At 57.7% G+C, this 56,870-nt stretch carries 54 protein-coding genes and 1 riboswitch (1 of these 55 running past the window's edge); of the genes, 24 read left to right on the top strand and 30 right to left on the bottom strand.

The features are described 5' to 3' along the window. Positions 1-286, top strand: partial view of a DUF4225 domain-containing protein gene (locus tag QZ766_RS15945; protein ID WP_297203626.1) — the 3' end only. Its footprint begins 515 nt before the window's first position; 286 of the gene's 801 nt are visible here — the last part of the coding sequence; its start codon lies off the left edge, out of view; it ends in the stop codon at positions 284-286. Here the strand turns inward: QZ766_RS15945 and QZ766_RS15940 are convergent. Continuing rightward, on the bottom strand, positions 253-675 hold the full coding sequence (locus QZ766_RS15940) for a hypothetical protein (protein ID WP_297203624.1): 423 nt from the start codon (positions 673-675) through the stop codon (positions 253-255). The two genes, QZ766_RS15945 and QZ766_RS15940, sit on opposite strands and share 34 nt — an antisense overlap. 78 nt (positions 676-753) lie before the next feature. Further along, positions 754-2,208 carry a methyl-accepting chemotaxis protein gene (locus QZ766_RS15935; protein WP_297203622.1) on the bottom strand — a complete coding sequence of 485 codons (1,455 nt, stop codon included), beginning with the start codon at positions 2,206-2,208 and terminating at the stop codon, positions 754-756. 214 nt (positions 2,209-2,422) lie between these two features. Here QZ766_RS15935 and mgrA point away from each other — a divergent pair, with 214 nt between their 5' ends. Beyond that, on the top strand, positions 2,423-3,463 hold the full coding sequence (gene mgrA, locus QZ766_RS15930) for an L-glyceraldehyde 3-phosphate reductase (RefSeq protein ID WP_297203620.1): 1,041 nt from the start codon (positions 2,423-2,425) through the stop codon (positions 3,461-3,463). 73 nt (positions 3,464-3,536) lie between these two features. On the opposite strand, the gene QZ766_RS15925 is transcribed toward mgrA, so the two are convergent. From QZ766_RS15925 to exbB, 3 genes are all read right to left on the bottom strand, one after another. Further along, a complete protein-coding gene (locus QZ766_RS15925; RefSeq protein ID WP_297203618.1) occupies positions 3,537-4,445 on the bottom strand; it encodes an endonuclease/exonuclease/phosphatase family protein in 909 nt (302 codons plus the stop codon). A 244-nt stretch (positions 4,446-4,689) separates the two neighbouring features. After that, the gene (exbD, locus tag QZ766_RS15920) at positions 4,690-5,115 is read right to left on the bottom strand and encodes a TonB system transport protein ExbD (RefSeq protein WP_297203616.1); all 426 of its coding nucleotides are present in this window, start codon (positions 5,113-5,115) and stop codon (positions 4,690-4,692) included. Positions 5,116-5,121: 6 nt separating this feature from the next. After that, on the bottom strand, positions 5,122-5,853 hold the full coding sequence (gene exbB / locus QZ766_RS15915) for a tol-pal system-associated acyl-CoA thioesterase (RefSeq protein ID WP_297203614.1): 732 nt from the start codon (positions 5,851-5,853) through the stop codon (positions 5,122-5,124). A 252-nt stretch (positions 5,854-6,105) separates the two neighbouring features. Between exbB and metC the strand changes: the two genes are divergently transcribed. After that, positions 6,106-7,302, top strand: a complete 1,197-nt coding sequence (metC, locus tag QZ766_RS15910) for a cystathionine beta-lyase (protein WP_297203612.1) — start codon at positions 6,106-6,108, stop codon at positions 7,300-7,302. A 440-nt stretch (positions 7,303-7,742) separates the two neighbouring features. After that, the gene (locus tag QZ766_RS15905) at positions 7,743-8,402 is read left to right on the top strand and encodes a DedA family protein (RefSeq protein ID WP_297203610.1); all 660 of its coding nucleotides are present in this window, start codon (positions 7,743-7,745) and stop codon (positions 8,400-8,402) included. 18 nt (positions 8,403-8,420) lie between these two features. On the opposite strand, the gene QZ766_RS15900 is transcribed toward QZ766_RS15905, so the two are convergent. Further along, positions 8,421-9,320, bottom strand: coding sequence for an AraC family transcriptional regulator (locus QZ766_RS15900; RefSeq protein WP_297203608.1), 900 nt, complete (start codon positions 9,318-9,320; stop codon positions 8,421-8,423). Positions 9,321-9,507: 187 nt separating this feature from the next. Here QZ766_RS15900 and yqhD point away from each other — a divergent pair, with 187 nt between their 5' ends. Both yqhD and dkgA read left to right on the top strand, forming a co-directional pair. After that, a complete protein-coding gene (gene yqhD / locus QZ766_RS15895; RefSeq protein ID WP_297203606.1) occupies positions 9,508-10,671 on the top strand; it encodes an alcohol dehydrogenase in 1,164 nt (387 codons plus the stop codon). A 109-nt stretch (positions 10,672-10,780) separates the two neighbouring features. Then, positions 10,781-11,608, top strand: coding sequence for a 2,5-didehydrogluconate reductase DkgA (dkgA, locus tag QZ766_RS15890; protein ID WP_297203604.1), 828 nt, complete (start codon positions 10,781-10,783; stop codon positions 11,606-11,608). 60 nt (positions 11,609-11,668) lie between these two features. Here dkgA and QZ766_RS15885 read toward each other — a convergent pair whose 3' ends face one another. From QZ766_RS15885 to QZ766_RS15865, 5 genes are all read right to left on the bottom strand, one after another. After that, complete coding sequence (locus QZ766_RS15885; RefSeq protein ID WP_297203602.1) at positions 11,669-13,846, bottom strand: YgiQ family radical SAM protein; 2,178 nt, start codon at positions 13,844-13,846, stop codon at positions 11,669-11,671. A gap of 131 nt (positions 13,847-13,977) precedes the next feature. Next, the gene (gene ftsP, locus QZ766_RS15880; RefSeq protein WP_297203600.1) at positions 13,978-15,390 is read right to left on the bottom strand and encodes a cell division protein FtsP; all 1,413 of its coding nucleotides are present in this window, start codon (positions 15,388-15,390) and stop codon (positions 13,978-13,980) included. A gap of 47 nt (positions 15,391-15,437) precedes the next feature. Further along, complete coding sequence (locus QZ766_RS15875; protein WP_297203597.1) at positions 15,438-16,178, bottom strand: 1-acylglycerol-3-phosphate O-acyltransferase; 741 nt, start codon at positions 16,176-16,178, stop codon at positions 15,438-15,440. 158 nt (positions 16,179-16,336) lie between these two features. Next, positions 16,337-18,595, bottom strand: a complete 2,259-nt coding sequence (gene parC / locus QZ766_RS15870; RefSeq protein ID WP_297203595.1) for a DNA topoisomerase IV subunit A — start codon at positions 18,593-18,595, stop codon at positions 16,337-16,339. Positions 18,596-18,849: 254 nt separating this feature from the next. Next, complete coding sequence (locus QZ766_RS15865; protein WP_297203593.1) at positions 18,850-19,254, bottom strand: YgiW/YdeI family stress tolerance OB fold protein; 405 nt, start codon at positions 19,252-19,254, stop codon at positions 18,850-18,852. 151 nt (positions 19,255-19,405) lie between these two features. Here QZ766_RS15865 and qseB point away from each other — a divergent pair, with 151 nt between their 5' ends. The 4 genes from qseB (at position 19,406) to QZ766_RS15845 (ending at position 22,446) form a co-directional block, all read left to right on the top strand. Continuing rightward, positions 19,406-20,065, top strand: a complete 660-nt coding sequence (qseB, locus tag QZ766_RS15860) for a quorum sensing response regulator transcription factor QseB (protein WP_297203591.1) — start codon at positions 19,406-19,408, stop codon at positions 20,063-20,065. Then, entirely contained in the window at positions 20,062-21,411 is a 1,350-nt protein-coding gene (qseC, locus tag QZ766_RS15855; protein WP_297203589.1) for a quorum sensing histidine kinase QseC, read from the top strand. Before qseB ends, qseC begins: the two co-directional genes overlap by 4 nt. A 105-nt stretch (positions 21,412-21,516) precedes the next feature. Further along, positions 21,517-22,098, top strand: a complete 582-nt coding sequence (locus QZ766_RS15850; protein ID WP_297203587.1) for an NAD(P)H-dependent oxidoreductase — start codon at positions 21,517-21,519, stop codon at positions 22,096-22,098. 33 nt (positions 22,099-22,131) lie between these two features. Continuing rightward, on the top strand, positions 22,132-22,446 hold the full coding sequence (locus QZ766_RS15845) for a putative quinol monooxygenase (RefSeq protein ID WP_297203585.1): 315 nt from the start codon (positions 22,132-22,134) through the stop codon (positions 22,444-22,446). A 52-nt stretch (positions 22,447-22,498) separates the two neighbouring features. Here the strand turns inward: QZ766_RS15845 and parE are convergent, their stop codons facing one another. From parE to nudF, 5 genes are read right to left on the bottom strand one after another with little or no spacing between them, the layout of a single operon-like run. Continuing rightward, entirely contained in the window at positions 22,499-24,391 is a 1,893-nt protein-coding gene (gene parE / locus QZ766_RS15840) for a DNA topoisomerase IV subunit B (RefSeq protein WP_297203583.1), read from the bottom strand. A gap of 26 nt (positions 24,392-24,417) precedes the next feature. Then, complete coding sequence (yqiA, locus tag QZ766_RS15835; protein ID WP_297203581.1) at positions 24,418-24,993, bottom strand: esterase YqiA; 576 nt, start codon at positions 24,991-24,993, stop codon at positions 24,418-24,420. After that, positions 24,993-25,820 carry a 3',5'-cyclic-AMP phosphodiesterase gene (gene cpdA, locus QZ766_RS15830; protein ID WP_297203579.1) on the bottom strand — a complete coding sequence of 276 codons (828 nt, stop codon included), beginning with the start codon at positions 25,818-25,820 and terminating at the stop codon, positions 24,993-24,995. Before cpdA ends, yqiA begins: the two co-directional genes overlap by 1 nt. Positions 25,821-25,856: 36 nt before the next feature. Further along, positions 25,857-26,279: a DUF1249 family protein gene (locus QZ766_RS15825; protein ID WP_297203577.1), complete on the bottom strand. Its 423-nt coding sequence runs from the start codon at positions 26,277-26,279 to the stop codon at positions 25,857-25,859. Then, positions 26,276-26,908, bottom strand: a complete 633-nt coding sequence (gene nudF, locus QZ766_RS15820) for an ADP-ribose diphosphatase (RefSeq protein WP_297203575.1) — start codon at positions 26,906-26,908, stop codon at positions 26,276-26,278. Before nudF ends, QZ766_RS15825 begins: the two co-directional genes overlap by 4 nt. Before the next feature lie 202 nt (positions 26,909-27,110). Between nudF and tolC the strand changes: the two genes are divergently transcribed. From tolC to QZ766_RS15805, 3 genes are all read left to right on the top strand, one after another. Beyond that, on the top strand, positions 27,111-28,601 hold the full coding sequence (tolC, locus tag QZ766_RS15815) for an outer membrane channel protein TolC (protein WP_297203573.1): 1,491 nt from the start codon (positions 27,111-27,113) through the stop codon (positions 28,599-28,601). Positions 28,602-28,761: 160 nt separating this feature from the next. Continuing rightward, the gene (locus QZ766_RS15810) at positions 28,762-29,421 is read left to right on the top strand and encodes a DUF1190 family protein (protein WP_297203571.1); all 660 of its coding nucleotides are present in this window, start codon (positions 28,762-28,764) and stop codon (positions 29,419-29,421) included. A 5-nt stretch (positions 29,422-29,426) separates the two neighbouring features. After that, on the top strand, positions 29,427-30,587 hold the full coding sequence (locus tag QZ766_RS15805; protein ID WP_297203569.1) for a glutathionylspermidine synthase family protein: 1,161 nt from the start codon (positions 29,427-29,429) through the stop codon (positions 30,585-30,587). A gap of 36 nt (positions 30,588-30,623) precedes the next feature. On the opposite strand, the gene ygiD is transcribed toward QZ766_RS15805, so the two are convergent. Next, positions 30,624-31,415 carry a 4,5-DOPA dioxygenase extradiol gene (gene ygiD, locus QZ766_RS15800; protein WP_297203567.1) on the bottom strand — a complete coding sequence of 264 codons (792 nt, stop codon included), beginning with the start codon at positions 31,413-31,415 and terminating at the stop codon, positions 30,624-30,626. Positions 31,416-31,643: 228 nt separating this feature from the next. Here ygiD and zupT point away from each other — a divergent pair, with 228 nt between their 5' ends. Next, positions 31,644-32,405 (top strand): zinc transporter ZupT, encoded by a 762-nt coding sequence (gene zupT / locus QZ766_RS15795; protein WP_297203565.1) that lies wholly within the window; start codon positions 31,644-31,646, stop codon positions 32,403-32,405. Positions 32,406-32,456: 51 nt separating this feature from the next. Here the strand turns inward: zupT and ribB are convergent, their stop codons facing one another. Continuing rightward, on the bottom strand, positions 32,457-33,110 hold the full coding sequence (ribB, locus tag QZ766_RS15790; RefSeq protein WP_297203563.1) for a 3,4-dihydroxy-2-butanone-4-phosphate synthase: 654 nt from the start codon (positions 33,108-33,110) through the stop codon (positions 32,457-32,459). A gap of 101 nt (positions 33,111-33,211) precedes the next feature. Further along, a riboswitch (FMN riboswitch) is annotated at positions 33,212-33,362 on the bottom strand. A gap of 146 nt (positions 33,363-33,508) precedes the next feature. Here ribB and QZ766_RS15785 point away from each other — a divergent pair. Next, entirely contained in the window at positions 33,509-33,796 is a 288-nt protein-coding gene (locus tag QZ766_RS15785; RefSeq protein ID WP_297203562.1) for an accessory factor UbiK family protein, read from the top strand. A gap of 52 nt (positions 33,797-33,848) precedes the next feature. On the opposite strand, the gene QZ766_RS15780 is transcribed toward QZ766_RS15785, so the two are convergent. Genes QZ766_RS15780 through tamA form a run of 3 tightly spaced genes read right to left on the bottom strand, consistent with a single transcriptional unit; the run spans position 33,849 to position 39,702 of the window. After that, complete coding sequence (locus QZ766_RS15780; protein ID WP_297203560.1) at positions 33,849-34,193, bottom strand: gamma-glutamylcyclotransferase; 345 nt, start codon at positions 34,191-34,193, stop codon at positions 33,849-33,851. A 2-nt stretch (positions 34,194-34,195) separates the two neighbouring features. Further along, positions 34,196-37,972, bottom strand: coding sequence for a translocation/assembly module TamB domain-containing protein (locus QZ766_RS15775; protein ID WP_297203558.1), 3,777 nt, complete (start codon positions 37,970-37,972; stop codon positions 34,196-34,198). Continuing rightward, the gene (gene tamA, locus QZ766_RS15770) at positions 37,969-39,702 is read right to left on the bottom strand and encodes an autotransporter assembly complex protein TamA (RefSeq protein ID WP_297203556.1); all 1,734 of its coding nucleotides are present in this window, start codon (positions 39,700-39,702) and stop codon (positions 37,969-37,971) included. Before tamA ends, QZ766_RS15775 begins: the two co-directional genes overlap by 4 nt. 212 nt (positions 39,703-39,914) lie before the next feature. On the opposite strand from tamA, the gene msrA reads away from it, so the two are divergent. Next, positions 39,915-40,550 (top strand): peptide-methionine (S)-S-oxide reductase MsrA, encoded by a 636-nt coding sequence (gene msrA, locus QZ766_RS15765; protein ID WP_297203554.1) that lies wholly within the window; start codon positions 39,915-39,917, stop codon positions 40,548-40,550. Here msrA and QZ766_RS15760 read toward each other — a convergent pair. Next, positions 40,505-41,443, bottom strand: a complete 939-nt coding sequence (locus tag QZ766_RS15760; protein ID WP_297203552.1) for a LysR family transcriptional regulator — start codon at positions 41,441-41,443, stop codon at positions 40,505-40,507. The two genes, msrA and QZ766_RS15760, sit on opposite strands and share 46 nt — an antisense overlap. A gap of 151 nt (positions 41,444-41,594) precedes the next feature. Between QZ766_RS15760 and QZ766_RS15755 the strand changes: the two genes are divergently transcribed. Together QZ766_RS15755 and QZ766_RS15750 are read left to right on the top strand one after the other, a co-directional pair. Further along, positions 41,595-42,032 (top strand): PACE efflux transporter, encoded by a 438-nt coding sequence (locus QZ766_RS15755; RefSeq protein ID WP_297203550.1) that lies wholly within the window; start codon positions 41,595-41,597, stop codon positions 42,030-42,032. A 215-nt stretch (positions 42,033-42,247) separates the two neighbouring features. After that, positions 42,248-43,585, top strand: a complete 1,338-nt coding sequence (locus tag QZ766_RS15750; protein WP_297203548.1) for a hemolysin family protein — start codon at positions 42,248-42,250, stop codon at positions 43,583-43,585. Between the two features lie 76 nt (positions 43,586-43,661). Here QZ766_RS15750 and QZ766_RS15745 read toward each other — a convergent pair whose 3' ends face one another. Further along, positions 43,662-43,868, bottom strand: coding sequence for a DUF1107 domain-containing protein (locus tag QZ766_RS15745; RefSeq protein WP_297203546.1), 207 nt, complete (start codon positions 43,866-43,868; stop codon positions 43,662-43,664). A 365-nt stretch (positions 43,869-44,233) separates the two neighbouring features. Here QZ766_RS15745 and QZ766_RS15740 point away from each other — a divergent pair, with 365 nt between their 5' ends. After that, the gene (locus QZ766_RS15740; protein WP_297203544.1) at positions 44,234-44,791 is read left to right on the top strand and encodes a YtfJ family protein; all 558 of its coding nucleotides are present in this window, start codon (positions 44,234-44,236) and stop codon (positions 44,789-44,791) included. Here the strand turns inward: QZ766_RS15740 and cysQ are convergent. Beyond that, positions 44,785-45,525, bottom strand: a complete 741-nt coding sequence (cysQ, locus tag QZ766_RS15735) for a 3'(2'),5'-bisphosphate nucleotidase CysQ (protein ID WP_297203542.1) — start codon at positions 45,523-45,525, stop codon at positions 44,785-44,787. The two genes, QZ766_RS15740 and cysQ, sit on opposite strands and share 7 nt — an antisense overlap. A gap of 186 nt (positions 45,526-45,711) precedes the next feature. After that, a complete protein-coding gene (locus tag QZ766_RS15730; protein WP_297203540.1) occupies positions 45,712-46,107 on the bottom strand; it encodes a helix-turn-helix domain-containing protein in 396 nt (131 codons plus the stop codon). Positions 46,108-46,191: 84 nt separating this feature from the next. Between QZ766_RS15730 and QZ766_RS15725 the strand changes: the two genes are divergently transcribed. From QZ766_RS15725 to QZ766_RS15715, 3 genes are all read left to right on the top strand, one after another. Next, positions 46,192-47,040: an SDR family oxidoreductase gene (locus QZ766_RS15725; protein ID WP_297203538.1), complete on the top strand. Its 849-nt coding sequence runs from the start codon at positions 46,192-46,194 to the stop codon at positions 47,038-47,040. 137 nt (positions 47,041-47,177) lie between these two features. Next, complete coding sequence (locus tag QZ766_RS15720) at positions 47,178-47,990, top strand: winged helix-turn-helix domain-containing protein (protein WP_297203536.1); 813 nt, start codon at positions 47,178-47,180, stop codon at positions 47,988-47,990. 1 nt (position 47,991) lies between these two features. Then, positions 47,992-48,492 carry a hypothetical protein gene (locus QZ766_RS15715; RefSeq protein WP_297203535.1) on the top strand — a complete coding sequence of 167 codons (501 nt, stop codon included), beginning with the start codon at positions 47,992-47,994 and terminating at the stop codon, positions 48,490-48,492. Between the two features lie 36 nt (positions 48,493-48,528). Here the strand turns inward: QZ766_RS15715 and QZ766_RS15710 are convergent, their stop codons facing one another. Genes QZ766_RS15710 through QZ766_RS15700 form a run of 3 tightly spaced genes read right to left on the bottom strand, consistent with a single transcriptional unit; the run spans position 48,529 to position 52,360 of the window. Then, positions 48,529-49,023 carry a hypothetical protein gene (locus QZ766_RS15710; protein WP_297203533.1) on the bottom strand — a complete coding sequence of 165 codons (495 nt, stop codon included), beginning with the start codon at positions 49,021-49,023 and terminating at the stop codon, positions 48,529-48,531. A gap of 18 nt (positions 49,024-49,041) precedes the next feature. Then, positions 49,042-51,588 (bottom strand): EAL domain-containing protein, encoded by a 2,547-nt coding sequence (locus tag QZ766_RS15705; RefSeq protein WP_297203531.1) that lies wholly within the window; start codon positions 51,586-51,588, stop codon positions 49,042-49,044. Between the two features lies 1 nt (position 51,589). Beyond that, a complete protein-coding gene (locus QZ766_RS15700) occupies positions 51,590-52,360 on the bottom strand; it encodes a GGDEF domain-containing protein (protein ID WP_297203529.1) in 771 nt (256 codons plus the stop codon). A 904-nt stretch (positions 52,361-53,264) separates the two neighbouring features. On the opposite strand from QZ766_RS15700, the gene QZ766_RS15695 reads away from it, so the two are divergent. Together QZ766_RS15695 and ytfE are read left to right on the top strand one after the other, a co-directional pair. Then, a complete protein-coding gene (locus QZ766_RS15695; RefSeq protein ID WP_297203528.1) occupies positions 53,265-53,708 on the top strand; it encodes a GNAT family N-acetyltransferase in 444 nt (147 codons plus the stop codon). A gap of 219 nt (positions 53,709-53,927) precedes the next feature. Then, positions 53,928-54,590 (top strand): iron-sulfur cluster repair protein YtfE, encoded by a 663-nt coding sequence (gene ytfE / locus QZ766_RS15690; protein ID WP_297203526.1) that lies wholly within the window; start codon positions 53,928-53,930, stop codon positions 54,588-54,590. Positions 54,591-54,634: 44 nt separating this feature from the next. Here the strand turns inward: ytfE and cycA are convergent, their stop codons facing one another. Next, a complete protein-coding gene (cycA, locus tag QZ766_RS15685; protein WP_297203524.1) occupies positions 54,635-56,038 on the bottom strand; it encodes a D-serine/D-alanine/glycine transporter in 1,404 nt (467 codons plus the stop codon). Between the two features lie 293 nt (positions 56,039-56,331). Beyond that, positions 56,332-56,870 (bottom strand): FKBP-type peptidyl-prolyl cis-trans isomerase (gene fklB / locus QZ766_RS15680; RefSeq protein WP_297203522.1); only part of this gene is annotated, 539 nt, incomplete at its 5' end.

The following is a 56,870-nucleotide window of genomic DNA, read 5'->3' as shown; positions in this document are numbered from 1 at the left end:
CCAAGGTGCTTTTGCTGATGGAGCGATAACCGCAGCCGAATTTTTAGGGTTCCAGGGAAATGCGGGGCTTGCTCTATACAATGGGGTCAGTTTAGCTGCAAATGTTTACGGTGTTTTCGGCTTAATCAGAAAACCCAACACCTGGCGCCTGTTCCATTATCTTCCACAAGACTTTCATCGAAAGGTCAGCTCAATGAGCAGACCAATGTTAACAATGAAAATCGTTGGTTATGGGTTGAAAGCAAAAGTAATTTACGATTTATTGTCAACAGAGAAGGGTTCCTGAAGTAATTTTCTCTTTGCTTTCCATGCTTTATAGGAAAGTAATGGAGGTTGAAAAAACCAAATAATCAATAACGCTATCAGCATAGCAATACCAAGCGAAATAACATTTTCCGTTGAGGCAATAAAAAAGGTAAGCAAATACACTGCAGCAAGAAAAAATGTCAGCAGCAATGCTGCATTAAAGCGTTTAGCCAGGTCCGATATAACCATTTCCAGAGAAAGCACGCCTTTCACGCTATACCTGTGCAGAGATTGCAGATCTGCGGGCGTAAAACCCAAAGCCAGCAGTTTTTCCTCAGTAATCGTCATATCGCGCGTGCCCTCGTCGATTAGTTTAAGCGTGAGTCTTGGAAAGAAGATATTCTCGCAGTCTTCAAGCTCAATTTCCATATCATGAAATATTGAACTCACGGCAGGTGGGCCCGCAGCCTACCCGCCTGCCGTAAGCGATAACAAACCCGCAGGATATCAGGCTGGCTCAGCCGCCAGACGAAAACGCCGCACCGCGCCCTGCAGCACGTCGGTTTGTGCCTCCAGCGCCGCCGAGGCGGTGGAGACCTGCTCCACCAGCGAGGCATTCTGCTGGGTGACGCCGTCCATCTGGGCGATAGCAATGCCCACCTGAGCGATGCCGCGGCTCTGCTCTTCCGAGGCGCTGGCTATCTGCTGCATGATGCCGGTGACCCGCTCGACTGACTGCACGATCTCCTCCATGCTGCTGCCGGCGTTGCCGGCCAGCGAAACCCCCTCCGCAACCTGTGCCGCGGCGTCGGCAATCAGCCCTTCAATCTCTTTCGCCGCCTGGGCGCTGCGGCCCGCCAGGTTGCGCACTTCGCTGGCAACCACCGCAAAGCCCCTGCCCTGTTCGCCCGCGCGCGCCGCCTCAACGGCGGCGTTGAGCGCCAGAATATTGGTCTGGAACGCGATGCTGTTTATCACATCGGTGATTTCGGCAATCCGCGCCGAGCTGCGGGAGATCCCCGACATCTTCGCCACCAGCGCCTCTACCTGCCCCGCGCCGCTGTCCGCGGTACCCGCGGCCTCTTGCGCCAGCCCGCTGGCGCGGTGGGCGCTTTGGGCGTTGTGCTCAACCGCGGCGGTGATTTGTGCCATGCTGGCCGCCGTCTGCTCCAGCGCGGCTGCCTGCTCTTCGGTGCGTCGGGAAAGGGATCCGTTGCCGGACGCAATCTCAGACGCGCCCTGCCAGATGCTGTCGCTGCTGCCGCGGATCGCGCCGACCGCGTCCCGCAGGCTCTCCTGCATGGCATTCAGAATCGGCACCATCTGCCCGACGCAGTTGCGCCCGATTTCTTCCACCGGCTGGCTGAGATCGCCCTGTGCTATCAGGCGAAAGTGCTCGCGCACCCGCTGCAGGGGCCTGACCAGCATCATCACCAGATACCTGTCGGAAAACAGCAGCAGCAGCAGCCCGAGTACGATTGCCGCCGCAACGGGGATGCGGGCAGCGGATGAGATATCGTCCACCGCGCTGCGGGTCTGCGCCAGCTGGCGATTGGCCTGCGCTATAAACCGGGCGGTGCTGGCTAAAAACGCGGGGCCGCTTTTTGAACCCGCGCCGGATGCGCCGTCATCCAGCAGCGCCTGCCAGCGGGCTACCGCGTCAGCGGCAGATTCCGCCTGCGCGGGGGCAGATGGAATTTGCCTGAATGCCGCAAGTCCGTCGCGAAGGGCGTCCAGATTTTGCCGGGCGTCGCCGGATTGACTCAGAAGGTTAAGGTAGCGTTCGCTGCCCTGGCTAATGAGCTCAATTTGCGCAACCAGCGGTCCCTCATCCCGCTGGCTTTGCGCAATACGGGAGAGCGTCCACAGACTGTAGCTGCCCACGGCAGAGCACAGCAGACAAAATAAAATAAGGACGATCAGCATCACTCTGCGGATCGTGAAATTTCGAAGCAGATTCATGTATTCTCCTGGTAATAGTGCATTTTTGGCGATCTTCGTCGCTGAGCACCCGTTATCGGCAACCCGGGGAAAAGCAGTAACGTTTTGTGATTGTTTTTTTGTAAAGTTAATTCGTCGATAAAATAACCGTTGAATGCGATCGGCAGCGCTTGCGGAGACCCGTTCTTTTTCTAGAATGGAAACAGTGTTTTAAATTGATGAAGAAGGGGAAACCATGTCCTGGACAGCCAGTCCCGATCGCTACAATCAGATGCAGTACCGCTACTGCGGGCGCAGCGGCCTTCAACTGCCGGCCCTCTCATTAGGCCTGTGGCACAACTTTGGCCACGTACATCCGCTGGATAATCAGCGCGCGCTGCTGCGTAAAGCGTTCGATTTAGGGATAAACCATTTCGATCTGGCTAATAACTACGGCCCACCGCCCGGCAGCGCGGAAGAGAATTTTGGCCGGCTGCTGAAAAGCGATTTTGCCTCCCTGCGCGATGAGCTGATCATCTCCACCAAAGCCGGATACGATATGTGGCCCGGCCCTTACGGCTCGGGCGGATCGCGTAAATATCTGCTGGCAAGCCTTGATGCCAGCCTGCGCCGCATGGGTCTGGAGTACGTGGATATCTTCTACTCCCACCGCGTGGATGAGCACACGCCGATGGAAGAGACCGCCGGGGCGCTGGCGCAGGCGGTGCAGAGCGGAAAAGCGCTGTATGTCGGCATCTCCTCCTATTCCACCGAGCGCACCCGGGCGATGGTCGAGCTGCTGCTGCAGTGGAAAATTCCACTGCTGATCCATCAGCCCTCCTACAACCTGCTCAACCGCTGGGTGGATAAAACCGGGCTGCTGGACGCGCTGGAGGAGAGCGGCACCGGCTGCATCGCTTTTACGCCGCTGGCGCAGGGGCTGCTGACCGGAAAATACCTCAATGGGATCCCGCAGGGCTCCCGCATGGAGTCTGAGGGAAACAAAGCCCGGGGCCTCACGGAGAAGATGCTCAGCAACAGCAATCTCAACAGCCTGCGCCTGCTGCAGGAGATGGCGCAGCGGCGCGGGCAGACCATGGCGCAGATGGCGCTAAGCTGGCTGCTGAAAGACGATCGGGTGACTTCGGTACTGATCGGCGCCAGCCGCCCGGAGCAGCTGGAAGAGAACGTGCGGGCGCTGGACAATTTACAGTTTAGCGACGAGGAGCTGGTGCAAATCGACCAGCACATTGCCGACGGCGAGCTTAATCTGTGGCAGGCGTCGTCGAATAAGTAGGCCGGCATCGGCAATAAAAAATCCGCCGTCGTTTTCGCGATGGCGGATTTTTTTACGACCGGCGAGCGGGCAGTTACGGATTTTTAATGATCATCTGTACCGGATAGTGATCGGAGTACTTGTCCGTAAAGTCGTCTTTCAGCACCTTCACATCCACAATGTCGTCCTTCATTTTTGGCGACACGTAAATGTAGTCGTAGCGCAGCGGCGTTTTTGCCTGATCGTAGAATATTTTGGTCGGCGCGGTCGCCACAAACGTGTTCGGGTACTTGTGCTTCAGCACGTCAATAAAGCCGCGGTCGAGGATATTCTGCTGGACGGTATAGTCCATTTTGCCGTTAACCAGATTATGCAGAACCGGCCTTTTCGCCTCTTTTTCTTGCAAATCCTTCACCATCGCCTGTTCGTCGTAGCCCGGCTTATCGAGAGGCGAGAAGGAGTTGAGATCGCCGGCGATAATCCATTTGCCGTTCGGATCGGTGCTGTACCTGATGGAGTCAAGGATCAGGTTCATCTCTTCGATGCGCTGGGACGTGCGGAACGGGTTCATGTGGGTGACCACGAAGTGGTGATTGCCGACGTCGGCAAACAGCGCGCCGTGCCACAGGTTATCGGTCACTTTCTTCACGTTGACAATGGGGTACTTCGAGGTGAGCGCGGTGGGGAAGAACTCGTCATCGTCCGGATTGGGGGACTCTTTAAGCAGCACCGCGTATGGATGTCCGTAGCTGCGGGCGAAGGCCTCCAGCTTTTCGCGGGTGAAGTGGTTCATCTCCTGCCAGGCAATTACGTCGGCGTCCTGCTTTTTCGCCCATTCGCTGAATTTCTGCTTATCTTTTGACTCGTCAGACTTCATGCCCCAGTAAGCATTGTAGCTGATGACTTTTAACTCTTTTTCCCGATCGAGGTTATCCGCCGCGTGGGAAAAAAGAGAGCAGGCCATCGCTCCCGTGAATACCGCTGCGCTAAGTAAAGCTTTCATTTTCTCTCCTGAGAATGCGTCCATGAAAAAAACTAAACACGGGCAGACTAGCGGCTCGGGGCAGAAAATTTAATGAAGGCAGTACTGTTATGCGAGGGCGATCACAGAGGCTTTTGGGGTTTGTTGATGTGAATCAAGAAGATAGATGCGGCGATTTTATGCAGCTGGCGGGCCGGCTAAAGCCTATTAAAAAAGCCGCGGCGCGAAGCGCGGCGGCTTTTATCAGAGCGGCAATTGGCGATTATTACTTCGCGCCCGTCTGCTCTTCGGCGACCAGGCCTATCTTCAGATAGCCCGCCTGATGCAGGGTATCCATCACCCGCATCATGGTCTCGTAATTCACGCTCTTGTCCGCCCGGAAGAAAATGGTGGTGTCCTTTTTGCCTTCCGTCAGGGTATTCAGCGCGCCGATCATTGTCTCCTGCGTGACCGGATCGTTACCGATAAACATGGTGTCGTCGGCCTTCACGCTGAGATAAACCGGCTTCTCGGGACGCGGCTGCGGCTGGCTGGAAGCCGCGGGCAGGTTAACTTTAACGTCAACCGTCGCCAGCGGGGCGGCAACCATGAAGATAATCAGCAGAACCAACATGACGTCAATAAACGGCGTCACGTTAATGTCGTGCATCTCCTCGCCATCTTCCATGTTTTCGTTCATGCGCATTGCCATTGCCGGTTACCCCACTCGCAGTTTTTGCGTCGGGCGAACCGGTGCAGCGTCGCTGGCGTTCAGATCCAGGTCGCGGCTCTGCAGCAGCAGCACCTGCGCGGCTACGTCGCCGAGCATCGCTTTGTAGCTGCCGATCATGCGGGCAAAGATGTTGTAGATAACTACCGCCGGGATCGCGGCGAACAGGCCAATACCGGTTGCCAGCAGGGCTTCGGCAATACCCGGCGCGACGACAGCAAGGTTGGTCGTCTGGGTCTGGGCAATGCTGATAAAGCTGTTCATGATGCCCCATACGGTGCCAAACAGTCCGACAAACGGCGAAATCGCGCCGATAGTTGCCAGGAAACCGTTACCGCGGCCCATGTAACGACCGACGGCGGCAACGCGGCGCTCGAGTCGGAAGCCGGTACGCTCTTTGATGCCTTCGCGATCTTCTGAACCTTCTGAAAGCTCAAGCTCGTTCTGCGCTTCGTTAATCAGCATCGCGCTCAGGCTTTTAGCCTGAAAAGCCGACGCTACTTCGCTGGCGTGATCCAGAGAACGCACGTCGCCGAGCAGCGCCTGCTCGCGCTTGAGGCGGCGCTTGTGCGCCAGCAGTTCGGCGCTTTTGCTAAAGAAGATAGCCCAGGTAACGACAGAGGCCAGCACGAGGCCAATCATCACTACCTTAACCACGATGTCGGCATGATGGTACATGCCCCAAACGGAGAGGTCCGTCTGCATCAAATCATTACCCACAGTGTGTCTCCACGATCTGAATCACAAAAAACCTGTGCGACATAATAACAAAACGCTATCGAATTGATAGTGGTTCTCATTACTATTTCCGCGCCAGCCGGGAAAACCCGACTTTTCTTTGCGCTGGCACAGGAAAATTATGCGCGGCAGCGCCGGCGCAAAATTTTATGCTGTATCCGTAAAGCGTCAATACAGCCTGCGGCAACCGTGCTAGTTTAGACGTCCAGACGTATAAAAACAGGTAATGCCATTATGTCCGAGAAGCACCCTCAGCAGCTGGAAACCGCGCTGGTCCACGCGGGACGCAGCAAGCGTTACACCCAGGGCTCCGTCAACAGCGTTATCCAGCGCGCCTCCTCGCTGGTGTTTGATACTGTCGAAGCCAAGAAGCACGCCACGCGCAACCGCGCGAAAGGCGAGCTGTTTTACGGCCGCCGGGGCACCCTGACCCACTTCTCGCTGCAGGACGCCATGTGCGAGCTGGAAGGCGGTGCGGGCTGCGCGCTGTTCCCCTGCGGCGCGGCGGCGGTAGCCAACAGCATCCTCGCCTTCGTCGAGCAGGGAGATCATATTCTGGTGACCAACACCGCCTATGAGCCAACCCAGGATTTTTGCAGCAAGATCCTCGCCAAAATGGGCATCACCACCGGCTGGTTCGATCCGCTCATCGGCGCCGATATTGCAGCGCTGGTCCAGCCCAATACGCGGGTAGTGTTCCTTGAATCACCGGGCTCCATCACCATGGAAGTGCACGATGTGCCGGCGATTGTCGCCGCGGTGCGCAGCGTGGCGCCGGACGCGATTATCATGATGGATAACACCTGGGCGGCGGGCGTGCTGTTTAAGGCGCTGGAGTTCGGGATTGATATTTCGATTCAGGCCGCAACCAAATACCTGATCGGCCACTCCGACGGCATGATTGGCACCGCCGTTTCAAACGCCCGCTGCTGGGACCAGCTGCGAGAGAATGCTTATCTGATGGGGCAGATGGTGGATGCCGATACCGCCTACATGACCAGCCGCGGGCTGCGCACCCTGAGCGTGCGTCTGCGCCAGCATCACGAAAGCAGCCTGCGCATCGCCGGGTGGCTGGCTAAGCATCCGCAGGTGGAGCGCGTTAATCATCCCGCCCTGCCCGGCAGCAAGGGGCACGCCTTCTGGCAGCGCGACTTCACCGGCAGCAGCGGCCTGTTCTCTTTTGTGCTGAAAAAGCGCCTGAACGATGCGGAACTGGCGGCCTATCTCGACAACTTTAGCCTGTTCAGCATGGCCTACTCCTGGGGCGGATTTGAGTCATTAATTTTACCTAACCAGCCCGAGCAGCTGGCGGCCATTCGCCCGCAGGGCGAGGTAGACTTCAGCGGCACGCTGATCCGCCTGCACGTTGGTCTGGAAAATGTCGATGATCTGATTGCCGATTTGGCCGCGGGCTTCGAACGCATCGCCTGATGTCTTACAGACAGGAGGCGGGAACCGGACAAATAAGGTTACAATCGTCTGTAAGATATGCGCCCGTAATCAAGATGTTTATGGCGATTAGGGCGTATACTCTAGGGCAAATCGTCCAGATCGCACCGCAGATACGCTTAATTGTCCCCGAACGGCACCTTTGCTGCTCTTTATAGGGTCAATGTCTCGCGGGCTAAAGATGAAGTGTATACCCAAAATAATTCGAGTTGCTTGAAGGCGGCAAGAGAGCGAATCCCCGGGAGCTTACTGGAGTAAGTGACCGGGGTGAGCGACAAATCTGTCTGGAACAGATTTGAACGTCGCGAAGCGATGGCCCTTCAGGGCGAGGCTCATGGATGAGCCGAGTAGCGCAGCCAACGCACAAGCAGCTTGAAGTATGACGGGTATATAACCGGAAATGTTGCTCCACAGGAAAGTCCATGGTTGTTATTCAAGAGATTGTCGCCGCCCTCTGGCAACATGATTTTACCGCACTGGCTAATCCCCACGTCGTTGGCGTTGTTTATCTGGTTATGTTTGCGACGCTGTTTTTAGAAAACGGCCTGCTGCCGGCGTCTTTCCTTCCCGGCGACAGCCTGCTGCTGCTTGCCGGGGCGCTGATCGCCAAAGGCGTCATGGACTTTGTCCCTACGATGGTGATTTTGACGACTGCCGCCAGCCTTGGCTGCTGGCTTAGCTATATTCAGGGCCGCTGGCTGGGGAATACCTCGGTAGTTAAGGGCTGGCTGGCGCACCTGCCGGTGAAGTATCACGAGCGCGCCACCTGCATGTTCGATCGCCACGGGCTGCTGGCCCTGCTGGCGGGGCGCTTCCTGGCCTTTATCCGCACCCTGCTGCCGACGATGGCGGGCATCTCCGGGCTCTCCAACCGCCGCTTTCAGTTCTTTAACTGGCTGAGCGCCATGGTGTGGGTCGGCGTGGTCACCGGCTTTGGCTATATGCTGAGCATGATCCCGTTCGTTAAGCGCCACGAAGATCAGGTGATGACGTTCCTGATGATCCTGCCGATTTTTCTGCTGGTTTGCGGCCTGTTCGGCGCCGTTGCCGTCGTTATCAAGAAGAAGTACTGCAGCGCCTGATCGCGCTGCACGTTGTCTCTACACGCCGGGAAAGCCGCGAATGCGCGCGGCATCTTCCCCCGGCGTCGTGCCAAAGTAACGCTTAAACTCCCGACTGAACTGCGACGCGCTTTCGTAGCCGACGCGCATTGCCGCGGTGCTGACGTTCAGCCCGTCGTGGGCCATCAGCAGCCGCGCCTTGTGCAGGCGATACGATTTTAGATACTGCAGCGGCGAGGTGCTGGTCACCGATTTAAAGTTGTGGTGAAACGCCGACACGCTCATGTTGGCCTCTGCCGCCAGCTGGTCGACGCTCAGGGATTCGGTATAGTGGCTTTCAATGCGCTTTAGCACCCGGCTTATCAGGCTGAAGTGCGTCTGGCGGCTCACCAGCGCCATTAGCGCCCCGCCCTGTGGCCCAATCAGCACGTGGTAAAGCAGCTCGCGCACCACCTGCTTGCCGAGAATGCGCGCGTCCAGCGGACGCTCAATGACGTCCAGCAGCCGCTCTGCCGCGCACAGGATCTCCTCCGTCAGCGGCGAAGAGTTGATGCCGCTCTCCGCTTTGGCGGGATGAAACAGCGCATCTTCGCCAATATCCATCAGCAGCTCCTGCAGCTGGAGAATATCCACGTCCAGCCGCATCCCCGCCAGCGGAACGTCCGGGGTGGCGACGGTTTCGCACTCGAACGGCAGCGGCACAGTCAGCAGCAGGTATTCCGTAGCGTCGTAGCGGAAAGTCCTGGCATTGATATAGCCAATTTTGTGCCCGGAAAAGAGAAATATGATGCCTGGCTGGTACATTACCGGCATGCGCGGCCAGGGCTGCGTGTCGTATAAAAGCCGCACGGCGGGCAGCCGCTCTCTCAGCTCATCTTCTTTACTTATCAGTGATTTAATTTTTTCAGCCAGTGAAAGACAGACCGCTTCCCGGTTCATGATTGGGCTCCTGACGCGCGCCGTTTTTGAGATGAGTATTGTGTCCTGTCTTGCGCATATTCTCCAGCCCGCCGGAGGAATGGGCAAGACAACGGCAGGAACGTGCATTGAGGAAAAAAGCGACCGGGATCACAATGTCCGACATCGACAGCCCTTCCGGCTGCCATCGCTATCAAGGGAGCAAACTATGTTTAATTTTAACCTGCACACCCCAACCCGCATTCTGTTTGGCAAAGGCGCGATTGCCGATCTGCGCGCTCAGATCCCGGACGACGCCCGCGTGCTCGTCACCTACGGCGGCGGCAGCGTGAAGAAAACCGGCGTACTGGATCAGGTCCTGAGCAGCCTGAACGGGCTGGAGGTGATTGAGTTCGGCGGCATCGAACCGAACCCCTCTTATGAAACCCTGATGAACGCGGTGAAAATCGCCCGCGAGCAGCAGGTGACGTTCCTGCTGGCGGTAGGCGGCGGCTCGGTGCTGGACGGCACCAAGTTTATCGCGGCGGCGGCGCACTATGCCGACGGCGTCGATCCGTGGGAGATTCTGGAAAACGGCGGCGCCAGCATCACCAGCGCGATCCCGATGGGTTCAGTGCTGACCCTGCCGGCCACCGGCTCTGAATCAAACATGGGCGCGGTTATCTCGCGTAAAACCACCGGCGACAAGCGGGCGTTTATGAATCCGCACGTGCAGCCCCAGTTTGCGGTGCTGGATCCGGTGTACACCTATACTCTGCCGCCGCGCCAGACCGCCAACGGCGTGGTTGACGCCTTTGTCCACACCGTTGAGCAGTACGTGACCTATCCGGTTAACGCCAAAATTCAGGATCGCTTTGCGGAAGGCATTCTGCTGACGCTTATCGAAGAAGGCCCGAAAGCGCTGGCCGAAGCCGATAACTATGACGTTCGCGCCAACGTGATGTGGGCCGCAACCCAGGCGCTGAACGGCCTGATCGGCGCCGGCGTACCGCAGGACTGGGCGACCCACATGCTCGGCCACGAGCTGACCGCCCTGCACGGGCTTGACCATGCCCAGACGCTGGCCGTGGTGCTTCCGTCTCTGTGGAACGTCAAGCGCGACAGCAAGCGCGCCAAGCTGCTGCAGTACGCGGCGCGGGTGTGGAACATTACCGAAGGCACCGACGATCAGCGTATTGACGCGGCGATCACCGCGACCCGCCGCTTCTTCGAAAGCATGGGCGTCGGCACCCGCCTGTCCGACTACGGTCTGGACGGCAGCTCAATCCCGCAGCTGATCGCCAAGCTCGAAGAGCACGGGATGACGAAACTGGGCGAAAATCAGGATATTACCCTCGACGTCAGCCGCCGCATTTACGAAGCCGCGCGCTAAGGTTTTTCCGCATTCCCTTTCGTTTTTGCGGATTTATACCAGGCTTAATGCTACCACTTCACCGGAGAAGGGCTCTTCCTCCGGTGAAGTCTCATCTAAGGAGGAACGCATGACACATCCAACCGTAATCAAGCTTCACGACGGCAACGTAATGCCGCAACTGGGTCTCGGCGTGTGGAAAGCAGGCAACGAGGACGTTGTAAACGCCATCCATAAAGCGCTGGAAGTGGGCTACCGCGCCATTGACACTGCCGCCGCCTACAAGAACGAAGAAGGCGTGGGGAAAGCGATAAAAAGTGCGGCCCTGCCGCGGGAAGAGCTGTTTATCACCTCCAAGCTGTGGAACGACGATCAGAAGCGCCCGGCGGAAGCCCTGCGCGAAAGCCTCGACAAGCTGCAGCTGGACTATCTCGACCTGTATCTGATCCACTGGCCGGTGCCGGCTATCGATCGCTATGTGGAGGCGTGGAAAGGGCTGATCGAGCTTCAGCAGCAGGGGCTCATCAAGAGCATCGGCGTATGTAACTTCCAGGCGCCGCACCTGCAGCGGCTGATTGACGAAACCGGCGTGACGCCCGTCATCAACCAGATTGAGCTGCACCCGCTGATGCAGCAGCGCCAGCTGCACGTCTGGAATGCCAACCACAAGATTCAGACCGAGTCCTGGAGCCCGCTGGCCCAGGGTGGCGAAGGGGTATTCGATCAGGCGATTATCCGCAAGCTGGCGGATAAATACGGCAAGACGCCGGCGCAGGTGGTGATCCGCTGGCATCTGGACAGCGGCCTGGTGGTGATCCCGAAATCCGTGACGCCATCGCGCATCGCGGAAAACTTCGACGTCTGGGATTTCCGCCTCGATAAAGACGAGCTGGCCGACATTGCCAAACTGGATCAGGGCAAGCGCCTGGGGCCGGACCCGGATAAATTTGACGGCTAAACCTGGCTGAGCAATGTACGAATAAAAACGCCCGGCGGCTTTGCTGCCCCGGGCGTTTTTTTATGGCTTAACCTGCCGTCTGCCGGCTACTTTCGGCCTGCGTCCGGCAGGCGAGCGCTGGTGCGCGGCGGGGGTATGCCTGGTTAAAGCCGGCTGCGCGCGGCTGTTTTGCCGCCGCGCGGCGCGCATCTCTTCCAGCGTCGGGGCCGGCACCAGGCAATCGCGGCGTCCGCCGATCAGGTGTTTTTTCCCCATCGCCTCCAGCGCCTGGCGGATCAGCGCCCAGTTCGCCGGATCGTGATAGCGCAGCAGCGCTTTGTGCAGGCGGCGCTGTCGATCGCCCTTCGGTACCACTACGTCCTCGCTCTTGTAATTCACCTTACCCAGCGGGTTTTTACCGGTGTAATACATGGTGGTGGAGTTCGCCAGCGGCGAGGGATAAAAGTTCTGCACCTGATCCAGCCGGAAGCGGTGGCGCTTGAGCCACAGAGCCAGATTCACCATGTCTTCATCGGTGGTGCCCGGATGGGCGGAGATGAAGTACGGGATCAGGTACTGCTCTTTGCCCGCCTGCTTCGAATAGGTGTCGAAAAGCTCCTTAAAGCGGTGATAGCTGCCCATCCCCGGCTTCATCATTTTCGACAGCGGGCCGGTTTCGGTGTGCTCCGGCGCTATTTTCAGATAGCCGCCCACGTGATGCGTCGCCAGCTCTTTGATATAGCGCGGGTCTTCCACCGCCAGATCGTAGCGCACGCCGGAGGCAATCAGGATCTTCTTCACGCCCTTCAGATCCCGCGCCCGGCGGTAGAGGTTGATCGTCGGCTCGTGGTTGGTGTCCATGTGCGGGCAGATCTCCGGGTAAACGCAGGAGAGGCGGCGGCAGGTCTGCTCGGCGCGCGGCGAGGTGCAGCGCAGCATGTACATGTTGGCCGTCGGCCCGCCAAGATCGGAGATAATCCCGGTAAAGCCGGGCACGCTGTCGCGAATGGCTTCGATCTCGTTAATGATCGAGTCTTCGGAGCGGCTCTGAATAATGCGTCCTTCGTGCTCGGTGATCGAGCAGAACGCACAGCCGCCGAAGCAGCCGCGCATGATATTGATCGAGAAGCGGATCATTTCGTAAGCCGGGATGCGGCTTTTGCCGTAGGCCGGATGCGGCACGCGCTGGTAGGGCAGCGCGAAAATGCTGTCCATCTCTTCGGTAGAGAGCGGGATCGCCGGCGGATTCAGCCAGATATAGCGATCCCCCTGCTTTTGCATCAGCGCCCGGGCGCAGCCCGGATTGGTTTCATGATGCAGAATGCGCGAGGCGTGAGCGTACATGACCTTGTCGCCTTTTACCTTCTCCCAGGATGGCAGCAGCACGTAGGTTTTCTCCCACGGTTTCGGCTTCGGCGGCTGAACGGTGATCGGCTTTGCTTCGTGCTTATTCGGCACCGTCGGCTGGTTGGTCATACAGGCCAGATCGTCGCCGTAAGGATGCGGAATAGGATCGATTTTACCGGGGGTGTCCAGCCGCGTGGAGTCCACGCCGCTCCAGCCCGGCAGCGCCTCTTTAACCATAAACGCGGTGTTGCGCACGTCGCGAATCGTGGTAATGGACTCGCCCAGGGCCAGCCGGTGGGCAACTTCCACCAGCGGCCGCTCGCCGTTGCCGAAAATCAGCATGTCGGCCTTGGAGTCCACCAGCACCGAACGGCGCACGGTATCGGACCAGTAGTCGTAGTGGGCGGTACGGCGCAGGCTGGCCTCAATCCCGCCGAGGATCACCGGCACGTCTTTCCATGCCTCTTTGCAGCGCTGAGTGTATACCAGCGTGGCGCGATCCGGACGCTTGCCGGCAACGTTGTCCGGCGTATAAGCATCGTCGTGGCGCAGCTTGCGATCGGCGGTGTAGCGGTTGATCATCGAATCCATGTTGCCGGCGGTGACGCCGAAGAACAGGTTCGGCTTGCCGAGGCGCATGAAGTCCTCTTTGCTGTTCCAGTCAGGCTGGGCAATGATCCCCACCCGAAAGCCCTGCGCCTCCAGCATGCGGCCGCAAATCGCCATCCCGAAGCTCGGATGATCGACGTAGGCGTCTCCGGTCACCATGATGATGTCGCAGCTGTCCCAGCCGAGTTGATCCATCTCTTCCCGGGACATCGGTAAAAACGGCGCCGGGCCAAAACAGGCTGCCCAGTACTGGGGCCAGGAGAAGAGGTTGCGATCCGGCTGGATCAGGGATGTTGCGCTCATAAAACTTCCGGGAATGGTTAAAAAGGCTACAAAAGGCGGGGATTATACGCCTGATGGCACTATAAAACGAAGGGTTTATTTGGTGCAGTACCGGGCGGCGGCGGCGGCGCGTCGCCCGGATAGAATCGCGGTTACGGGGCGGGGTTTACCAGAATCTGTCCGAGAGAGCCCCTGTCCGCCAGCTCCAGCGTCTGGCTGCCGAACTGGAACGGGAAGTGCGGCCATGACGGCTGGCCGAAGTAGACCAGCAGCTCCACCTGGCCGTCCACCCACACGGTATCTTTCCAGCCGCGGTCTTCCGGAAACGGCATCGCGCCGTTGACGTTGGTTATCTGGAACATTACGCCTTCAATATGGAACGACTGCGGCGAGTCGGCGCGCAGGGTCCAGCGCTCCCAGTTGCCCTGCTGGGCGGTCACGTCGATGCGCTGCGGGTCCCAGAGGTGGCCGTTAATGCCCGGATCGTCACCGAGGGTAAAATCGCGGTTGCGGATAGGGGAACCGGCCACCACGTCGGCGGGCAGCAGGCGCAGCGGCAGGCTGTCGGTGACCAGCGGCAGCAGGCCGGTGGGGCGCAGCGTCAGCACCAGTGTAGAAATAAGCACGCTGGAAGGTTCAAAGAAGCCGCGGATCCTGTCGACGATGCTGGCTGCTTCACCGCAGGTAATCGACACTTCATCACCGTTGGTCATGTCCACCAGCACTTCGCGCCGCTCGCCGGGCGCCAGAGAAAGCTGCTTTACCGACACCGGCGCCGGCAGAAATCCCTGATCGCCGGAAATGACGTGCAGCGGGCGTCCGTCGCTCATCTGCAGCTGGTAGCGGCGGGCATTGGAGGCGTTAAGCAGGCGCAGGCGCACCCAGCCGCGGGAAACGTCAACGTACGGGCTCTGGGCGCCGTTCACCATCAGCGCATCGCCGAGGAAGCCGCCGCTGCCCGGCTCGCTGTACTCCGGCGCGCCGAAGTTATCGAGGCGCTTGTCCTGAATAATGATCGGAAAATCGTCCACGCCGTAGTGGTTGGGAATGGGCAGCGATTTGCTGACATCGTCCTCAACCAGCCACATGCCGGCGAGGCCGTTATAGACCTGCTGCGCCATGTGGTTGGGCGTATTCGCCTGATACCAGAGGGTAGCGGCGCTCTGGCGGATAGGCAGTACCGGCGCCCAGTCGGCGTTCGGCGACATCATCCGCGGCGCACCGCCGGTGAGTGGCCCCGGGACCTGCAGGCCGCGAATGGTCATGGCAACGTTTTCCGTCAGCCGGTTGCTGTAGATAAGCTTGACGTCATCGCCGTTCCAGACGCGGATGGTCGGCCCCAGATAGCGTCCGTTAATCCCCCACACCGGCGCGCGGGTGCCCGGCGTAAAAGACCAGTGCGCGCGCTGCAGGGTCATAAACAGCGGCTGGCCGCGCCGCGATTCGAGCAGCGGAGGTACCGGCAGCGCGGGCTGCTGGCCCGCCGCATGGGCCTTCAGCGGCGCTGCACCAGCACACAGTGCCAGCCCTGATGCCTGAATAAACTGACGCCGACTGAATGACATAGCAACTCCAGAGTAACAACGTTGATGCGGGAACCCTTCCCGGGAATTTATTTCTGCTTTTTGGCCGCTTCGCGCTGGGCCACTTCCTTGTCCAGCTCGTCGATTTTGGCGAGCATCAAATCGCGGCAGTAGGTGGACAGTTCGCGAACCCTGTCCTTGCCCCAGCCGGTGGTGTCTACCGGCGGCAGCATCTCAACGATCGCCAGTCCGTTATCCAGCCGGTTGAGGTTAATTTTATTTGAGGTGGTGGACACGCATACCGGAATGATCGGCACGCCCGCGGCGATGGCGGCGTGAAACGCGCCGGTTTTAAACGGCAGCAGGCCGCGGCCGCGGCTGCGGGTGCCTTCCGGGAACATCCAGAAGGAGATGCGGCGCTTTTTAAAGGCGTTAACCACGCCGGAGATGGTGCCGTGCGCTTTAGTGCGGTTGTTGCGGTCGATCAGCAGGTTGCCGGTCAGCCAGTAGAGCAGGCCAAAAAACGGTACCCACAGCAGGCTCTTTTTACCCACCGTCACGGTCGGCGGCTGCACGATGTTGGCGGCGGTCACCATGTCATAGTTGTTCTGGTGGTTAGCAATATAGATGGCATTACCGAAGTTCTCGTACCCTTGCGGAAAGCGCTTTTCAACCTTCAGGCCCAGCACCGGCGCGAGCCTGCCGAACATATGGCCAAAGGTCGCGACGTGCTTTGGATTGCGCGGGCTGAAAAGGCAATAAATGCAGCCTAAAACGCACACCAGAATAGAGTAGATGACAACGATAATTACACGGAGAATCAATAACATAAAAAACCTCTAGGCCCCTCACCGCTTAGAATTATATACCGGCGGAGACAGTATGACAGGCAGGTCTCTGAAAACGCTATTGTTAATCGCAGCGCACGAATTAACAACGATTTTACAGCAAATTTTATTAGCCCCTGCCGCAGCAGGGGCCGGGACGTTTACTCTTCGCTATTGCCCGCGCCGGGACGCAGCGGCGAATCAATATCGATACGATCAATTTTTTGCAGGCCGCGCATCAGCGTGCCGCGGCGTCCGCGCTCGCCGGTGACTTTCTGCAGCTCTTCCGGACGCAGCTTGATCTTGCGCTTGCCGACGTGGATGGTCAGCGTGCTCTGCGGCGGCAGGATGTACAGATGCGCCAGCCCGTCCGCGCCGCTGGCGGCATCGGCGGACGGAATGCCGATAATCTTGTTACCCTTGCCTTTCGACAGCTGCGGCAGATCGCTGACCGGGAACATCAGCATACGTCCGGCGCGGGTAATGGCCAGCAGCATGTCGGTTTCATCTTCGATTACCAGCGGCGGCATAACCTGCGCGTTATCCGGCAGGTTAATCAGCGCCTTGCCAGCCCGGTTGCGGGCCTCAAGATCTTTGAAGGTGCAGACAAAACCGTAGCCGGCATCGGAGGCGAGCAGCAGTTTCTGCTCGTCACTTTCCATCAGCATGTGCTCGACGGTGGCGCCCGGCGGCAGCGTCAGCTTGCCGGTGACCGGCTCGCCCTGGCCGCGCGCCGACGGCAGCGTAATCGGATCGATGGCGTAGCTGCGCCCGGTAGTATCAATAAACACTACCGGCTGGTTGCTCTTGCCTTTCACCGATGACTTCCAGCCGTCGCCCGCTTTGTAGCTCAGCCCTTTGGCGTCGATATCGTGGCCTTTGGCGCTGCGCACCCAGCCCATCTGCGACAGCACGATAGTGACCGGCTCGGACGGCAGCATATCGTGCTCGCTCATTGCCTTCGCTTCTTCGCGCTCGCGCAGCGGCGAGCGGCGATCGTCGCCGAATGCGTCGGCGTCGGCCTGCAGCTCTTTCTTCAGCAGGGTATTCATCTTGCGCTCGGAAGCCAGGATGGCCTGAATCTTATCGCGCTCTTTTTCCAGCTCGCTCTGCTCGCCGCGAATTTTCACCTCTTCCAGCTTGGCGAGGTGGCGCAGTTTCAGCTCGAGGATGGCTTCCGCCTGGGTTTCGCTGATGTCAAAGCGCGACATCAGCACCGGCTTCGGCTCGTCCTCGGTGCGGATAATATGAATCACTTCGTCGATATTGAGAAACGCCACCAGCAAACCTTCCAGGATATGCAGGCGTCGGAGCACTTTCTCCAGACGATAGTTAAGGCGGCGGCGCACGGTGTCGCGACGAAACGACAGCCACTCGGTGAGGATCTCCAGCAGGTTTTTCACCGCCGGACGGTTGTCCAGACCGATCATGTTCAGGTTAACACGGTAGCTTTTTTCCAGATCGGTGGTGGCAAACAGGTGGTTCATTACCTGCTCCATGTCCACGCGGTTGGAGCGCGGCACAATCACCAGCCGCGTTGGATTTTCGTGATCCGACTCGTCGCGCAGGTCGTCCACCATCGGCAGCTTTTTATTGCGCATCTGGGAGGCAATCTGCTCCAGCACGCGCGCGCCGGATACCTGGTGCGGCAGCGCGGAGATAACCACCGCGCCGTCTTCTTTACTCCACACCGCGCGCATGCGAATCGAGCCGCGGCCGTTCTGGTAGATTTTGCGGATGTCCGCCCGGGGCGTGATGATTTCAGCCTCGGTGGGATAGTCCGGGCCCTGCACGATATCCAGCAGTTCGTCGAGGGTGGTTTTCGGCTGCTCAATCAGGGCCATTGCTGCGTTAGCCACTTCCCGCAGGTTGTGCGGCGGAATGTCAGTGGCCATACCCACGGCGATACCGGTGGTGCCGTTCAGCAGAATGTTCGGCAGGCGCGCCGGGAGCGTACGCGGCTCCTGCAGCGTGCCGTCGAAATTTGGCGTCCAGTCAACGGTGCCCTGCCCCAGCTCTGCCAGCAGCACTTCGGCATATTTGGAGAGGCGGGATTCGGTGTAGCGCATCGCGGCGAAAGACTTCGGATCGTCAGGCGCGCCCCAGTTCCCCTGCCCGTCTACCAGCGGATAGCGGTAGGAGAACGGCTGCGCCATCAGCACCATCGCTTCGTAGCAGGCGCTGTCGCCGTGGGGATGATATTTACCCAGCACGTCACCCACGGTGCGGGCCGATTTTTTAAACTTCGCGCTGGCGCTCAGGCCCAGCTCGGACATGGCGTATACGATGCGGCGCTGAACGGGTTTTAAGCCGTCGCCGATAAAGGGCAGCGCGCGATCCATGATGACGTACATGGAGTAGTCGAGGTACGCCTTTTCCGTAAATTCATGTAGCGCAAGGCGCTCTGCCATATCGCTCATTAATATTGATTCCTCACTCGAAACGCCGCGCGGGAGTGCCGCCGGCAAGCATCGGGCGATAATACCCTATCTCGTCTGGCGAGTCACAGGATGCCGCCGGCCAGGCCTGTGGTACAGCGGGCCGGGAGCAGTGGCAATGACGGATGGGAAAAGTAAAAAGCCCCGCCGGCGCGGGATTGCGTCGGCGGGGCTACGCTTGCCGTATCAGCTACGGGCAGGCGCCTGCCGCCGCGGTTGCGGCGGCGGTGGTTACGTTACTGGCTCACTTTTTTGATCTGCTTAACGTCAATATCGACGCCGTGCTTGTCCTGATCCACTTCACCCTGAATTTCAACAACGTCCTTCGGCGTGATGTTCAGGCCGTTCCAGCGCTTGTGGTCGATCTCGACGCTGATGGTGCCGGTGCTGTCTTTGAAGGTGTAATCATCGTGTGACGTTTGCTGAATAATGTTACCGCGCAGGGTGACATTGGCATCGTCAGCCATCTTTTTCGCCGCATCGACGGTGGTCACGCTGCTGTTAGGACCGGAAAAACCGCCGGTCTGCTGCTGCGCTGAAGTCGGCGCGCCCGGGCCGGAAAAACCGCCTTCGGCGTTGGCTGCAAATACCGGGGCCGACATTAACGCTACAATAGCTGCCAGAGCAAAAGTCTTCTTCATGATTGTTTCTCCCTTCATCGTGTTTGAGTGTTAGTTAACAGCATAGAACTTAACGACTCCTTAACAGCAGAAAAAAAGATTTTTTTGCTGTACACCGGCCTTTTGCGCGGGTTTACTGACCGCAAACAGCGATTATTGTGGAGGCGGACGGATGCGCATTTTACTGGTAGAAGACGACAAGCTGATCGGCGACGGTCTTAAAGCCGGGCTTATTAAGATGGGGTTTACCCTCGACTGGTTCACCCGCGGCGAAGAGGGGAAAGCCGCGCTGTACAGCGCGCCCTACGATGCGGTGATCCTTGATTTGACCCTGCCCGGTATCGACGGACTGGAGATCCTGCGCGAGTGGCGGGAGAAGGGTAAAAACGAGCCGGTGCTAATTCTCACCGCCCGCGACGCGCTGGCCCAGCGGGTTGAGGGCCTGCGCCTCGGCGCGGACGACTATCTGTGCAAACCCTTCGCGCTGATCGAAGTTGCCGCCCGGCTGGAGGCGCTGATCCGCCGGGTTCACGGTCAGGCTAATAACTCCCTGCGCCACGGCAATGTCACGCTTAATCCCGACAGCCTGACGGCAACGCTTAATGACGAGTCGCTACTGCTGAAGCCGAAAGAGTTCGCCCTGCTGGAGCTGCTAATGCGCAACGCGGGCCGGGTGCTGCCGCGCAAGCTGATTGAAGAGAAGCTCTACAACTGGGATGACGACGTTTCCAGCAACGCCGTCGAGGTTCACGTTCACCACCTGCGCCGCAAGCTAGGCAGCAGCTTCATTCGCACCGTTCACGGCATCGGCTACACCCTGGGTGACCAATGAATTACCTCAACAACCTGAGTCTGCGGGTTCGCCTGACGCTGCTGTTTATCATCCTGACCATGCTGGCGTGGGGCTGCGCCAGCTTCTTTGCCTGGCACCACACCACCAAGCAGCTCAACCGGCTGTTCGATACCCAGCAGATTCTGTTCGCCAAGCGCCTGGTGGTGATGAGCATCAACGAGAAGAGTGTCAAAAGCCCGAATCTACAGCCGAATAAAAAGCTCAAGCACGCCCACATGGACGATGATGCCCTGACCTTTGCAGTGTTCACCACCGACGGGCGGATGGTGATTAACGACGGCGAAAACGGGCCGGACATCCCCTACTCCTACACCCAGGACGGTTTTTTTAACGGCCCGATGTACAACGACGAGGACGAATGGCGCTATCTGTGGATAACCTCCCCGGACGGCAAATACCATATTGTGGTCGGCCAGGAGTGGGAATATCGCGAAGAGATGGCGCTGAAAATCATTACCCGCCAGCTTATTCCCTGGCTGGTGGCGCTGCCGCTGATGATTTTGCTGATGACCATGCAGCTGAGCCGCGAGCTATCTCCGCTGAAGAAATTAACCCAGACCCTGCGCTACCGCTCGCCGGACGTGGATGAACCATTGAGCACCAAAGGCGTGCCGGGGGAAGTTCGCCCGCTGGTGGAAGCGCTGAACCAGCTGTTCACCCGCTCTCTGGAGATGATGACCCGCGAGCGGCGCTTTACCTCCGACGCCGCCCACGAGCTGCGCAGCCCGCTGACGGCGCTGAAAGTGCAGACTGAAGTAGCCCAGCTGTCGATGGATGAACCGGAAGCACTGGAAAAAGCCCTGTCCCAGTTGCACATCGGCATCGATCGCGCCGCGCGCCTGGTCGAGCAGCTGCTGACCCTGTCGCGCCTCGACTCCCTTTCCCAGCTCGACAACATTGAACAGATCTCCATGGCCGATCTGCTGGAATCGTCGGTGATGGATATTTACCACGTCGCCCAGCAGGCGGGCATTGAGGTGCGCCTGCATATCGCGGACCGCAGCACCACCAAGTCCGGCCAGCCGCTGCTGCTCGGGCTGCTGGTGCGCAACCTGCTGGATAACGCCGTGCGCTACAGCCCGCGCGGCAGCGTCGTCGACGTAAATCTCGACGCGCGCGGCTTTACCGTGCGCGACAACGGCCGCGGCGTCAGCGCCGAGGAGCTTGTCCGCATCGGCGAGCGCTTCTACCGCCCGCCGGGACAGGATGAACCCGGCAGCGGGCTGGGGCTGTCCATCGTGCGCCGGATCGCCTCGCTGCACGCCATGGACGTGACCTTCGAGAACGCCCCGGAGGGCGGCTTTGTGGCAAAAATCAGCTGGTAGCGCAATTATTGCTCTTTTAGCAAAAGACTATGCACATTTTGCTAATTTCATTACATCCGCTGCCGGGTTAAAATATGTCCATATTGCGTTGTTTGAGGACAAACCATGAAAAAGATTCTGATTGTTAACGGTGCTAAAAAATTCGGCCATTCTAACGGCCAGCTGAACGATACCATGACTGAGGTTGCTGAGACTTTCCTGCGCGACCTCGGCCACGACGTTCGCGTCGTCCGTGCCGACGGCGACTATGATGTGAAAGCCGAAGTGGAAAACTTCCTGTGGGCCGATACGGTTATCTGGCAGATGCCGGGCTGGTGGATGGGCGCGCCGTGGACGGTTAAAAAATACATCGACGACGTGTTCACCGAAGGCCACGGTTCACTGTACGCCAGCGACGGCCGCACCCGCTCCGACGCCAGCAAAAAATACGGTTCCGGCGGCCTGATTCAGGGCAAAACCTATATGCTGTCCCTGACCTGGAACGCGCCAATGGAAGCCTTTACTGATAAAGATCAGTTCTTCCACGGCGTGGGTGTCGACGGTGTCTATCTGCCGTTCCACAAAGCCAACCAGTTCCTGGGAATGGAAGCGCTGCCGACCTACATCGCTAACGACGTGATAAAAATGCCCGACGTTCCGCGCCATGTAGCAGAATATCGCAAGCATCTGAGCGAGATTTTTGCTTAACTGAGGCTCTGATTAAAAAGGAGTACGTTTATCATGTTAACTGTTATTGCCGAGATCCGTACCCGTCCTGGGCAGCACCATCGCCAGGCCGTGCTCGATCAGTTTGCCAAAATCATTCCGACCGTGCTGAATGAAGCGGGCTGCCACGGCTACGCGCCGCTGGTTGACGCCGCCGCGGGCGTGAGCTTTCAGACCACCGCGCCGGACTCTATCGTGATGGTGGAGCAGTGGGAAAGCATCGCGCATCTTGAAGCGCACCTGAACACGCCGCACATGAAGGCGTTCAGCGAAGCGACTAAAAGCGACGTGCTGGAGATGGAAATTCGCATCCTGCAGCCCGGCGTCTGATATTAGCGCATAAAAAAACCGGCGAATTCGCCGGTTTTTTTACGTCTGGCAATCAGGCGTCGAGATCCGCCATATCGCCTTTCTCCTGCAGCCAGTTGCGCCGGTCTTCCGAGCGCTTCTTCGCCAGCAGCATATCCATCATCGCGTCAGTCTGGCGCTCGTCTTCGTCGTTGATCACCAGCTGCACCAGGCGGCGGGTATTCGGATCGAGCGTGGTTTCGCGCAGCTGCATCGGGTTCATCTCGCCCAGCCCTTTAAAGCGCTGCACGTTCGGCTTGCCCTTCTTGCGCTTGAGCTGCTCCAGCACGCCCGCTTTCTCTTCTTCGTCCAGCGCGTAATACACCTCTTTACCGAGGTCGATACGGTACAGCGGCGGCATCGCCACGTACACGTGGCCTTCTTTCACTACCGCGCGGAAGTGCTTGACGAACAGCGCGCACAGCAGGGTTGCGATGTGCAGGCCGTCGGAGTCCGCATCCGCCAGAATACAGATTTTGCCGTAGCGCAGCTGGCTGAGATCGGCGCTGTCCGGATCGATGCCAATCGCAACGGAGATGTCGTGCACCTCCTGCGAGGCCAGCACTTCATCGGAAGAGACTTCCCAGGTGTTGAGGATTTTACCCTTAAGCGGCATGATCGCCTGATATTCGCGATCGCGCGCCTGCTTGGCGGAGCCGCCCGCGGAGTCACCTTCCACCAGGAAAAGCTCGGTGCGGCTGAGATCCTGCGCAGTGCAGTCCGCCAGCTTGCCCGGCAGCGCCGGTCCGCTGGTGAGCTTTTTGCGCACCACTTTCTTGGCCGCGCGCAGGCGACGCTGGGCGCTGGAGACGGCCATTTCGGCCAGCAATTCCGCGTCCTGCACGTTCTGGTTCAGCCACAGGGAGAAGGCATCTTTCACTACCGCCGAAACGAACGCCGCGCACTGGCGCGAAGAAAGACGTTCTTTGGTCTGTCCGGCAAACTGCGGATCCTGCATTTTGACCGACAGCACGTAGGCGCAGCGGTCCCAGATATCCTCCGCCGACAGCTTCACGCCGCGCGGCAGAATATTGCGGTATTCGCAAAACTCGCGCATCGCGTCAAGCAGGCCCTGGCGCAGGCCGTTAACGTGGGTGCCGCCCTGCATGGTCGGGATCAGGTTAACGTAGCTTTCGGTTAGCAGCTCGCCGCCCTCCGGCAGCCACAGCAGCGCCCAGTCGACCGCCTCGGTTTCCCCTTTAAAGGTACCGACAAACGGTTTTTCCGGCAGCAGCGGCAGGCCGTTAACCGCTTCCGACAGATAGTCGTTCAGGCCGTCCGCGTAGCACCAGGTCTGTTCGCTGTTGTTAACTTTGTCTTTAAAGACGATCTCGACGCCGGGGCACAGCACCGCTTTGGCCTTCAGCAGGTGCGTCAGGCGAGAAACCGAGAAGCGCGGGCTGTCGAAGAAGCTTTCGTCCGGCCAGAAGTGAACGCTGGTCCCGGTATTGCGCTTGCCCACCGTGCCGGTCACGTGCAGATCTTCAACTTTGTCGCCGTTTTCAAAGGCGATAGTGTAGATCTGCCCGTCGCGGCGGACGTTAACTTCCACGCGCTTTGAAAGGGCGTTCACCACCGAAATCCCCACGCCGTGCAGGCCGCCGGAGAACTGGTAGTTTTTGTTAGAGAATTTACCACCGGCGTGCAGGCGACAGAGGATCAGCTCGACGGCCGGAACCCCTTCTTCCGGGTGGATATCCACCGGCATGCCGCGGCCGTCGTCAATAACTTCCAGCGACTGATCGGCATGGAGAATTACCTCCACGCGCTTGGCATGGCCTGCCAGCGCTTCATCGACGCTGTTATCAATGACTTCCTGGCCCAGGTGGTTTGGGCGCGTGGTATCGGTATACATCCCCGGGCGGCGGCGAACCGGCTCAAGCCCGGTGAGTACCTCAATGGCATCAGCGTTATAAGATTGCGTCATGGTTTTTTCACGAATAGTAGGGCCCGTTAGCGCAGGCCCAGAAAGTCGATAATCTGTGTGAAATGATCTTCAAAACCGATAAATGCGTGATTACCGCCCTCTTCTACCGTCTGGCGGCAGGGAGCGTAATAGTCTACAGCCTGGCGATAATCGAGCACTTCATCGTCCGTCTGCTGGAGGAGCCAGATAAGATCCGGGGCTTCCAGCGGGTCGATTTGCATCACCTTCAGATCGTAAATATGGCGAGACTCTAGCACATATTGTTCGCCGGTGTAGGGATTCTCGTTGTGACCGAGATAGCCCGTAAGCAGCTCAAACGGGCGAACGGCGGGGTTTACCACCACTGCCGGCAGCATAAAGCACTGGGAGAGCCAGGTCGCGTAATAGCCGCCCAGCGAAGAGCCGACGATGCCCAGCGGCTCTCCGCCGTGGGCCATCACCAGCTTCTCAATACACTCTGCCGCCTCTGCCGGATAGGCGGGAAGCTGGGGAACAATCATCTCAATAGCCGGATGATGCTCGCGAAGCCACGCCTTCAGCGCGGTAGCCTTTGCCGACAGCGGCGAGCTGTTAAAACCGTGAAGATAGAGAAGCGCAGACATCAGTATCCCTCAGAGCCGGTATCCGGCCTGAATTGCGCGCCGTCAAGCCGGCACACTTCGGTGACCACCGTGCCGTCCGCGTGCAGATCTATCCAGCGCCAGCCGGGGGAAACACTATCCAGCGTAAAGTTTGCGCAGTGCGGCTTAAACTGAACGCAGGTTGACGGTGTCGCCATCATGCGCCGGCCGTTCCAGTCCACATCCATCTCCTGATGGATGTGCCCGCAGAGAATATGGCTGACGCGAGGAAAACGGGAGAGTACGCCATCAAGCGCGCCGGCGTTGCGCAGGCTGTGCTGATCGAGCCAGCTGCAGCCCGCGGGCAGCGGATGGTGGTGTAATAAAAGCAGAGTATAGCGCTCGCCGCACTCCGCGAGCCTGTTTTCCAGCCATTCAAGCTGAAAATCGCTGAGCTCGCCGTGGGGCACGCCGAAAACCTGACTGTCGAGGAGCAGAATCTGCCAACTATCGCCCACCTGAATGCACTTGGCCGGTGAAATCCCCGAGCTGTAGAGCGTGCTGTACATGGCGGGCTGAAAATCATGGTTTCCCGGCAGCCAGACGCAGGGCGCATCGAGATCCGCAAGCCCTTCGGCAAAGCGCTGGTAGGCCTCAGACGAGTGGTCCTGCGCTAAATCTCCGGTGGCGACGATCAAATCGTATTCACGCTGCGAGGCGCGGATAGCCGCAGTAACCGCCTGGTAGCTCTCCCAGGTGTTTACGCCCAGCAGCGTCTCGTGTTTCTGCGCAAAAAGGTGAGTATCAGTAATTTGCAATATCCTGGCCCTGGCCCCACCAGCCAGAGGAAGGTTTAACAGGCTTTCCAAATGGTGTCCTTAGGTTTCGTCCTCAGGTTTCTGACGCTAACAAACCGGAATCGCCATCGCTCCATGTGCTAAACAGTATCTTAGCCAGTCGGCTAAAAACTGGTTAATTTGATGCTTTTCATCACGCTGATGCAATTTTTTATTCGGATAATCATAGCGTGCCTTAAAGCGAAAGATCTGCTGGCTTGAACACACTTCAGCCACCATCGCATCGTGATACAGCCGTACCGACATGGACGGCAGGCTCCAGTAGCTGACCTTGGGTAGCGTTTGCTCTATTTCAACCAGCGTAGTGTAGCGGGTCGACTCGCTGATGGTTAGTCGATAATGTGCATTGCCCACCTGATAGGTTACCGTTTCGCCGGGTGCGTCGGTTTGAGGCAGCAGGCGGCGCAGCTGGGCGAAGTTGGTTTCGCACAGGCGCATCATTTCTGGAAAGTCAGGCGTATAACGCTTCATGTTGTCCACTCGTGTCGTAATTTCTGATAGTTCAACTGCAGCCACTGCAGAGCAATGATGGAAGCCGCGTTGTCGATTCTCCCCTCTTCTACCCACTGATAAGCCTGCTCCCTGCTTACCACATGAACCCGAATATCTTCGTTCTCATCAGCCAGACCGTGAATGCCGTGTGCGGTGCTGGCGTCCACTTCGCCCGCCAGAACGGTCAGACGCTCGCTGGTACCGCCGGGGCTTGCCAGATAGCTAAGAATGTTATGCACGCGCCCAATGTTCAGGCCGGCTTCTTCTTCCGCCTCCCGGCGCGCCACGTCCTCGGGACTCTCGCCCTCTTCAATCATGCCGGCGACCATCTCCAGCAGCCACGGGGTTTCGCTGGTTTCCCAGGCCGCAATACGAATTTGCTCCACCAGCACAACCTCATCGCGAACAGGATCGTAGGGTAGCAAGACGGCGGCGTGACCGCGCTCAAAAATTTCGCGCCGCACTTCGCCGCTCATCTCGCCGTTAAACAGGCGGTGGCGAAAGCGATAGAGATCGAGGGAGAAAAAGCCGCGATAGAGCGTTTCTCGCGCGATAATTTCAACATCATTTTTGCCATAGGCAACGATACTTTTACTAATCTTATTCATCAGCGTTCCCTAACTATTCAGTTGTGATGAAATTATGGATTTTAAGCCGGACTGGCTATTGTTTTAATTACACTATGATAGATTGGTGCAAATTAACGCCAGATGGCACAATACGCCAACTTTTCAGACAAGTTGCCTCTGGTACAATCAACGGTCATTTTTGAGTAGATCAGCGCTAAATGCTTCGCAACAAGGAATGCAAATGAAGAAATTGCTCCCCATTATTATCGGACTGAGCCTGGCGGGGTTCAGCGCCCTGAGCCATGCAGAAAATCTGCTGCAGGTTTATAAGCAGGCTCGCCTGAGCAACCCGGATCTTCGTAAATCTGCCGCCGACCGCGACGCTGCGTTCGAAAAAATCAATGAAGCACGCAGCCCACTGTTGCCGCAGCTTGGTTTAGGCGCCGATTACACTTACAGCAACGGTAATCGTGGGCAGAGTGGCGTAAACAGCGATTCTGCTGACGCATCACTACGATTAACGCAGACCCTTTTTGACATGTCAAAATGGCGCGCGCTGACGCTGCAGGAAAAAGCCGCCGGCGTGCAGGACGTGAGCTACCAGACCGATCAGCAGGCGCTGATCCTCAATGCCGCGACCGCTTATTTCAACGTGCTGAGCGCCATCGACTCGCTCTCCTATATTGAAGCTGAGAAAAAGGCCATTTACCGTCAGTTAGATCAAACCACCCAGCGTTTTAACGTGGGCCTGGTCGCCATCACCGACGTGCAGAACGCCCGCTCGCAGTACGACTCTGTGCTGGCAAATGAAGTTACCTTCCGCAATAACCTGGATAACGCGGTGGAGCAGCTGCGTCAGGTCACCGGAAACTACTATCCGGAGCTGGCCTCACTGAACGTCGAGCGCCTGAAAATGGACAAGCCGCAGCCCGTTAAAAGCCTGCTGAAAGAGGCGGAAGCGCGCAACCTCGCGCTGTTAACCGCCCGCCTGAACCAGGATCTGGCCCGCGAGCAGATTCGCTATGCTGAAGACGGCCACCTGCCGACCCTGGGATTAACCGCGTCTTCAGGCGTGACTGATACCAAATATCATGGCAAAAATACAGGGGGCCTTGAAGGCAATCAGCGCTACCGTGATAGCAATGTTGGCCAAAGCCAAATCGGCCTGAGCTTTAGCCTGCCGATCTACAGCGGCGGCTCGGTCACGTCTCAGGTGAAACAGGCGCAGTACAACTTTGTCGGCGCCAGCGAACAGCTGGAAAGCGCCCACCGCTCGGTGGTGCAGAACGTTCGCTCCTCCTTCAACAACGTCAACGCCTCGCTCAGCAGCGTTGAAGCGTACAAACAGGCGGTTGTTTCCTCCCAGAGCTCTTTAGACGCGATGGAAGCAGGCTATCAGGTTGGTACCCGTACTATCGTTGACGTGCTGGACGCCACCTCCGCACTTTATCAGGCCAAGCAAAACCTGTCTCAGGCTCGCTACAACTACCTGATTAATCAGCTGAACGTGAAATCCGCACTCGGCACGCTGAATGAAAACGATCTGGCCGTGCTGAACAGCTCGCTGGGTAAACCGGTTCCGACCGCGCCGGATACCGTTGCGCCGGAAACCCCGCAGCAGAACGCAAATGCTGACGGCTACGGCGGCGAAGGAATGGCTCCGGCGACGGCTCAGCCGGCCGCGGCGCGCACTCATACCGCGACTACCGGCAGAAATCCGTTCAGTCATTAATGTTGCAGGCCCGGCGGCATCTGCTTCCGGGCCCGTTTCACACTTCTGCGCTATCAACGTAAGACAACGTAAAGATCCACCGCTTATCTCCCTCCTTCGCTTCAATTTCAACCACTCATCCACTATCCTGAGCGCTACCACTGGGTCCAGGAAGAACATTATGAAACGGACAAAAACAATTAATCACGCCGCATTTCGCAAGAACTGGGGCGCACGCCACTTAACGCCTGTCGCGCTGGCTATCACCGCCGTCTTTATGCTGGCAGGCTGTGAAAAGAGCGACGAGACGGTTTCGCTGTATCAAAACGCCGACGACTGCTCCGCCGCCAATCCCGGCAAGAGCGCGGAATGTACCGCGTCCTACAATAACGCCCTGAAGGAAGCCGAAAAAACCGCACCGAAATACGCCAGCCGCGAAGACTGTATCGCCGAGTTCGGCGAAGGCCAGTGCCAGCAGGCACCGGCACAGGCAGGCATGTCGGCTGAAAACCACAGCGGGGGCAGCTTCTGGATGCCGCTGATGGCCGGGTACATGATGGGTCGCCTGATGGGCGGCGGCGCGGGCTTCCAGCAGCAGCCGCTGTTCAGCTCGAAAAACCCGGCCAGCCCGGCCTACGGTAAATACACTGATGCCGCGGGCAAAGGCTACGGCACCGCGCAGCCGGGTCGTACCATGACGGTACCGAAAACCGCGATGGCGCCTAAACCGGCCACCACCAGCACCGTCACCCGCGGCGGCTTTGGCGAGTCCGTGGCGAAGCAGTCTGCCATGCAGCGCAGCTCGGCTTCTGGCTCCTCGCATCGCTCAATGGGCGGCTGACGGCAATGGAAAAAGTCTCTGTCGTCGAGCGCCCGGACTGGCGCGAAAAAGCCACCGAGTATGGCTTCAATTTTCATACCCTGTACGGCGAGCCGTACTGGTGTGAAGACGCCTACTACAAGCTTACCCTTGAGCAGGTTGAGAAGCTGGAAGACGTCACCGCCGAGCTGCACCAGATGTGCCTCAAGGTGGTGGAGCGCGTGGTCGCCAGCGATGAGCTGCTGGCGAAGTTTCGCATTCCGAAACACACCTGGGGCTTCGTGCGCCAGTCGTGGCAAACCCAGCAGCCTTCCCTCTATTCACGCCTCGATCTGGCGTGGGATGGTAAAGGCGAACCCAAGCTGCTGGAGAATAACGCCGATACGCCAACCTCGCTGTATGAAGCGGCGTTCTTTCAGTGGATCTGGCTGGAAGATCAGCTTAACGCCGGGAAACTTCCGGCAGGCAGCGATCAGTTCAACAGCCTGCAGGAAAAGCTGATTGAGCGCTTTGCCGAACTGAAAGAGCACAGCGGCTTTAATCTGCTGCATTTTGCCTGCTGTCGCGATACCGAGGAAGACCGCGGCACCGTACAATATCTGCAGGACTGCGCCAGCGAAACGGGTATTGCCAGCGAGTTCCTGTATATCGAGGATATTGGCCTCGGTGAAAAGGGCCAGTTTACGGACCTGCAGGATCAGGTTATCAGCAACCTGTTCAAGCTCTATCCGTGGGAGTTTATGCTGCGGGAGGTATTCTCCACCAAGCTTGAGGATGCCGGTGTGCGCTGGCTGGAGCCGGCGTGGAAAAGCATCATCTCCAACAAGGCGCTGCTGCCGATGCTGTGGGAAATGTTCCCTGACCATCCCAACCTGCTGCCTGCGTATTTCGCCGAAGATGACCACCCGCAGATGGCGAAATATGTCGTTAAGCCAATTTTCTCCCGGGAAGGCGCCAACGTCTCGATTATTGAGAACGGCAAGGTGCTTGAAGAAGTCGAAGGGCCCTACGGTGAAGAAGGTATGATCGTCCAGCAGTTCTGCGAGCTGCCGAAATTTGGCGACAGCTACACGTTAATCGGCAGTTGGCTGATTAACGATAAGCCCGCCGGCATCGGTATTCGCGAGGACAGAGCGCTGATCACTCAGGATCTGTCACGCTTCTATCCCCACATTTTCGTCGAGTAATGCGTCCCCTCTCCCGTCGCGGAGAGGGGCTGTTTATCAGCCGACCTGCACGGCCAGCATACTGATACTGCCCATTTCAATTCCCTCGACCGGGATCGTTACGGGCTCGCTGCCATCCCAGGTACCGAGCGTATAGAGCAGCGGCAAAAAATGTTCTGCGCTTGGGTTCGACAGCGAACCGCCTTCGTGATCGAGATAATTGACCAGCGGATGCGCCTGCAGATCGTCACCCTGCCAGCGCAGGTTATCCTTCACGTAATTGTTAAATGACTCCGCCCATGGATAGGGCGTCTTCTCGCCGTGCCAGCGCACCGTGCGCAGGTTGTGCACCACGTTGCCGCTGGCAACCAGCATAATGCCCTCATCGCGCAGGCTGGCAAGCCGGCGGCCCATTTCCAGGTGCCAGGCAGGCGGCTTAGTGCTGTCGATGCTGAGCTGCACCATCGGGATATCAGCATTGGGATACATCTTGATCAGCACGCCCCAGGAGCCGTGATCGAACCCCCACGCCTCTTTATCCAGCGCAACAGGAACCGGGGCAAGCAGCTCGGTCAGGTGCCGGGCCAGCTCGGGGGATCCCGGTGCGGGATAGTGCATGTCATACAGCGCCTGCGGAAAGCCGCCAAAATCGTGGATCGTTTTCGGGGTTTCCATCGCCGTCACTCCCGTGCCGCGCGTATACCAGTGCGCGGACACCACGACAATCGCTTTAGGGCGCGGCAGCGTATCGCCAAGCTGCCGCCAGGCGCGGGTATAAACATTATCTTCCAGCGCGTTCATCGGGCTGCCGTGGCCGATAAAAAGCGCGGGCATGCGTGAGGTAGACATGGCGAAATCCTTAACAGACTAATCAGATTGATTAACACTACACCCGATTTGCCGCGATGAAACGCAGATAAGCGTGATAAACATTTTCAGTAAATTTGAATGTAAGGTCCGGTAAATGGTCACCGGGCCTCTCGCTTTCACCTGTGTCGCTCATTACCCTTGAAGAGTCGCCTGCGCAACGCCGCAGTCCGACAGGAATGTTAAAATCATCATCGCAATGGAGACTGCATGTCGATACCTCTGCTCCTGACGCTGCTTGCGGGCGGCGCCACCTTCATCGGGGCTTTTCTGGGTATTATTGGTCAGAGGCCCTCGCCCCGCCTGCTCGGATTTTCGCTCGGCTTTGCCGCCGGGATCATGCTGCTTATCGCTCTGATGGAGATGCTGCCGGCGGCGCTGGATGCCCCGGGCATGTCACCGGTGCTCGGCTACGGTATGTTTGTCGCGGGACTGATGGGCTATTTCGCGCTCGACAGGCTGCTGCCCCACGCGCATCCCCACGATTTACCTTCCGCCTCGCCGCGCAACCTTCGCCGCACCGCGATTCTGCTCACCCTCGGTATCAGCCTGCACAATTTCCCCGAAGGCATTGCCACCTACGTCACCGCCAGCAGCAACATCGAGCTGGGGCTGGGCATTGCGCTGGCCGTGGCGCTGCACAATATACCCGAAGGGCTGGCAGTGGCCGGGCCAGTGTACGCCGCAACGGGATCGAAGCGTAAAGCGCTTTTCTGGGCGGGCATCTCCGGCTGTGCGGAAATTCTTGGCGGCGTGCTGGCGTGGCTTATCCTCGGCTCGCTGATCTCACCGGTGCTGATGGCGGCAATTATGGCGGCAGTGGCGGGGATTATGGTCGCGCTGTCAGTTGACGAGCTGATGCCACAGGCCAGAGCCATCGATCCTGACAGCAATCCAAGCTACGGCGTATTATGCGGTATGTCGGTGATGGGATTAAGTCTGGTGGTGCTGCAGGCGATGGATTTCGCATAGCAAAACGCCGGGACATAATGCCCGGCGCTGGTTATCTTCGCGCTGGCGCCGTTAGCTGGCTTTGCGCTCGTGCTCCTGGCGATACTGCACCAGATCTTCGATGGTTACCACCGGCATGTTGTGCTCGGCAGCGAACTTGATGCACGCTGGCGCGCGGGCCATGGTGCCGTCATCGTTGGTCAGTTCGCACAGTACGCCGGCGGATTTGAAACCTGCCAGCGTCACCAGATCGATAGTCGCTTCAGTGTGGCCGCCGCGGGTCAGTACGCCACCGGCCTGCGCGCGCAGCGGGAAAACGTGCCCCGGGCGATGCAAGTCTGAAGGTTTAGCGTTGTCAGCAATAGCAGCGCGCACGGTGGTCAGGCGGTCAGCGGCAGAAACGCCGGTGGTGACACCTTTCGCCGCTTCAATCGTCACCGTAAAGCCGGTACCGAAGGCGCTGGTGTTGTTTTCCACCATCATCGGCAGATCCAGCTGCTTGCGGCGATCTTCGGTGATGCACAGGCAGACGATACCGCTGCCGTGGCGGATAGTCAGCGCCATCTGCTCAACGGTCATTTTTTCAGCGGCAAAGATCATGTCGCCTTCATTTTCGCGATTTTCGTCATCAAGCACCATCACGCCGCGACCTTCGCGCAGCGCGGACAGCGCATTTTCTACACGTTCAAACGGAGTACCCAAAGAGGAAAGTAGCGTCTGATTCATGGTAAAAGACCTCATTAAAATTATGGTTACCAGAATCAGGGCAGTCTTAGGAGTGCCGACCAGCGGCTTAAAAATAACGCGAGCGGGCTCAGCCCGTAGTTCGTTACTCTCTCCCATCCGGACTCTAACCGTCGGCCCCGGAATTACACCGGATCTGCTGACCTTTGGGTGGTGACCCAAAGCGCTCGCGGGCTTTCAACGCTGAGTTGATTTACCGCCGGTGGGGAATTTCGCCCCGCCCTGAGAATAAGCGAGATAACTATAACGCTATTGATTATCTCCGGCAATGGATAAGCTTCACACATTTTTGGCTAAGGGGGCATTGCCGATTTTGAGTATGTAGACGGCGCCAGAAAAGCTACAATGAGCGATAACCACGATAAATCAGGAAAACGGAAATGATTGACGCGAAAAAAATTGAGCAGATTGCGCGCCAGGTTCACGAATCGATGCCTAAAGGGCTGCGCGATCTTGGCGACGACGTTGAAAAGAAAGTACGCCAGGTGCTGCAGTCTCAGCTGACCCGGCTGGATCTGGTCAGCCGCGAAGAGTTTGACGTCCAGACGCAGGTGCTGCTGCGCACCCGCGAAAAACTGGCGCTGCTGGAGCAGCGCATCAGCGATCTGGAAGCCAAATCTGCTGTCGCCCCCGCGCCGGCCATTCCGCCGGTTGACGAACAGCCGTAATCCGCGCCAGACGCAAAAACAAACGCCAGCCCGAGGGCTGGCGTTTTGCATTTCAGAACAGATCTCTGTCGAGCCAGTTCCCGCTGTCGATTCGCTTGCGCGATTCAACCGGGCGCTGATAGACATACATCCACGCGCTGCCGTACGGCGTCTGAATCAGATGGCGCGCATACTCGCCGCCCTTTGTACGTAGCGCATCAAGCTCGGCCAGCGTCGAAGCGTCGATTCGGTAAACTTCACCTGCTACTGTGCCTTCGCCGGGCACCGCGCCTGGATAGTGGCCCAGGCTGTAGAGCTGATAGTTTTCCACGCTGTAATCGCCCAGCCACTGGGCGTTGGTCATCCAGTGGCTGTTGCCTTGTTTGCGTCGTAAACTGCCGTAAACAAATATTCGCATTGCTAAAACTCAAACTGATAGAGCAGATCGAGCGCCTGGTCTATGCCAGACACCGCTTCCAGATATAGCTTAGGCATCAGGCGATAGCGTAGCGTAAGGGTTGCCAGAGAATCGAAAATCCCCACGCCGTACTTCACCTGCAGTCCAGGCATGATATAACCGCTGACCACCACCTGGGAAGAGTCACCGACTCCCGCCGTATCCAGCGCTAAATTGCTGACGCCGAAAGTCTCGCCGATTTTACCCATAACCTGACCACTCTGCGCAACCCCTAAACCCACCAGGGCCGACGTCATCGCCGCGCTGTCGCTCTGTTCGCTGTCCAGCCCCTGGCCGCGCAGCAGGTAAGAGAGCGCTTCCTGCTGGGACATGGCCGGATCGGAGAAGATCTCCGCCTTCGGCTGATCGGCCGAGCCCGTGACCCGAATACCCGCAATAACGTCGTTTTGCGTCGCGTCCGGATTACGAATTGCCTCAATGTTCAGGTTCGGCTGGTCCGGCGGGCCGGAGAACAGCAGGATGCCTTTACGGACGATCAGATCCTGTCCGTACGCGTGGAAGCGCCCGTCCGGAATATTGATCTGGCCGTTGAGGCCGAGCCCCTGCTTATCCTGGGCTACTTTCAGATCGCCGTCGAGGCGTGCTTTAAGACCGAACGCGCTCAGGCGCACGTTATTGCCGAGATGGATATTCAGGTTGCTGTTGATTGGGATCGACGCGGTCTGCGCTTTTTCAGGCTGCAGATCGTTGTTGAGCATCACTTCGTCGCTGGAAACGCCAACCGCGCTCTCCGGCACGTCGTGCACCACGATGCGCGCCCAGGGCACGTCCACGTTGCCGTCGAGGGTAAACAGGCTCGGGGTCGCGGTAAACACCACGTCAGGGGAGACGTCGAGGCGCACCATCGGCGGCACAGTAATGCGCACCTTGCTGCCCTTCGCCGCCACTTCGGCCCGCCAGTTGTCGATCTGCGACCAGTCGGCGTTGCCGCTGAGGTTGATCTGCCCCTGCTTCGTGGCTATCAGGCCGCTCAGGGTTGAGCGCGTGCCGTTAAAGCTCATGCCGATGCGGCTGGGCTGCATATCGAACGGCATAAAGTTGCCGTCCATATCCAGATCCGTCAGCTGCAGCTGGCCAAACAGCTGCGGCGCCTGCACGTTGCCGCCGAGCCGCAGGTTGGCGTTGAGCTTGCCCGCTGCTTTTTCGCCGCGATCGAAAATGGGATTGATCATGGCCAGCGAGAAATTGTGCACGTTGACGTTGCCCGCAAGATTACGCCGCCCCTGCGGATCTGCGATATCAATCTTGCCATCCAGCTGGCCGTTATTGGTCAGGCGAATTAGCCAGCCGAGCTGGGCGCGGTTGTCGTGCAGATCCGCATTAACGTTCAGCGTATCAAATGCCACCGGCAGCGCGGCGTTGTTGACTACCTGAGTCACTTTCACGCTGCGCCCTGAGAGCGCCACTTTCCCCTGGGGCAGGCCGGGCTTCGTGGTATCCCAGCTGACGTCCGCATTGCCGCTGAATACGCCGCTGGCCTGCGTCTCTTTCGGCATAAACGGCTTAAGCATCGCCAGATCGAAGCGCTTGAGATTGATCTGCGCGCGGCCGCTGGCCCCGGCGTCAATGGTCTGCGGCACGCACAGTTCGGCGTTCGGGTTGACCCAGCAGTGCGGGCCAATGCTTATTTTCTGCTCCTGGTTGCGGTAGTCCAGCGCGATGGCCTGGCTCAGCGCCAGCGGCCCGACCGGCGTCTGGAAGCGGGTGTTGCTCAGGGAACCCTTCCAGCGCTGCGCCTGGCGATCGAAGCTGCCCGCCAGATCCAGCTGGCCGGAGACCGGCTCGCCCTGCACCCGAAGCGTCAGGCGGTGATCTTTCTCGCTGCCTTTGGCGTTAAGCAGCACCTGGCGGATATTCACGTCCGGCTGGGTAATGCCATTGACCTTCACGTCCAGGCTGCCGCTGATCTGCTCGGCAGATTTAACGTCGCCTTTCACGCTAACGTCCGCCACGCTCAGCGCCTGCCAGCGCAAGCCGCGGGCAGTGATGTCCGCCAGAAGCTGCGGCGCGTCGATGGTGCCGCGCACCTTCACCAGCCCTTTTGCGGTGCCGCCCAGGCCCGGAAGCGCGTTGTCGAGTCCCGGCGCGTTAATCGTGGCGTCCAGATTGAGATCTTTAACCCCAAGCTCGCCTTTAACATCCGCGGTGTTGTTGCCCAGCGCCAGGTGCAGGCCGGGGATTTTCCACTGCATGTAGCTGTTGCCCGCCAGCTTGCCGTCAACGTCAACTTTGTTCTGCTTAACGTTGCCGGTAATTTTCAGCTCCGGGACTTCCATCTGCCAGCTGCCGCCGTACAGGCTGCCGCGGGTTTTCACGATGCCGTTCAGCTTTGACGGCCAGTCCGGGACTTCTTTAGCGGTGTTGATGCCGTTGAGAGAGAGTTCGCCGCGCCAGCTGATCGCCTTCTGCCAGTCCACCAGCGCCTTCAGCTCGGTTTTACCCTCCAGCGCGGCAACGGAAAGCTTATCGATATTGATCTGCTGCTCGGTGCCTTTCGCATCCAGCGCGATGCTGGCGGGAGGCACATCCTGGCCCTTCACCGCGGTTTTAAACGACAGGGTATAGTCGGTGGCTTTGCCGCCGAGCTTCAGCGCCAGGTTATCCGCCTGGAACTGGCGCGCGCCGGTAAACGGCCAGTACAGCAGCTTGCTCTGCAGCTCCATATTGAACGGCAGTCCGGCTTCTGCAAGTCTGGCCTGCGCGCGCAGGCTGGCGTCTACCTGCCCGGAGAGATTAATGCCGACCTCAAGCTGCTTGCGCAGCTCGCCGCCGATTTTCATCTTGATCTTCTCGCCCTTCACCGGGTCGATATTGAGGGTGCTGTTGAGGGTTAAATCCACCGGCCAGCTATCCTGCAGCTTCGCATTACCCGTGGCGTTAACCGTGCCCTGGCTGGTGTTCACATCCAGCGTATCAAGGGACATATGGCCGCTGCTGCTGCTGACTTTAAGCAGCAGCTGGTAAACGGTGAGATCGGTATCGCCGGTCATCCGGAGCTGCTCGCCGCGAAACGACTGAATATTGAGGTTCAGCGGCAGGCTGACGTTTTCCATTTCCGGCAGCAGCGGCTTGTCGAACAGCGCCTTCATGGTTTCACCGAGCGGCTTTTCGTCCGGCTGCGGCTTGTCCACTTTAGGTTCGATCACCTGCTCCTGCGCCACTTTGGCCGCTTTCGGCAGGGCAATCAGCAGCCCCTTCAGCTCGGTTGGCGTCAGGGTGAGATCTTTCTCTTTCCAGTTCAGGCCGGAGGTAAAGTCCATCAGCGAGATGGCCGTGTCGTCAATTTTGACGTTCACCTTGCTCACCGCCACCCGGCTCAGGGTAATGGGATACGGCGTGGAGAGATTCAGTGGACCGCTATCTTCCTCTTCCACCGGCTCCGACGGCGGCATCTTCTTGCTGTCGATGGCCACATTAACGTCGCTCAGCGAGAGATCGTTGACGCACAGGCTGCTGTGCCACAGGCAGCCGGTATTGACCGCCAGATGAAACTGCCCGGCCTGTACCGCCACGCCGGGCTGCTCATAACGCAGATTCCTGAGAGTCAGGTCGCGCCAGCCGCCGGTAACCTGCTCAATAGAGAGCCCCGGCACCCAGCGGTTCGCCGCTTTGAATACCAGATGGAGACCGGTAGTGGTGCCCACCAGAAACGCCACGCTCCCCAGCAGCAGAACCACGAAAATCAGCACGCCGAGGCTTATCTTTTTCCATAAACTCATAATTCAGGCCCCAGACCGATATAGAACTCTATCCCGTGCTTGTCTTTATCGCCGATAGGCGTGGCGATATCGAACTTGATCGGCCCCACCGGCGACTGCCAGCGCACGCCGACGCCGGTACCGGTTTTGAAGTCGCTCTTCTTGATGTCGTTAACTGCCTCGCCGCTGTCGATAAATACCGCGCCCCACCACTTGCCGGTGACGTTGTACTGATATTCCAGCGAGCCTGTCGCCAGCTTCGATGCACCGCGCAGCTTGCCTTCGCTGTCTTTTGGCGAGATAGATTTATAGTCATAGCCGCGCACGCTGCGGTCGCCCCCGGCGAAGAAACGCAGGTCCGGCGGCACTTTCTGGAAGTCGTTGGTTTCTATCCAGCCGAGGTTACCGCGCATCACGAAGCGGTGCTTGTCCCACAGGGTGCGGATCCAGGCGTTCTGCGCCTGCAGCACCAGGAAGTCGATATCGGATCCCCAGCCGGTGTTGGAGTAGTCCACGGAGTAGCGCTGCGAGTCGCCCCAGGTCGGCATCAGCCCGCCCCGGGAGCGGGTGCGGCTGACCATAACGCCCGGATAGAGCAGCATCGTGGTGTCCGTCACTTCACCCTGGGTAAAGTGGTCAAGGCTCCAGCGCAGATTAATGGCGCGCTGCCAGCCGCTGGAGAGATCCCAGTAGCGCGAGAGCGCAAGCGTGGTGGAGTCCGATTCGGTATCGTTGAGATCGGTGCGCTTAAAGCCGCCCTGCACCAGGTAATACTGCTCCAGCGGGTTTTTCAGCAGCGGCATTTTATAGCTAAAATCGAGCTGCTGCTCGGGGCTGGAAAGGCTGAGGTTGGTGGTCAGGCTGTGGCCGTAGGAGTTCATCCACGGTTTTTTCCAGGTGGTTTTCACCCGCGGGCCGACGTCCGTGGAGTAGCCTATCCCGGTTTCGATAGTGTTTTCCGTACGCGGCGACATCACGCCGTGCAGCGGCAGCACTTTGGTCTGCCGCGCCTTATCAAACTCCGGCGCCACCACCACCGAGTTAAACCAGCCGGTGGCGGACAGGCGGCGGTTGAGTTCGCCGAGATCTGCCGACGAGTAGTAGTCGCCCTCTTTAAACGGCACCAGATTTTGCAGGTAGCGCTCCTGAATCTGGGAACCTTCAAAGGTTACCGTGCCGAAGCGGTAGCGCTGACCGCTGTCGTAGTCGATATCCCAGAAAGCCTGATGCCGGTCGAGGGCCACGCCCAGCTGGCTTTTCTTGAACTCGCTATCGAAATAGCCTTTGCGCAGCGCCACGCTGGTCAGATCCTTTTTGAATCCGTCGTAGTCGCCGTGATTGAGGATGGTGCCGATTTTCGGCCGCTTCTGGAGCAGATCGAGGTAGTCGCGGTCGCTGCGCGCGCCGCCGCGAAAAATCACGTCGGTGCCGCCGATGCGTACCGGCTCACCGGGCGTGACGTGCGCCAGCAGCACCTGTCTTCCCTTCTGCGGCGGGGGTTTTAGCTCAAAGGTAATGGTCGGTTCATAATATCCCAGCGCCTTGAGCCCTTCGCGGATAGCGTCATCAACGCGCGCCTGAAAGCGGCGATCCGGCGTAACTTCATCATTGGCAATGGTGGATAGCTGAGCGCGGACGTTTTTTTGCAGCTCGCCCGTGAGCCCGTCAACCTGTAATCGAATGTTCGCCGCTCCGGCGACACCGCTTACCAGCACCAGGCTGGCCCAACATAGCTGGCGAAATTGTGGCACCTTATCTCCCAAATATCCTGTTCCCACGCCGCAGGGGACATGCGCGGATCGGTCCGCGACTTAACAAAAAATCAACACAGACGATTGAAAAAATGACGCCAGCCCTGATATCTCTTATGTTCCGAGTATCGTATATCTCATGCCGTATTGTGTTAAAACTGGCGCAACATGACAACCTCAACGCTATTTTCAATCCTCCAGGAGGCTACACCGTGAGTCTATTTGATAAAAAACACATTGTTGCTCAATCGGATGCGCTTCCAGGACGCAACACCCAGATGCCGGTTGCCACGCTGCACGCGGTGAACGGCCACTCCATGACCCACGTGCCCGAAGGCATGGCGGTCGCGTTGTTTGCGATGGGCTGCTTCTGGGGCGTCGAGCGCCTTTTCTGGCAGCAGCCCGGCGTTTACAGCACCGCGGCGGGCTACAGCGGCGGCTACACCCCAAACCCAACCTATCGTGAAGTGTGTTCCGGGCAAACCGGCCACGCCGAAGCCGTGCGGGTGGTCTACGATCCCGCGATTATCAGCTACGAGCAGCTGCTGCACCTGTTCTGGGAGAATCACGATCCGGCCCAGGGTATGCAGCAGGGTAACGATCGCGGCACCCAGTACCGCTCGGCTATTTATCCTCTGACCCCGGAGCAGGATGCCGCGGCTCAGGCCAGCCTGGCGCGCTATCAGGCAGCAATGAACGCCAGCAAGGATACCCGCACCATCACCACCGAGATTGCCTCCGCGAGGCCGTTCTACTACGCCGAAGACGATCATCAGCAGTATTTACATAAAAACCCGTATGGCTACTGCGCCCTGGGCGGTATCGGCGTTTGCCTGCCCCCGGAATGATTATCGTCGCCCGCGCCGCGTTGCATCAGCGCCACCAGCTCGCGGGCGGCCCGCTCCAGCGGCCGGTTTTTTAGCCACACCAGATGCATCGGCAAGCGTAGCGCATTATCGGTATTTTTAAACTTAAGCCTGACCAGCCGGCCCTGCTCCAGCAGGGGCTGCGTCAGGGAGAGCGGAAAGTTTCCCCATCCCAGCCCCGCTTCCACCATATTAAGCGCCGTGCTCAGGCTGTCGGTTTGCCAGAAAAACTCCGCCACCCGAGGGCGCAAATCGCTCACCGGCAGATCCCGGCTGGCCACCACGATCTGACGCACGTTAACCAGATCCTCAATAAACAGCTCGCCGTCCGTTTCGCGCCATGCCGGATGCTGCGGCGATAGCGTTGCCACCAGCGATTCACTGCCCACCAGCTGCAGCTGCTCCGCGCTGTTGACGCTCAGACCGCCGAACACCAGCCCCAGCGCGATACGCTGCTGGTGCAGCATATGCAGTACGTCATCCTGCGGGGCGGTAAGCACTTCGACATTCAGCAGGCTGTAACGTTCGGAGAGCTGGCGGATCCCCGCCAGCAGCGAAGCGCTGTTGATGTCCGCCGCCACGCCGATAGAGAGCGTGCTTTCCAGCCCCTGGGAAAGCTCAACCGCGTGGATCTGCAGCTGCTTGAGCTGGGCGGCGATAGCCCGGGCGTGCGGGGCAAGCGACAGCGCCAGCGGCGTCGGCACCGGTTCGCGCCGGCTGCGGTCAAACAGCTCGAAGCCCAGCTCGGCCTCCATGTTGGCAATGCCCATGCTCACTGCCGACGGCACGCGCCTGAGCGCCCGCGCCGCGGCGGAAAAGGAGCCGCGATCCAGTACGGCGAGAAAGAGCGCAATATTGTCGCTGGAAAAATTCATCAGGGAACCTGTTGTTTTCGCTGGCAGGAACTTTTAGGAAACGTCTCCCGCAGTGATCTGCCACCTGTCAATAAAACTGATATTAACTGACTTTTTCTGTCAGCGGTAATGACTGTATTGTAGCGCCCGCTGCTTATTACCGGAGAATGTCATGCAGGGTTTTAAACGAAAACTGGTCTACGTGACCGCCTATGAACTTATTGGCATGATGATCTCGGCCCTGGGACTGGCGCTGCTGTCCGGCCACAAGCCGGCCTCCACCGGCCCGCTGGCGATGATCATCACCACTATCGCCGTAAGCTGGAACTTTATTTATAACTACCTGTTCGAGTGGTGGGAGAGTCGCCAGGCCTCGCGCACCCGCACTTTTCGCCGCAGATTGCTGCACGCCGTTGGCTTCCAGCTGACGCTGGTGGTGTACCTTATCCCGCTTATCGCCTGGTGGATGAACGTCTCGCTGGTGCAGGCTTTCCTGCTGGATGCCGCGCTGATCGTGATAATCCCGTGCTACACCTTCGTGTATAACTGGATTTTTGACAAACTGTTCGGCCTGCCGGCCTCCGCGCTGCCCGCTACTGACGCAGCCTGACTTCACCACTTTTCCTGCTAATTCAGCGCCTGCTGCCGGGATAGCCCCGGCGGCAGGCGCAATAACGCCTTGTAGCAACTCCCCCCGCACTGCTGCTATACTCATCAGCGAAATCGCCGATCCACTGCCTTCGTATCGGTTTTTAGCGTCGTTCCACGCACACAACAATCATTAACTTCCCTTCCGAGGATCTGGCCTCATCGGCTAGATAAGATATGTTAAACAGTATTTTAGTAATACTTTGTCTCATCGGTATCAGCGCCTTCTTCTCTATGTCTGAGATCTCGCTCGCGGCTTCACGCAAAATCAAATTGAAACTGCTCGCGGACGAAGGCAACGAGAATGCGCAAAAAGTTCTGAAAATGCAGGAAAATCCCGGCATGTTCTTTACCGTGGTGCAGATTGGCCTTAACGCCGTCGCCATTCTCGGCGGTATCGTCGGCGATGCTGCGTTTTCACCGGCCTTTTACAGCGTGCTCAGCAGATACCTGCCGGCCGAGCTCTCCGAACAGCTGAGCTTCATTTTCTCCTTCGTCCTCGTCACCGGCCTGTTTATTCTGATTGCCGACCTCACGCCGAAACGCATCGGTATGATTGCGCCCGAAGCCGTCGCTTTGCGCATCATCAACCCGATGCGCTTCTGTCTGTCGGTATTCCGCCCGCTGGTGTGGTTCTTCAACGGCCTGGCAAACATGATTTTTCGCCTGTTCAAGCTGCCGATGGTGCGCAAAGACGACATCACTTCCGACGATATTTACGCGGTAGTGGAAGCCGGTGCCCTTGCAGGCGTGCTGCGCAAGCAGGAGCACGAGCTTATTGAGAACGTGTTCGAGCTGGAGTCGCGCACCGTGCCCTCCTCCATGACCTCGCGTGAAAACATCATCTGGTTCGATCTGCATGAAGACGAGGAGAGCCTGAAGAATAAGGTGGCGGAGCATCCGCACTCCAAATTTCTGGTCTGCAATGACGATATCGATCACATCATCGGCTACGTTGACTCTAAAGACCTGCTCAACCGCGTGCTGGCCAATCAGAGCCTGGCGCTCAACAGCGGCGTGCTGATCCGCAACACGCTGATCGTCCCGGATACGCTGACGCTCTCCGAAGCGCTGGAGAGCTTCAAAACCGCCGGGGAAGATTTCGCGGTGATCATGAACGAATACGCGCTGGTGGTGGGCATCATTACGCTGAATGACGTGATGACCACCCTGATGGGCGATCTGGTTGGCCAGGGCATGGAAGAGCAAATCGTCGCCCGCGACGAAAACTCATGGCTGGTTGACGGCGGCACGCCTATCGACGACGTGATGCGGGTTCTGGATATCGACGAGTTCCCGCAGTCCGGAAACTACGAAACCATTGGCGGCTTTATGATGTATATGCTGCGCAAAATTCCGAAGCGTACCGACGCGGTGAAGTTCTCCGGCTACAAGTTCGAAGTGGTGGATATTGATAACTACCGCATCGATCAGCTGCTGGTCACGCGCATCGATAACAAACCGGCCGCACTGACACCGACGCTGCCGGACGCCGAAGAGAAAACCCCGGCCTGATTTACCCGCTCCAGAAACGTTAACGGCTCCCATTGGGAGCCGTTTTGCTTTACTGCATAGCACTTGATACTGCGGGTTAAGCCATGTCTGTTTGCAGACGCATAACCTGACGGTTGATTTCGGACATCACAGACAGGTGCTGCTTATCCTTCACTTTCGGGATAAGGATCTTGCCCTTATCAAATTCGAAAGCGCCAACGTCCTTGATGTACAACCGTCCTCGGAACAGGATCTTTACGTACTTCGCCACCTGAAGCGGGTTGTACTTTTGGAAAATTTTCATTGTTATCTCCTGCTAAGTCTAACGCCCTTGTGCGACCACATTTGGTCTCACGTTAGGGGGCGCAAATTAATGCTCTGAAACTATAGACCAGATCTCACGGGACACCCAGTTTGTAGAAGTTTTTTTACTTTATGATGACAGAAAGTAAGAATTATCTTTTTTGATAGACCAGTTAGGCAGTATAAGTCGTCGTTTTTTCATCAGGATGTGCGCTCGCCCGCAAACTGGCACCGGCATTGCGGGAAAACGTGAGGATTGGCACATATGCTTAAGGTGACTTGATCAAGTGGTCGGATCACCTGCATACCCTTAATACTTCCGGTAACTCGAATTATTAAGGGTATTAAACCAATAAGGAATCACGCATGACCCTACGCAATCTGATGATACTGTCGAGCCTGCTGCTGCCGCTGATGGCCTCGGCGCATAATATTAAAACCGGGGAGCGCGTGCCGCCGGTGGGCGTTGCCGATCGCGGCGAGCTGGTTCTTGATAACAACGATTTTAGCTACAAGAAATGGAACAGCGCCCAGCTGCCAGGAAAAGTGAGAGTGGTGCAGCACATAGCCGGGCGCACCTCGGCAAAAGAGAAAAACGCGACGCTGGTCGAGGCCATTAAGTCGGCAAATCTCCCGCACGACAAATACCAGACCACGACCATCGTTAACACCGATGACGCGATCCCCGGCTCCAGCATGTTTGTGCGCAGCAGCATTGAGAGCAACAAGAAGCTCTATCCCTGGTCGCAGTTTATTGTTGATAGCGACGGGCTGGTTCGTCAGTCGTGGCAGCTTGAGGAAAAAGGTTCGGCGGTTATCGTGCTGGATAAAACCGGGCGCGTGCAGTGGGTAAAAGACGGCGCCCTTTCGCCGCAGGAAGTGCAGCAGGTTATCGCCCTGCTGCACAAGCTGCTGGCTCAGTAAAGCGACACCCGGAAGCCGGGATTGAGGAACGACTCGCGGGGCGTGTAATCCAGCGTTTTGCCCTGCCAGTCGTGCACCTGCGCCCCGGCGGCCACCGCCACGGCGTGTCCCGCCGCCGTATCCCAGACGTTGGTCGGCCCGAAGCGCGGATAGAGCTGCGCGTCACCTTCCGCCACCAGGCAAAATTTGAGCGACGATCCGATTGAAGTAGTTTGATGCTCTCCCAGCTGCTGCAGATACTCCTGCAGCTCGCCGTCAACGTGGGAGCGGCTAATCACCACCCGCGGCGGCCGGGCTTCGCGTACCTGGATTTGCTTGCGTATGCCGCACTCCTCTTTCCACGCTTTCCCTTCCGCCGCGCTGTACATCACCTTCAGTACCGGCGCGTAGACGACGCCCAGCACCGGCCTGCCGTTTTCAATCAACGCAATATTGACGGTAAATTCACCGTTGCGCTTGATGAACTCTTTCGTGCCGTCAAGGGGGTCCACCAGCCAGTAGCGATCCCAGGTCTGGCGCACGTCCCAGCCGGGCGGATCCTCTTCCGACAGCAGCGGAATATCCGGCGCCAGCGCCCGCAGCCCGCTGGCGATAACGTTGTGCGCGGCAATATCCGCCGCCGTCACCGGTGAGTCATCGGCCTTGCTGACCACGTCCATGGGCTGATGACCGTCGTAGACCTCCATGATGGCGTCTCCGGCCCGTCGCGCAAGCTCGCTTATCTGTTCTAACATATTCCACCTCGTCTGGTTGCTGCGGCGCTGGTGTACTGTTGTACTCCTGTTCCGTAGCCGCATTTACGCTATTCCGTCATCTCCTGCCCGATTCGCCGCAGCCAAATTTGCATCCGCTGGCCCGGCTAACAGCAGGATCTTGCTGATAATTAAGTTTAGCTTACGCCGCCGTGGGTGCGTCCAGGCTCAGGAAGAGGCATCGCTGCGCTGCTCGCGCTGCGCCATCACCGTCGGCAAATTGCTCTCTATCCAGTCCGCCAGCGCGCCCACTTTTTCGCTCACCTGCTCCCCGAGCGGCGTCAGGCTGTATTCAACGTGCGGCGGTACCACCGGCAGCGAAACGCGATTGATAAAGCCGTCGAGCTCCAGCGCCTGCAGCGACTGGGCCAGCATCTTTTCGCTGACGCCGCCCATCTTGCGCCGCAAATCGCTGAAACGGAACGTGCCTTCCCGCAGGGCCACAAGGATCAGCACGCCCCAGCGGCTGGTAACGTGTTTCAGCACATCCCGGGACGGGCACTGTTCGGCGAACAGATTCCCTTCGCGCATCATCTCCGTCAGGGTTTGATTTTGGCTATTCATACTTACCTTTGCGTGCGTACTTACTAAAAGTTAGTTTGAGTGTTAGCGTAACATAACATTCAGCAAGCACGAAGGAGTTACATTATGATCGCGATTACCGGTGCCACCGGCCAGCTCGGCCAGCTCGCTATTGAAGCCCTGCTCGCCAGCCATCCTGCCAGCCAGCTGGTCGCCATTGCGCGCGACCCGCAAAAAGCAAAGAGCCTGAGCGATAAGGGAATTCTGGTACGCAAAGCCGACTACGCGGATAAAGCCGCACTGACCGCCGCGCTGAAAGGCGTGAGCAAGCTGCTGCTGATCTCCGGTAGCGAAATCGGCCAGCGCGAGTCCCAGCACCGCAATATTATCGAAGCGGCAAAAGCGGCGGGCGTAAAATTTATTGCCTACACCAGCCTGCTGCACGCCGATCGCTCCCCGCTGCTGCTGCACGTTGAGCACGTGGCGACGGAGAAGATGCTGGCCGAGGCCGGTATTCCCTACACCCTGCTGCGCAACGGCTGGTACACCGAAAACTATCTCGCCAGCATCCCGCCGGCGCTTGAGCACGGCGTATTTATCGGCGCCGCTGCCGACGGCAAAATCTCCGCTGCGCCCCGTGCCGACTATGCCGCCGCCGCCGCCCGCGTGCTGAGCGAAGAAGGTCACGCTGGCAAAACTTACGAGCTGGCAGGCGACAACGCGTGGACGCTGGGCGACTTCGTTGAGGAGCTGAGCCAGCAGAGCGGGAAGAAAGTGGTGTATCAGAATATGAAAGCCGATGACTTTGCCGCTGCCCTGAAGAGCGTCGGCCTGCCGGACGGTCTCGCCGAGGTGCTGGCCGACTCCGACAGCGGCGCGGCGAAAGGCGCTCTGTTTGACGACAGCCGCGAGCTTAGCAAACTGCTCCACCGCCCGACCACGCCGCTGTCGAAAAGCATCAAATCTGCGCTCTGATGACGCGCAGCGCGGTGGCTCCGGGGGCCGCCGCGTCTGTGGACAACAAAATTGCAGTATCCGACCGTTATTATTGATAGGTTTTGCGGCGGGCGATTATACTTCTGGCACAATTATTCTTAACGCCTGGTATTTTCGTGGTCTATCGAATCAATCGAACCGTCATCTATAACCCGGATGACGGCACTCTCACTCTTGTTGATGATAGTGACCAGGACTGCGTGGGTGAAATCTCCCTTACGCCCACCGCCAATCGCCTGTTGCACCTGCTCATCATGCACCAGGGCAGCGTAATCGAGCGTGAAGCGCTGCTGGAGCACGTCTGGGATAACTACGGCCTTAAATCCTCCAACAACAGCCTTAATCAGTACGTCAGCATGCTGCGGCGAAATTTTGCCGATCTCGGGCTGGAAGAGGCGGCGATTGTGACGGTACCGCGCACCGGCTTTATGTTCAGCCAGGATCTGGAGATTGTCACCGAGGCTGGCCAATCGCCTCCGGTAAGTCCGCCACCGTTGAGCGCGCCCGCGCCAGACATCTCGCCGCTTTCCGCTCCCGAACCGCAGCCGCCGTCCGCCCGCCGCACGTCAAAAGCCCGGCTGCTGCTGGCGGCGCTGGCGCTGGTGACCGTCGCCAACCTCGGCTACCTCCTCTACCACATGCTGGGCGCGGAGCACGTATCCTACGAGGCGCGCTATCTGACCGGAGAGCTTCACGGCTGCCCGGTTTACAGCTTCTACCGCTCCAGCGCAAACACGCATAAAGCCACTCTTGCGGAGGTGGAACATCAGATGAAGCTATCCGATCTCAGCTGCCCGGCCGGCAGCGAAATCTACTACCGCCTGCAGGACGCGCCCGACGACCGGCCAACGCCGATCCCGTTTGTTTCCGTATGCTATCCGCTGGCGGACGGCCGCTACGCCAAATGCCACAGCAGCTATGCCTATTAAGATGAAAATAACCAAAAAGAGAGTGATGCTGGCGCTTCTGGCCGCCAACGTGATGCTGGGCGGCGCGCTGTGGCTAACCCGCGCGGACAGACAGCCCGGCACGCTTAACTTCTTATGCGAATCGACGCTGTCGGTGACGCGCGCCAAAGACCCGGACAATAAAAGCTTCAAGTTTGAAGGGACGGTGCTGGTGCGCTTTAAGTCGGACAACACCGGCTACCTGTGGCTGCTGGGCAGCGCCGATTACGGCACCGCACAAACCAACGTGGCGCGGGAAGTGGCGTTTACCTACCGGTCGAAAGATGAGGACGGGATCTACGCCATCACACCTACTGCGCAAAACGTCACCCCGCGGGATAACACGCCCGGCGTGCTTATTGAACGCCAGCTTATCGGCACGCCAGGTAAGGTCAGCAGCTACGTGGTGCGCCAGGCGAATGCCAACACCTACAGCATCGGCAGTATCTATACGCCGTTCATGATGTGCGTTGACCGCGCCTAGCCCGGCAGCGGCGTGCCGGGCACTGACAGTTGAGAACTAGCGGCAGATGGCTTTAGTGATTGCCGGGGAGGCATTGGCCATGTTCGGGTCGCGGCCCGGCTCAACGAAGAATGGCGTAATCTGGTTTTTGGCGCGGTTCTGTCCGTCCTGATCCAGCACGAGGAACGTCGAGCAAAAGTAGTGGCTGCTGCCCTGGCTGTAGCGCCAGGTTTTGCCGAAGCGGAAATTCACGTCGTCTTTGGCGTTAGCCATCGCGCTGGTTACGGTATCTGAGCTGCCGAACTTTGAGAAAAACGCGGCAATATCTTTGATGTAGCCGCGGCGAAACTGCTGCTGAACCTGCGCGGTTTCTGCGGCGGTCGCCGCCTGCTTGTGCCATTCGCCCTCGCGATACTTTTGCGTGTCGGCGGTAAGGGCTTTATCTTCATCCATCATGTAGCTGATGCCGTTCCAGGCGTGGTAGTACCCGCACGACGACAGCGATGAAGCCAGTAAAATCGCCGCAGCGGGCTTAAGAAAACGATAACTCATTAAAGCGTGTCTCTTGTTCTAGTGTTCAGGAAGAGAGGCGGGCCACTCTTCAAACGGCACCGGACGGCTAAAGTAGTAGCCCTGCGCCTTGGTACAGCCCATTCCCCTCAGTTTTTCCAGCACCTGCGCCGTCTCGACACCTTCGGCGATGAGCGGTACGCCAAAGCCTTCGGCAATACGGATCACTGCCGAAATAATCGAGGCGTTACGCTCGTTGTGTTCGACATCCATCACAAAGTTGCGGTCGATTTTTAAGGTGTCGAACTCCAGCTTGTGCAGCCAGGAGAGGCTCGAAAATCCGGAGCCGAAATCATCAATCGCGATAGTGATGCCGGCGCTGCGCAGTGCGGAAAGCGTCTCTTTTAATTCGAGATAGCCGTTGATCATACTCGTCTCAGTAATTTCGATACTGATATTGTGCGGATTAAGGCCGCTGGCCTTAATGGTGCTGAGGATGAACTGGCAGTAATCGGGCTGGGAGAGTTCCACATTAGAGGCGTTGACGTGTAGCTTAAAATGCGCCGCGCACAGGCCGCTGCCGATGCGCGCGCCCAGCTCCCGGCACGCCTGGGAGAAGATCCAGCGCCCGAGCTGGATAATATAGCCGGACTCTTCGGCAATCTGGATAAACAGATCCGGACGCACCATGCCCAGCTCGGCGTTATTCCAGCGCACCAGGCATTCGGCTTCGTTAACCTCCGGCTGACCGAGCGTGACGATCGGCTGATAGACGAGATACAGCTCGTTATTCGGGATCGCACCGTAGAGCTGGTTAAGCATAGAGATGTTATTCAGCGCCTGCTCTCGCAGCCCTTCGTCATACAGGCAGCTGTTGCCGCTGCGCCGGTGGCGGGCGGCCTGGTGCGCAATGCTGGCGTTGGTCATCGCCGCCGGCAGAGAGCAGCCTTCCGTGCACTTAACGACCCCGACATAGCCGACAAAAACGAAGCGGCTGGTGGTGTATTCGGTTTCAGCCAGCTGCATCAAATCCATCATCCGCGCGCTGAGTTCCGCTATCTGCTGGGGATCTTTGTTGGGGCAGCAAATAATCAGCCGGTCTACCGCGTCGCGCACCAGCACCGTATCCCCCGGGAACAGGCGATAAATGAACTGAATGAAAGCATCGAGATAGCGTGAAACGTACTCGCTGCCAAGGTTGTTGAAGTTGGTTTGCAGATTGCTCAGGCTCACCAGCGCCATCACGCCGTAAAACTGGCGATCTTCACCAAATTCAGAGATCAGGCCTTTGCGGGTAAACAGGCCCGTGTCGCTGTCGATGTTGATCTGATCTTCGAGTCGGGCGAAAGCGCTATCCAGATCCCGCGCCATGCGGTGCAGGGCATTATCCAGCGTATTGATCTCATTAAATGACCAGCCTTCGCTATGCTCGATTTTGCGGGTGTGGGCAATCTGCGGCGCCTGTTCGGCAATACGGCGCAGCGGGTTCACAATCACCGAAAGAATGCGGTGCGCCAGCAGGCCGCCAATCAGCACCAGCAGGCAGACGATAAAAATAGTCATCTCGCGATAGCCGCTTACCGATCCCAGCAGCTCGTTTTTGGAAACCAGCACCACCATGTGCCAGCCGCGCAGCTTCACCGCGTCGCCAACCTGAATAACTTTGCTGTAGTAGCGGGTGCCGTCGATCTCGATGGAGTTGATTTTGCTGTCGCCGCTTTGCAGAAAGCGGGCTGAGGCTCTGACCACCGGATCGGCGCTGTCCTGCACCAGCGGCAGGCCCATCCCGTTCTGCTCGGCCAGCCCCTGCCCCACTTCGCCACGAAGCAGGCGCGATTCGGAGGCGGCAATGATCTGCTGCCTGTCGTTCACCAGATAGATAAGGCTGTGCTGGGTGGCGGTGAGGCTTGCCAGATAGCGGTTGAGGCGGCTGAGCCGCAGGTCGCTGGAGATAACGCCGATATAGCGTCCACTTTTGTCTGTTACCGGCGAGCTGTAGGAGATACTGACGCCCGACTCGGAGTTAACATCGCGGTAGGCGTTGGTCCATTCAGGATGGCGGGACTGGTTGACCTGGCGAAACCAGGGGCGATCGAAGAGGTTATAGTTGTCAACGGAGTAGAGGATCGGGCTATTAGAGGAGCCGTCTTTATAAAAAACCAGCTTATTCTGCGTATGATGATTTTTCTTTATCTGAAACGTCCAGTTGGTCTCCAGATCGCGGGAGAAGCCGACATAGTCTCCGTCGACGCTGCCGAACGCGATAGAGCTCAGCAGCGAGTCGCGAGTAAAGCTCTGGGTCATGAGCTTGTAGAGATAGTCGCGGATCTGGTCAAAGCTGGCGTCTTTCTCCCGGTAGTCCAGCGTCTTCACGAAAATACCGGTTACCGAATTGGCCTGCTGGGGAATATTGAGGTAGTAATTCAGCGCGTTGCGCACCGCCTCGCCCCGGGTATCAATGATGCGCTCGCTCATCACATTCAGAGTTTCATTTTCGCGATACAGCTGAATGTAAAGCACACCGGAAATCATGATCAGCGAAAGTACGAAGAACACCGTAAAAATTGTGCTGCGCAGAGATAACCGGATGTTGTTGAGCCACTTCATGCTACTCGTCTCCCATCGTCAGGGTATTTTTACCTTTCTTTTTAGACGCGTACAGATTCAGATCGGCCTGATGCAGAGCCATCTCTACGTTGCCATCACAGCGGGCCAGCCCCATGGAAATCGACGGCGTCAGCACGCCGTTGTCCGGCAGCTGAATCTCCAGCTCGTTGATTTTTTCCAGCAGGCGGCTGGAGGCGGTTTGCGCCCCGACGCGATCGGTTTTAAAAAGAAAGATTGAGAATTCGTCGCCGCCCATGCGCACTACAAAATCGTACTCGCGCAGGTGCAGCTTCATCTGGTTGGTGCATTCCTGCAGAACCCGATCGCCAAAGGCATGCCCCCAGGTATCATTGATGGTTTTGAAGTTATCAATGTCCATCGCGAGGATGTAGCAAACTTCTTCAGTGTCGCGCAGTTTAGACAGGTAGCGGCGATTATAGACGCCGGTGAGCGGATCGATCATAAAATTGCCGCGCAGTCTTCGCAGAGAGTAGAAATAGTAGACAGACTGCACGCTGCGCAGCAGTGCCATTAATGTGGGGATAAGGATCAAAATCAGCAGCTGGCGGCTATATACCTCACGCGTCTGGTTCATATAACTGCGGGCCAGCTGCGGAAATTGATTATTATTGACGCCAATATCGTCATACAGTCCGTGAATATCTTTGTCGCGCGTCTTGAGATAGATATTTTCTGCAAAATGCTCTTCCTCATACTTCAGGGCACTGCTGATATCGGCATCAAAAATACGTTTTACGTATCCGTTGTACAAAGAAGTCACATTTTTTTGATAAGCAGTATCGGTGTTACCATGAAGATAAATAACATCGTTAACTTTTGTTAAAAACTCTGACTTCATAATGGATACATTGAGAATACTTTCCATATCGCTGTTCATTCTCTCAATCCGTGAGTAAAACATAGCAAAGCAAACCAGACTGACTATCAGTGTAGTAAAGGTAAGCAGATGATGCAGGCTTGATGCATAGCCAGGGGTATCGTTAGATAGCTTCATAACTCGATCACATTAAGTAAAGGGTTGTGGTTCATTCCTGGCCCAGTCTGGCTTTGAGTGCTGGCCCGGCGATTTTCCACCGGCAAGCGCATCATCGCTCCCTGAATCATTGCAGGGCAATGTTCACAATCCCAACGTTAGCAGTCAAAAAACTAAATAGATATTTATATTGATAATATCAAAATAAATAGAATTTAAAACCATTAAATTGCGGTTTTTATATAGAATAAAACCATTAATTTGACAAAACTCAGAACATTACGCAATGCATAAATATTAACACTCATCCTACAATTGAGGAACGTTTCAGAAGAATATCTAACATTTCCTGCGGAAGACGGGTGCCTTATCCAGTTTGTGCTATGGTTTAACATGGACAGAAAAAATCGCGCGGTGTTGCCGCAGCGATAGGTTAACAGCCGGTGCTAAAAAGACAGGCCGAATAAAGCATTAAAGGCAAACAAAAGCATTTGTATAACAAATAAATGCTCTTGAATTTAAAAACACAAGAGCTTATTTAAAATAAACAAACCGCACACTGTAAATAATTCATTCCCGTTCTGCATAGATTGACTTACAGAAACAAATTGATACGTTCCTGACTTTGTTTTCTCATCATCCGGAATATAATCGCTCCATCATTGTGAAAGAGGCATTCCCCATGAAAATATATCAGGCTCAACCTCAGGACGTAGATAAAGTCCTGCCGCTGTATCTTGGCTATCGTCGTTTTTATCAGGTTGAAGAAAAACCTGAGCAGAGCCGCGACTTTCTGCTGAAGCGCCTGCAGTTAAAAGAGTCCGTTATTTTCTTTGCAGAATCTGAAGGCAAAGTGGTCGGCTTTACCCAGCTGTACCCGCTGTTCTGCTCGCTGGAAATGAAGCGTATCTGGCTGCTGTACGATCTGTTTGTTGACGAGTCCGCGCGCAAGCACGGTGTTGCCCAGCAGCTGATCGAACGCGCTGAGCAGCTGGCTAACGAGTCCGACTCCGCATTTATCATGCTGGCTACCGCCACCGACAACACTAAGGCCCAGGCGCTTTACGAGCGTAACGGCTTCGTACGCGATACCGACTTCTTCACGTACAACAAATTCCTGAAATAATCCGCAGGAGCCGCCGCGATATGCGGCATTCCCACAAGGTGTCGGCGTCAGGCAGGCGCGTTGTGGGAGTCTCCTCATCAGCCTCCGCTCTTCTCAAGCCCCCTCGCAGTCAACTTCAGCCTGCAACACCTGAACGTCCCGCTATCCCGAAGAGGTATTCCTTTTCTTTAAAGGTGTATTTAAAATGCATCTTATAATTCAGAAATAGAGGTAATCCCCATGTCCCTTCGTGATAAACCCCTCGGCGAGCTGGCACTCGCTATACCACGCGCATCCGCACTGTTTCGTCAATACGATATGGACTACTGCTGCGGCGGTAAACAAACTCTGGCCCGCGCCGCCGAGCGCAAAGCGCTGGACGTTGCCGCTATTGAGGCTGAGCTGGCGGCCCTTGCCGAACAGCCTCTCGACAAAGACTGGCGCGTGGCACCGCTCAACGAGATCATCGACCACGTCATCGTGCGCTACCACGATCGCCACCGCGAGCAGCTGCCGGAACTTATCCTGCAGGCTACCAAAGTGGAACGCGTACATGCCGAAAAGCCCAGCGTACCGCGCGGGTTAACTAAGTACCTTACCGCCCTGCACCAGGAGCTCTCCAGCCACATGATGAAAGAGGAGCAGATCCTGTTTCCGATGATCCGCCAGGGCATGGGCGCGCAGGCCGGTGGGCCGATTAGCGTGATGGAAAGCGAGCACGATGAAGCCGGCGAGCTGGTCGAGGTCATTAAGCACATCACCAACAACGTTACGCCGCCGCCGGAAGCCTGTACCACCTGGAAAGCGATGTATAACGGGATCAATGAAATGATTGATGATTTGATGGAGCACATCAGCCTGGAAAACAACGTGCTGTTTCCGCGGGCGCTGGCGGGAGAATAGAGGCAGGAGGAGCCCTTTGCCTTCAGGCAAAGGGCTCAGTTGAATTACTTCGCGAGGCGCTTTCTGCCGGCAAACAGCCAGCCGGCGCCGAGCACAATAAACCACAGCGGCGTCACGATCAGCGCCTGGCGGGTATCCGCTTCCAGCGTCAGCAGCACAATCACAAACGCAAAAAACGCCATGCACGCCCAGCACATAAACTTGCCGAGCGGCATTTTGTATTTCGACGCGGCGTGCAGCTGCGGACGGCGCTTGCGGTACACCAGGTACGAGCAGAGGATAATCGTCCACACGAACATGAACAGGATCGCCGATACTGTAGTGATCATGGTAAAGGCGGAAATGGCGCTCGGGTTCACGTACAGCATCACCACGCCGCCCAGCAGGCAGATACAGGAGAAAGTCAGGCCTTTCGCCGGCACCGCGCGTTTCGAGAGCATTGCAAAGGCTTTCGGCGCCATCTTTTCCTGCGCCAGACCAAACAACATGCGGCTGGTAGAGAACACGCCGCTGTTGGCCGATGAGGCCGCCGAAGTCAGTACCACAAAGTTGATGATGCTGGCCGCCGCCGGCAGACCCACCAGCACGAACAGCTCGACGAACGGGCTCTTCTCCGGCACGACCGAACTCCACGGCGTCACGGACATAATCACGATCAGCGCAAAGACGTAGAACATAATGATGCGCACAGGAATAGAGTTGATGGCGCGCGGCAGCGACGTCTCCGGATCTTTGGTTTCCGCCGCGGTGGTGCCCACCAGCTCAATGCCGACAAAGGCAAACACGGCTATCTGGAACCCGGCAAAGAAGCCGCTGATGCCTTTCGGGAACCAGCCGCCGTCGTTCCACAGGTGCGCAAAGGAGGCTTCTGTTCCTGTTGGGGAGGTAAAATGCGTCAGCACCATCACCAGACCCACGATAATCAGCCCCACGATGGCGACAATCTTGATCATCGCAAACCAGAACTCCATCTCGCCAAACATTTTAACGGTGGCGAGGTTCAGGCCCAGCAGCAGCACAATCACCGCCAGCGAAGCCACCCAGTCGGAGAGGCCGGGAAACCAGAACTGCGCGTAGGACGTTATTGCCACCACGTCGGCCATGCCGGTCACCACCCAGCAAAACCAGTAGGTCCAGCCGGTAAAGTAGCCCGCCCACGGGCCGAGCAGATCGGAGGCAAAATCGCTGAACGATTTATATTCCAGATTAGACAGCAGCAGCTCGCCCATCGCACGCATCACGAAGAACAGCATAAAGCCGATAATCATATAAACGAAGATTATCGACGGCCCGGCAAGGCTAATAGTTTTACCCGACCCCATAAACAGCCCGGTGCCGATAGCACCGCCAATTGCAATAAGCTGAATATGCCGGTTGGTGAGATTGCGCCGTAGCGACTGTTCAGTCGCCGCGCCTTCAGAGGCGGCAACTTTTACCTGATCGACCATGTATTTTTCCTGTTATTCATGTTGTGTTGTACAGGCTCTGCGGCCTTTAGCGATCCTGGAAATAAGGATGCATCGATAGTAGGTAAGATTCGGCGGGATGAATACTCTGTTTTTATTATTATGTTAACGATATGTATAAAGTGAGTGTTATATCACTGTGCGATAGCGAAACAGCTAACAAAAATACACCCATGCCGCGCTAATGCAACATAAGATGCCGGTCGGTTTATAAATTAACAATTTTGTACTGAAGTTACTCTCCTTTTCCGCGTCCGGAAAAGGAGAGTCGGGTCTTACAGAATGTCGAGCAGCTCGACTTCAAAGACCAGGGTGCTGAACGGCGGGATAGACGCGCCAGCGCCGCGCTCGCCGTAAGCCAGATCCTGCGGAATGACCAGCTCCCACTTGGAGCCTACCGGCATCAGGGTCAGGGCTTCGATCCAGCCGGCGATAACGCCGTTAACCGGGAACTCAGCCGGTTCGCCGCGGGCTACGGAGCTGTCGAACACGGTACCGTCAATCAGCTTGCCGGTGTAGTGAACGCGCACGCGATCGGTACGAGCCGGGATCGGGCCTTCGCCCTGGGTCAGCACGCGGAACTGCAGGCCGGATTCGGTGCTGCTCACGCCCTCTTTCTCGCGGTTTTCTTCCAGATATTTCACGCCGTCGGCTGCCATTGATGCAAAGCGCTCGCGGCGTACCGCGTCGGCGCGCTCGTGGATTTCACGCAGGGCGCGGTGCACTACATCTACCGGCACCTGCGGCTGCTTGCCTTCCAGCGCGTCGGCAATACCAGCCACCAGCGCCTCCGGCAGCAGGCCCTGCAGGCCGG

This window comes from uncultured Pluralibacter sp. (assembly GCF_913775985.1).
In the GTDB taxonomy this organism is placed as follows: Bacteria; Pseudomonadota; Gammaproteobacteria; order Enterobacterales; family Enterobacteriaceae; genus Pluralibacter.
Note: the sequence above shows the minus strand (reverse complement) of the source record. Positions and strands in the feature narration are given on the sequence as shown.

Coding starts and splice junctions, on each gene's coding strand:
- QZ766_RS15940 (WP_297203624.1), bottom strand. CDS start 675: ATGGAAATTGAGCTTGAAGACTGCGAGAATATCTTCTTTCCAAGACTC.
- QZ766_RS15935 (WP_297203622.1), bottom strand. CDS start 2,208: ATGAATCTGCTTCGAAATTTCACGATCCGCAGAGTGATGCTGATCGTC.
- mgrA (WP_297203620.1), top strand. CDS start 2,423: ATGTCCTGGACAGCCAGTCCCGATCGCTACAATCAGATGCAGTACCGC.
- QZ766_RS15925 (WP_297203618.1), bottom strand. CDS start 4,445: ATGAAAGCTTTACTTAGCGCAGCGGTATTCACGGGAGCGATGGCCTGC.
- exbD (WP_297203616.1), bottom strand. CDS start 5,115: ATGGCAATGCGCATGAACGAAAACATGGAAGATGGCGAGGAGATGCAC.
- metC (WP_297203612.1), top strand. CDS start 6,106: ATGTCCGAGAAGCACCCTCAGCAGCTGGAAACCGCGCTGGTCCACGCG.
- QZ766_RS15905 (WP_297203610.1), top strand. CDS start 7,743: ATGGTTGTTATTCAAGAGATTGTCGCCGCCCTCTGGCAACATGATTTT.
- QZ766_RS15900 (WP_297203608.1), bottom strand. CDS start 9,320: ATGAACCGGGAAGCGGTCTGTCTTTCACTGGCTGAAAAAATTAAATCA.
- yqhD (WP_297203606.1), top strand. CDS start 9,508: ATGTTTAATTTTAACCTGCACACCCCAACCCGCATTCTGTTTGGCAAA.
- dkgA (WP_297203604.1), top strand. CDS start 10,781: ATGACACATCCAACCGTAATCAAGCTTCACGACGGCAACGTAATGCCG.
- QZ766_RS15885 (WP_297203602.1), bottom strand. CDS start 13,846: ATGAGCGCAACATCCCTGATCCAGCCGGATCGCAACCTCTTCTCCTGG.
- ftsP (WP_297203600.1), bottom strand. CDS start 15,390: ATGTCATTCAGTCGGCGTCAGTTTATTCAGGCATCAGGGCTGGCACTG.
- QZ766_RS15875 (WP_297203597.1), bottom strand. CDS start 16,178: ATGTTATTGATTCTCCGTGTAATTATCGTTGTCATCTACTCTATTCTG.
- parC (WP_297203595.1), bottom strand. CDS start 18,595: ATGAGCGATATGGCAGAGCGCCTTGCGCTACATGAATTTACGGAAAAG.
- QZ766_RS15865 (WP_297203593.1), bottom strand. CDS start 19,254: ATGAAGAAGACTTTTGCTCTGGCAGCTATTGTAGCGTTAATGTCGGCC.
- qseB (WP_297203591.1), top strand. CDS start 19,406: ATGCGCATTTTACTGGTAGAAGACGACAAGCTGATCGGCGACGGTCTT.
- qseC (WP_297203589.1), top strand. CDS start 20,062: ATGAATTACCTCAACAACCTGAGTCTGCGGGTTCGCCTGACGCTGCTG.
- QZ766_RS15850 (WP_297203587.1), top strand. CDS start 21,517: ATGAAAAAGATTCTGATTGTTAACGGTGCTAAAAAATTCGGCCATTCT.
- QZ766_RS15845 (WP_297203585.1), top strand. CDS start 22,132: ATGTTAACTGTTATTGCCGAGATCCGTACCCGTCCTGGGCAGCACCAT.
- parE (WP_297203583.1), bottom strand. CDS start 24,391: ATGACGCAATCTTATAACGCTGATGCCATTGAGGTACTCACCGGGCTT.
- yqiA (WP_297203581.1), bottom strand. CDS start 24,993: ATGTCTGCGCTTCTCTATCTTCACGGTTTTAACAGCTCGCCGCTGTCG.
- QZ766_RS15825 (WP_297203577.1), bottom strand. CDS start 26,279: ATGAAGCGTTATACGCCTGACTTTCCAGAAATGATGCGCCTGTGCGAA.
- nudF (WP_297203575.1), bottom strand. CDS start 26,908: ATGAATAAGATTAGTAAAAGTATCGTTGCCTATGGCAAAAATGATGTT.
- tolC (WP_297203573.1), top strand. CDS start 27,111: ATGAAGAAATTGCTCCCCATTATTATCGGACTGAGCCTGGCGGGGTTC.
- QZ766_RS15810 (WP_297203571.1), top strand. CDS start 28,762: ATGAAACGGACAAAAACAATTAATCACGCCGCATTTCGCAAGAACTGG.
- QZ766_RS15805 (WP_297203569.1), top strand. CDS start 29,427: ATGGAAAAAGTCTCTGTCGTCGAGCGCCCGGACTGGCGCGAAAAAGCC.
- ygiD (WP_297203567.1), bottom strand. CDS start 31,415: ATGTCTACCTCACGCATGCCCGCGCTTTTTATCGGCCACGGCAGCCCG.
- zupT (WP_297203565.1), top strand. CDS start 31,644: ATGTCGATACCTCTGCTCCTGACGCTGCTTGCGGGCGGCGCCACCTTC.
- ribB (WP_297203563.1), bottom strand. CDS start 33,110: ATGAATCAGACGCTACTTTCCTCTTTGGGTACTCCGTTTGAACGTGTA.
- QZ766_RS15785 (WP_297203562.1), top strand. CDS start 33,509: ATGATTGACGCGAAAAAAATTGAGCAGATTGCGCGCCAGGTTCACGAA.
- QZ766_RS15780 (WP_297203560.1), bottom strand. CDS start 34,193: ATGCGAATATTTGTTTACGGCAGTTTACGACGCAAACAAGGCAACAGC.
- QZ766_RS15775 (WP_297203558.1), bottom strand. CDS start 37,972: ATGAGTTTATGGAAAAAGATAAGCCTCGGCGTGCTGATTTTCGTGGTT.
- QZ766_RS15760 (WP_297203552.1), bottom strand. CDS start 41,443: ATGAATTTTTCCAGCGACAATATTGCGCTCTTTCTCGCCGTACTGGAT.
- QZ766_RS15755 (WP_297203550.1), top strand. CDS start 41,595: ATGCAGGGTTTTAAACGAAAACTGGTCTACGTGACCGCCTATGAACTT.
- QZ766_RS15750 (WP_297203548.1), top strand. CDS start 42,248: ATGTTAAACAGTATTTTAGTAATACTTTGTCTCATCGGTATCAGCGCC.
- QZ766_RS15745 (WP_297203546.1), bottom strand. CDS start 43,868: ATGAAAATTTTCCAAAAGTACAACCCGCTTCAGGTGGCGAAGTACGTA.
- QZ766_RS15740 (WP_297203544.1), top strand. CDS start 44,234: ATGACCCTACGCAATCTGATGATACTGTCGAGCCTGCTGCTGCCGCTG.
- cysQ (WP_297203542.1), bottom strand. CDS start 45,525: ATGTTAGAACAGATAAGCGAGCTTGCGCGACGGGCCGGAGACGCCATC.
- QZ766_RS15730 (WP_297203540.1), bottom strand. CDS start 46,107: ATGAATAGCCAAAATCAAACCCTGACGGAGATGATGCGCGAAGGGAAT.
- QZ766_RS15725 (WP_297203538.1), top strand. CDS start 46,192: ATGATCGCGATTACCGGTGCCACCGGCCAGCTCGGCCAGCTCGCTATT.
- QZ766_RS15715 (WP_297203535.1), top strand. CDS start 47,992: ATGAAAATAACCAAAAAGAGAGTGATGCTGGCGCTTCTGGCCGCCAAC.
- QZ766_RS15710 (WP_297203533.1), bottom strand. CDS start 49,023: ATGAGTTATCGTTTTCTTAAGCCCGCTGCGGCGATTTTACTGGCTTCA.
- QZ766_RS15705 (WP_297203531.1), bottom strand. CDS start 51,588: ATGAAGTGGCTCAACAACATCCGGTTATCTCTGCGCAGCACAATTTTT.
- QZ766_RS15695 (WP_297203528.1), top strand. CDS start 53,265: ATGAAAATATATCAGGCTCAACCTCAGGACGTAGATAAAGTCCTGCCG.
- ytfE (WP_297203526.1), top strand. CDS start 53,928: ATGTCCCTTCGTGATAAACCCCTCGGCGAGCTGGCACTCGCTATACCA.
- cycA (WP_297203524.1), bottom strand. CDS start 56,038: ATGGTCGATCAGGTAAAAGTTGCCGCCTCTGAAGGCGCGGCGACTGAA.